Annotated in this window: 49 protein-coding genes and 1 tRNA gene (1 of these 50 running past the window's edge); 25 read left to right on the top strand and 25 right to left on the bottom strand. The window is 71.2% G+C overall.

The window, feature by feature from the left end; genetic code table 11:
* Positions 1–26: 26 nt before the first annotated feature.
* The 10 genes from rpmE to CP982_RS28350 all read right to left on the bottom strand — a co-directional run bounded on the left by rpmE (position 27) and on the right by CP982_RS28350 (position 12,124).
* On the bottom strand, positions 27–248 hold the full coding sequence (rpmE, locus tag CP982_RS28395) for a 50S ribosomal protein L31 (protein WP_016438250.1): 222 nt from the start codon (positions 246–248) through the stop codon (positions 27–29).
* Positions 249–419: 171 nt separating this feature from the next.
* Positions 420–1,544: an LCP family protein gene (locus CP982_RS28390; protein ID WP_150513068.1), complete on the bottom strand. Its 1,125-nt coding sequence runs from the start codon at positions 1,542–1,544 to the stop codon at positions 420–422.
* A 359-nt stretch (positions 1,545–1,903) separates the two neighbouring features.
* Positions 1,904–3,946, bottom strand: a complete 2,043-nt coding sequence (rho, locus tag CP982_RS28385) for a transcription termination factor Rho (protein WP_150513067.1) — start codon at positions 3,944–3,946, stop codon at positions 1,904–1,906.
* Between the two features lie 387 nt (positions 3,947–4,333).
* Positions 4,334–5,251: a homoserine kinase gene (gene thrB, locus CP982_RS28380; protein ID WP_150513066.1), complete on the bottom strand. Its 918-nt coding sequence runs from the start codon at positions 5,249–5,251 to the stop codon at positions 4,334–4,336.
* A 308-nt stretch (positions 5,252–5,559) separates the two neighbouring features.
* On the bottom strand, positions 5,560–6,618 hold the full coding sequence (gene thrC, locus CP982_RS28375; protein ID WP_150513065.1) for a threonine synthase: 1,059 nt from the start codon (positions 6,616–6,618) through the stop codon (positions 5,560–5,562).
* A 6-nt stretch (positions 6,619–6,624) separates the two neighbouring features.
* Complete coding sequence (locus CP982_RS28370) at positions 6,625–7,917, bottom strand: homoserine dehydrogenase (protein WP_150513064.1); 1,293 nt, start codon at positions 7,915–7,917, stop codon at positions 6,625–6,627.
* 137 nt (positions 7,918–8,054) lie between these two features.
* Positions 8,055–9,446: a diaminopimelate decarboxylase gene (gene lysA, locus CP982_RS28365; RefSeq protein ID WP_150513063.1), complete on the bottom strand. Its 1,392-nt coding sequence runs from the start codon at positions 9,444–9,446 to the stop codon at positions 8,055–8,057.
* Between the two features lie 22 nt (positions 9,447–9,468).
* Complete coding sequence (nrtL, locus tag CP982_RS28360; protein ID WP_150513062.1) at positions 9,469–10,545, bottom strand: ArgS-related anticodon-binding protein NrtL; 1,077 nt, start codon at positions 10,543–10,545, stop codon at positions 9,469–9,471.
* Positions 10,546–10,873: 328 nt separating this feature from the next.
* The gene (locus CP982_RS28355; protein ID WP_150513061.1) at positions 10,874–11,374 is read right to left on the bottom strand and encodes a response regulator; all 501 of its coding nucleotides are present in this window, start codon (positions 11,372–11,374) and stop codon (positions 10,874–10,876) included.
* Between the two features lie 36 nt (positions 11,375–11,410).
* Entirely contained in the window at positions 11,411–12,124 is a 714-nt protein-coding gene (locus CP982_RS28350) for a TetR/AcrR family transcriptional regulator (RefSeq protein ID WP_170316666.1), read from the bottom strand.
* Positions 12,125–12,433: 309 nt separating this feature from the next.
* On the opposite strand from CP982_RS28350, the gene CP982_RS28345 reads away from it, so the two are divergent.
* The 6 genes from CP982_RS28345 (at position 12,434) to CP982_RS28320 (ending at position 19,150) form a co-directional block, all read left to right on the top strand.
* On the top strand, positions 12,434–13,924 hold the full coding sequence (locus tag CP982_RS28345; protein ID WP_184925208.1) for an MFS transporter: 1,491 nt from the start codon (positions 12,434–12,436) through the stop codon (positions 13,922–13,924).
* 66 nt (positions 13,925–13,990) lie between these two features.
* A complete protein-coding gene (locus CP982_RS28340) occupies positions 13,991–14,992 on the top strand; it encodes an isopenicillin N synthase family dioxygenase (RefSeq protein ID WP_150513059.1) in 1,002 nt (333 codons plus the stop codon).
* A 308-nt stretch (positions 14,993–15,300) separates the two neighbouring features.
* Positions 15,301–16,305 (top strand): isopenicillin N synthase family dioxygenase, encoded by a 1,005-nt coding sequence (locus CP982_RS28335; RefSeq protein ID WP_150513058.1) that lies wholly within the window; start codon positions 15,301–15,303, stop codon positions 16,303–16,305.
* A 44-nt stretch (positions 16,306–16,349) separates the two neighbouring features.
* On the top strand, positions 16,350–17,111 hold the full coding sequence (locus tag CP982_RS28330; RefSeq protein WP_170316501.1) for a class I SAM-dependent methyltransferase: 762 nt from the start codon (positions 16,350–16,352) through the stop codon (positions 17,109–17,111).
* Between the two features lie 53 nt (positions 17,112–17,164).
* Entirely contained in the window at positions 17,165–17,893 is a 729-nt protein-coding gene (locus tag CP982_RS28325) for an NAD(P)-dependent oxidoreductase (RefSeq protein ID WP_150513056.1), read from the top strand.
* Positions 17,894–18,112: 219 nt separating this feature from the next.
* Positions 18,113–19,150, top strand: a complete 1,038-nt coding sequence (locus CP982_RS28320) for an NsdA family TPR-like regulatory protein (protein WP_483409928.1) — start codon at positions 18,113–18,115, stop codon at positions 19,148–19,150.
* A gap of 139 nt (positions 19,151–19,289) precedes the next feature.
* Here the strand turns inward: CP982_RS28320 and CP982_RS28315 are convergent, their stop codons facing one another.
* The 4 genes from CP982_RS28315 to CP982_RS28300 form a co-directional block, all read right to left on the bottom strand.
* On the bottom strand, positions 19,290–20,609 hold the full coding sequence (locus CP982_RS28315) for an FAD-dependent monooxygenase (protein ID WP_150513054.1): 1,320 nt from the start codon (positions 20,607–20,609) through the stop codon (positions 19,290–19,292).
* Positions 20,606–22,228 (bottom strand): class I adenylate-forming enzyme family protein, encoded by a 1,623-nt coding sequence (locus CP982_RS28310; protein ID WP_150513053.1) that lies wholly within the window; start codon positions 22,226–22,228, stop codon positions 20,606–20,608. Before CP982_RS28310 ends, CP982_RS28315 begins: the two co-directional genes overlap by 4 nt.
* A 107-nt stretch (positions 22,229–22,335) precedes the next feature.
* Positions 22,336–22,902, bottom strand: coding sequence for an SRPBCC family protein (locus tag CP982_RS28305; protein ID WP_229878484.1), 567 nt, complete (start codon positions 22,900–22,902; stop codon positions 22,336–22,338).
* A 57-nt stretch (positions 22,903–22,959) separates the two neighbouring features.
* Positions 22,960–23,979, bottom strand: a complete 1,020-nt coding sequence (locus tag CP982_RS28300; protein WP_150513052.1) for a 3-oxoacyl-ACP synthase III family protein — start codon at positions 23,977–23,979, stop codon at positions 22,960–22,962.
* 276 nt (positions 23,980–24,255) lie between these two features.
* Between CP982_RS28300 and CP982_RS28295 the strand changes: the two genes are divergently transcribed.
* Entirely contained in the window at positions 24,256–25,293 is a 1,038-nt protein-coding gene (locus tag CP982_RS28295) for an amidohydrolase family protein (RefSeq protein ID WP_150513051.1), read from the top strand.
* 1 nt (position 25,294) lies between these two features.
* Entirely contained in the window at positions 25,295–26,095 is an 801-nt protein-coding gene (locus CP982_RS28290) for an arylamine N-acetyltransferase family protein (RefSeq protein ID WP_150513050.1), read from the top strand.
* Between the two features lie 90 nt (positions 26,096–26,185).
* Here the strand turns inward: CP982_RS28290 and CP982_RS28285 are convergent, their stop codons facing one another.
* Positions 26,186–26,581, bottom strand: coding sequence for a YybH family protein (locus CP982_RS28285; protein ID WP_150513049.1), 396 nt, complete (start codon positions 26,579–26,581; stop codon positions 26,186–26,188).
* A 221-nt stretch (positions 26,582–26,802) separates the two neighbouring features.
* Here CP982_RS28285 and CP982_RS28280 point away from each other — a divergent pair, with 221 nt between their 5' ends.
* Both CP982_RS28280 and CP982_RS28275 read left to right on the top strand, forming a co-directional pair.
* On the top strand, positions 26,803–27,471 hold the full coding sequence (locus tag CP982_RS28280; RefSeq protein ID WP_150513048.1) for a flavodoxin family protein: 669 nt from the start codon (positions 26,803–26,805) through the stop codon (positions 27,469–27,471).
* 12 nt (positions 27,472–27,483) lie between these two features.
* Positions 27,484–28,245, top strand: a complete 762-nt coding sequence (locus CP982_RS28275; protein ID WP_150513047.1) for a VOC family protein — start codon at positions 27,484–27,486, stop codon at positions 28,243–28,245.
* 59 nt (positions 28,246–28,304) lie between these two features.
* Here CP982_RS28275 and CP982_RS28270 read toward each other — a convergent pair whose 3' ends face one another.
* A complete protein-coding gene (locus CP982_RS28270; protein ID WP_170316500.1) occupies positions 28,305–29,906 on the bottom strand; it encodes a carboxylesterase family protein in 1,602 nt (533 codons plus the stop codon).
* A 252-nt stretch (positions 29,907–30,158) separates the two neighbouring features.
* Here CP982_RS28270 and CP982_RS28265 point away from each other — a divergent pair, with 252 nt between their 5' ends.
* The 4 genes from CP982_RS28265 (at position 30,159) to CP982_RS28250 (ending at position 34,833) form a co-directional block, all read left to right on the top strand.
* Positions 30,159–31,373: a 3-deoxy-7-phosphoheptulonate synthase gene (locus CP982_RS28265; protein WP_150513045.1), complete on the top strand. Its 1,215-nt coding sequence runs from the start codon at positions 30,159–30,161 to the stop codon at positions 31,371–31,373.
* Positions 31,370–32,167 carry a 2,3-dihydro-2,3-dihydroxybenzoate dehydrogenase gene (locus tag CP982_RS28260; protein WP_150513044.1) on the top strand — a complete coding sequence of 266 codons (798 nt, stop codon included), beginning with the start codon at positions 31,370–31,372 and terminating at the stop codon, positions 32,165–32,167. Before CP982_RS28265 ends, CP982_RS28260 begins: the two co-directional genes overlap by 4 nt.
* A gap of 63 nt (positions 32,168–32,230) precedes the next feature.
* On the top strand, positions 32,231–32,911 hold the full coding sequence (locus CP982_RS28255) for an isochorismatase family protein (RefSeq protein WP_150513043.1): 681 nt from the start codon (positions 32,231–32,233) through the stop codon (positions 32,909–32,911).
* A complete protein-coding gene (locus tag CP982_RS28250) occupies positions 32,908–34,833 on the top strand; it encodes an anthranilate synthase family protein (RefSeq protein ID WP_150513042.1) in 1,926 nt (641 codons plus the stop codon). Before CP982_RS28255 ends, CP982_RS28250 begins: the two co-directional genes overlap by 4 nt.
* A gap of 81 nt (positions 34,834–34,914) precedes the next feature.
* Here the strand turns inward: CP982_RS28250 and CP982_RS28245 are convergent, their stop codons facing one another.
* Positions 34,915–35,892, bottom strand: coding sequence for an NADPH:quinone reductase (locus CP982_RS28245; RefSeq protein ID WP_150513041.1), 978 nt, complete (start codon positions 35,890–35,892; stop codon positions 34,915–34,917).
* Between the two features lie 191 nt (positions 35,893–36,083).
* Here CP982_RS28245 and CP982_RS28240 point away from each other — a divergent pair, with 191 nt between their 5' ends.
* From CP982_RS28240 to CP982_RS28230, 3 genes are all read left to right on the top strand, one after another.
* Entirely contained in the window at positions 36,084–38,105 is a 2,022-nt protein-coding gene (locus tag CP982_RS28240; protein ID WP_150513040.1) for an FAD/NAD(P)-binding protein, read from the top strand.
* A complete protein-coding gene (locus CP982_RS28235) occupies positions 38,102–39,523 on the top strand; it encodes a nitrosuccinate lyase (protein WP_150513039.1) in 1,422 nt (473 codons plus the stop codon). The genes CP982_RS28240 and CP982_RS28235 overlap by 4 nt, the downstream gene beginning before the upstream one ends.
* A gap of 1,149 nt (positions 39,524–40,672) precedes the next feature.
* The gene (locus CP982_RS28230) at positions 40,673–41,905 is read left to right on the top strand and encodes an IS701 family transposase (protein ID WP_150513038.1); all 1,233 of its coding nucleotides are present in this window, start codon (positions 40,673–40,675) and stop codon (positions 41,903–41,905) included.
* 36 nt (positions 41,906–41,941) lie between these two features.
* Here the strand turns inward: CP982_RS28230 and CP982_RS28225 are convergent, their stop codons facing one another.
* Positions 41,942–42,670: a transporter substrate-binding domain-containing protein gene (locus CP982_RS28225; RefSeq protein ID WP_150513037.1), complete on the bottom strand. Its 729-nt coding sequence runs from the start codon at positions 42,668–42,670 to the stop codon at positions 41,942–41,944.
* Positions 42,671–43,086: 416 nt separating this feature from the next.
* Between CP982_RS28225 and CP982_RS28220 the strand changes: the two genes are divergently transcribed.
* Positions 43,087–43,302, top strand: a complete 216-nt coding sequence (locus CP982_RS28220) for a hypothetical protein (RefSeq protein WP_150513036.1) — start codon at positions 43,087–43,089, stop codon at positions 43,300–43,302.
* Positions 43,303–43,804: 502 nt separating this feature from the next.
* Positions 43,805–44,734 carry a phosphotransferase family protein gene (locus CP982_RS28215; RefSeq protein ID WP_170316499.1) on the top strand — a complete coding sequence of 310 codons (930 nt, stop codon included), beginning with the start codon at positions 43,805–43,807 and terminating at the stop codon, positions 44,732–44,734.
* 15 nt (positions 44,735–44,749) lie between these two features.
* On the opposite strand, the gene CP982_RS28210 is transcribed toward CP982_RS28215, so the two are convergent.
* On the bottom strand, positions 44,750–46,135 hold the full coding sequence (locus CP982_RS28210; protein WP_150513034.1) for an NsdA family TPR-like regulatory protein: 1,386 nt from the start codon (positions 46,133–46,135) through the stop codon (positions 44,750–44,752).
* 275 nt (positions 46,136–46,410) lie between these two features.
* Between CP982_RS28210 and CP982_RS28205 the strand changes: the two genes are divergently transcribed.
* Genes CP982_RS28205 through CP982_RS28195 form a run of 3 tightly spaced genes read left to right on the top strand, consistent with a single transcriptional unit; the run spans position 46,411 to position 47,595 of the window.
* Positions 46,411–46,953 (top strand): bifunctional DNA primase/polymerase, encoded by a 543-nt coding sequence (locus tag CP982_RS28205; protein ID WP_150515752.1) that lies wholly within the window; start codon positions 46,411–46,413, stop codon positions 46,951–46,953.
* Entirely contained in the window at positions 46,953–47,270 is a 318-nt protein-coding gene (locus CP982_RS28200) for a hypothetical protein (RefSeq protein WP_150513033.1), read from the top strand. The genes CP982_RS28205 and CP982_RS28200 overlap by 1 nt, the downstream gene beginning before the upstream one ends.
* Positions 47,271–47,274: 4 nt before the next feature.
* A complete protein-coding gene (locus CP982_RS28195) occupies positions 47,275–47,595 on the top strand; it encodes a hypothetical protein (protein ID WP_150513032.1) in 321 nt (106 codons plus the stop codon).
* Between the two features lie 1,687 nt (positions 47,596–49,282).
* On the opposite strand, the gene CP982_RS28185 is transcribed toward CP982_RS28195, so the two are convergent.
* Positions 49,283–50,410 (bottom strand): hypothetical protein, encoded by a 1,128-nt coding sequence (locus CP982_RS28185; RefSeq protein ID WP_150513030.1) that lies wholly within the window; start codon positions 50,408–50,410, stop codon positions 49,283–49,285.
* 401 nt (positions 50,411–50,811) lie between these two features.
* Entirely contained in the window at positions 50,812–51,597 is a 786-nt protein-coding gene (locus CP982_RS28180; RefSeq protein WP_229878486.1) for a GntR family transcriptional regulator, read from the bottom strand.
* On the opposite strand from CP982_RS28180, the gene CP982_RS28175 reads away from it, so the two are divergent.
* A complete protein-coding gene (locus CP982_RS28175) occupies positions 51,577–52,884 on the top strand; it encodes a tyrosine-type recombinase/integrase (protein WP_229878488.1) in 1,308 nt (435 codons plus the stop codon). The genes CP982_RS28180 and CP982_RS28175 overlap by 21 nt on opposite strands.
* A gap of 185 nt (positions 52,885–53,069) precedes the next feature.
* Here CP982_RS28175 and CP982_RS28170 read toward each other — a convergent pair.
* Both CP982_RS28170 and CP982_RS28165 read right to left on the bottom strand, forming a co-directional pair.
* Positions 53,070–53,141: transfer RNA gene (locus tag CP982_RS28170), tRNA-Arg, on the bottom strand.
* Between the two features lie 114 nt (positions 53,142–53,255).
* Positions 53,256–54,074, bottom strand: a complete 819-nt coding sequence (locus CP982_RS28165; RefSeq protein ID WP_144320922.1) for an SAM-dependent methyltransferase — start codon at positions 54,072–54,074, stop codon at positions 53,256–53,258.
* Positions 54,075–54,301: 227 nt separating this feature from the next.
* Here CP982_RS28165 and CP982_RS28160 point away from each other — a divergent pair, with 227 nt between their 5' ends.
* A complete protein-coding gene (locus tag CP982_RS28160) occupies positions 54,302–55,129 on the top strand; it encodes a class I SAM-dependent methyltransferase family protein (protein ID WP_150513028.1) in 828 nt (275 codons plus the stop codon).
* Here the strand turns inward: CP982_RS28160 and ku are convergent.
* Positions 55,124–56,191 (bottom strand): non-homologous end joining protein Ku, encoded by a 1,068-nt coding sequence (gene ku, locus CP982_RS28155; protein WP_150513027.1) that lies wholly within the window; start codon positions 56,189–56,191, stop codon positions 55,124–55,126. The genes CP982_RS28160 and ku overlap by 6 nt on opposite strands.
* A 50-nt stretch (positions 56,192–56,241) precedes the next feature.
* Here ku and ligD point away from each other — a divergent pair, with 50 nt between their 5' ends.
* Complete coding sequence (gene ligD / locus CP982_RS28150) at positions 56,242–57,144, top strand: non-homologous end-joining DNA ligase (protein WP_150513026.1); 903 nt, start codon at positions 56,242–56,244, stop codon at positions 57,142–57,144.
* Between the two features lie 34 nt (positions 57,145–57,178).
* On the opposite strand, the gene CP982_RS28145 is transcribed toward ligD, so the two are convergent.
* Positions 57,179–57,671, bottom strand: partial view of a nuclease-related domain-containing protein gene (locus CP982_RS28145; RefSeq protein WP_150513025.1) — the 3' portion only. 311 nt of this gene lie beyond the right edge of the window; the window shows 493 of its 804 coding nt (coding positions 312–804); its start codon lies beyond the right edge, outside the window; its stop codon occupies positions 57,179–57,181.

Below are 57,671 nucleotides of genomic sequence, written 5' to 3'. Positions count from 1 at the left end.
GGCCGGAGACCGGCGCAGGTGGCTCGCTACTTCTTGGAGCCGGCAGCCTTGCCGAAGCGGGCCTCGAAGCGGGCCACACGGCCACCGGTGTCGAGGATCTTCTGCTTGCCCGTGTAGAACGGGTGGCACTCGGAGCAGACCTCGGCGCGGACGGTGCCGCTGGAGATCGTGCTGCGGGTGGTGAACGACGCGCCACAGGTGCAGCTGACCTGCGTCTCGACGTACTCGGGGTGGATGTCGCGCTTCAAGGTGTCTCCTAGTTTCGGGAGGGCGCCGGGTCGCACGCGCGGGATGCGGGTGCGTGAACCGGGGCCGACGGACCAGTTTGCCAGGACCGGCCGCATCTGCCCAAACCGGGGTGGGCCCGGAAGTATTCCCGGAGGCATCGCGCGGGCCGGTCCGCCGGTCGTCCTGGGGGCTTATTCGCTGGTCACGACCTTGCCCGCGGCACCCTTGTCGCCGGCGGACTTCTCGGTGGCCGACTTGGGGATCGGCTTGTCCGCCCGCAGGGCGTCCCAGACCTGGCGGCCGGCCTCCTCCAGGGGCAGGACGCGGTTCCGGTCGGCCGGGTCGTACTGGACCGGCATCGTGACCATCTTCATGTCACCGGCCCCGATGCCCTTGAGGCCATTGGCGAAGCCCGCCAGGTCCTTGACCGTGTCCAGGTCGGAGTCGGTGGTGATGGCCTTGGTCGAGGCGTCCGCGAGGTCCCAGAGCTTCTTCGGGTTGCCGAACAGGTCGACGTCCTTGACCTGGTTGATCAGGGCCTTGATGAACGCCTGCTGGAGCTGGATGCGGCCGAGGTCACTGCCGTCGCCGACGCCGTGCCGGGTGCGGACGAGGCCGAGCGCCTGCTCGCCGTTGAGCTTGTGGTCACCGGCCGGGAGGTCGAGGTGACTGTCCTTGTCCTTGATCGGCTGCTTGGTCGCGATCTCCACGCCGCCGAGGGTGTCGATGAGCTTCTTGAAGCCCGTGAAGTCGACCTCGACGTAATGGTCCATGCGGATGCCGGACATCTTCTCGACCGTCTTCACCGCACAGGCGGGGCCGCCGACCTCGTACGCCGTGTTGAACATCTGGCGCTCGCCGCCCGGGTCCGTCTTGCCGTCGCCGTTCTTGGCGGCGCACTCGGGCCGGGTGATGAGGGTGTCGCGCGGGATGGAGACCACGCTGGCCTTCTTGTGGCCCTTGTAGACGTGGACGATCATCGCGGTGTCGGAGCGGGCCGCGCCCTCGTCCTTGCCGTACTTGGCGTTGTCGCCGGAGCGCGAGTCGGAGCCGAGGACGAGGATGTCCTGGGAGCCGTTGTCGACGTCCAGGGGGCGGTCGGTGCCGAGCGCGGCGTTGATGTCGACGCCCTTGATGTTGCCGTTGAGCTTGAAGTACACGTAACCGAGGCCGGTGCCGCCGAGGACGACCACTCCCGCGGCGGTCCAGGCGGATATGACGAGGGCCTTCTTGCGCGTGCTGCGCGGTTTGCGGCGCCGGCCGCGCTTGCCGCGGTGTTTCGGCTTCGCGTCGGCGGGCCTGCTCTCGTCGGTCATGCGCTCCTCAGTCCTCGTCCGTTCGGCTACCCCCTGCTTTCAGGGTCAGGCGTGGCTTTCCGTCACTTGTCAGACGTCGAAACCGAAAGAAGGGTTGCATAGCGGCCTGTGTGCGCCCCGGGTTCCACCGGTCACCCAGCGTTCGCGCCATCTCGTACTTTCGGCCCCCCACCTGCACTTTCACGGAAGAAGGCGCTACCGCGCGTGACCGTGAGAATCTCTTATGCGTGTGGTCAAGGTCTCTTGGCCAAAACCCGGCGGCCGCTTGTCGCCCCATTTCCCGCACATGCGGAAGGGCCGGTCCCGTCGGATGACGGGACCGGCCCTTCCGGTCGGCCCGTGCGAGGCCGCTACGACGGTCAGTCGTTGCCGTTGCCCGGCGCCGGCGTCGTCTTTTGGATCTGGAGCAGGAACTCGGCGTTCGACTTCGTCTGCTTCATCTTGTCCAGGAGCAGCTCGATGGCCTGCTGCTGGTCCAGGGCGTGCAGCACCCGGCGCAGCTTCCAGACGATGGCGAGCTCGTCGCTGCCGAGCAGGATCTCTTCCTTGCGGGTGCTGGACGCGTCCACGTCCACCGCCGGGAAGATGCGCTTGTCGGAGAGCTTCCGGTCGAGCTTGAGCTCCATGTTGCCGGTGCCCTTGAACTCCTCGAAGATCACCTCGTCCATCCGCGAGCCGGTCTCGACGAGCGCGGTGGCCAGGATGGTCAGCGAGCCGCCGTCCTCGATGTTGCGGGCGGCACCGAAGAAGCGCTTCGGCGGGTACAGGGCGGTCGAGTCGACACCACCGGACAGGATGCGGCCCGAGGCCGGGGCGGCGAGGTTGTACGCACGGCCCAGACGCGTGATCGAGTCGAGCAGCACGACGACGTCGTGGCCCAGCTCCACCAGCCGCTTGGCGCGCTCGATGGCGAGCTCGGCGACCGTGGTGTGGTCCTCGGCCGGACGGTCGAAGGTCGAGGAGATGACCTCGCCCTTCACCGACCGCTGCATGTCGGTGACCTCTTCCGGACGCTCGTCGACGAGGACGACCATCAGGTGGCACTCGGGGCTGTTGTGCGTGATCGCGTTGGCGATCGCCTGCATGATCATGGTCTTGCCGGTCTTCGGCGGGGCCACGATCAGACCGCGCTGGCCCTTGCCGATGGGCGAGACGAGGTCGATGATGCGGGTCGTCAGAACGCCCGGGTCGGTCTCCAGACGGAGCCGGTCCTGCGGGTAGAGGGGCGTCAGCTTGTTGAACTCCGGCCGCCCGCGGCCGTGTTCGGGCGCCATGCCGTTGACGGAGTCCAGGCGCACCAGGGCGTTGAACTTCTCGCGGCGCTCGCCGTCCTTGGGCTGGCGCACCGCGCCGGTGACGTGGTCGCCCTTGCGCAGGCCGTTCTTGCGGACCTGGGCGAGGGAGACGTACACGTCGTTGGGGCCCGGGAGGTAGCCCGACGTACGGATGAACGCGTAGTTGTCGAGGATGTCGAGGATGCCCGCGACCGGGATCAGGACGTCGTCGTCGGACACCTGCGGCTCGCCCGCGAAGTCCTCGCGGCCGCGACGGCCACGGCGGTCGCGGTAACGGCCCCGGCGACCGCGGCGACCGCTGCCGTCGTCGTCGAAGTCGTCCTGCTCCTTGCGGTCCTGACGGTCCTGGCGGCCGCCCTGGTCCTTGCGGTTGCCGCCGCCCTGCTGGTCGTCGCCCTTGCTGCCACGGCGGTCGCCGCGGTCACCACGGTCGCCGCGGTCACCACGCTCGCCGCGCTCACCACGGTCACGGTCACGGCCGCGGCCCTGGCGGTCGCGGCGGCCCTGGCGGCCCTCGCCCTGCTGGTCGTCGCCCTTGTCGCCGCGGTCGGACTTCGCCTCGGACTGCTCGGCCCTGGGGGCCTCGGCCTTCGCCTCGCTCTGGCCCTTGGCCTCGGCGGAGACGGTCTCGGGGCTGCCGGCCTCGGCGGTGACGCGGCGGCGGCCGCGGCCCGGCTTGTCGTCGCTCGCGGGCTGGCCGGGGATGTCGATCTGCTGCTGGGCCGGGGCCTTCGGCTGCTCGGCCGGGGCCTCGTCGGGCTTGGCGGCCTTCTCGGCGGCCTCGCCGGTGCGCGCCTTGGAGGTGGCGCGGCGCTTCGGCTTGGCCGGGGCCTCCGCGGTGTCGGCGCTGCCGGCGGACTTGGCCGAGGCACCCCCCGCGGCCTGCGCCTCCTTGATGACCTCGATCAGCTGGCTCTTGCGCATCCGCGCGGTGCCCTTGATTCCGAGGCCCGATGCGACCTGCTGCAGTTCGGCCAGCACCATGCCCTCGAGGCCGGTGCCGCGGCGCCGCCGGGACCCGGCCGAAGCACCGGTGGCAGGCGCCGCAGAGGCGTCCGTGGCGGGCGTGTCGGCAGTCACGCCCATCAGATCGGTGGTGTCGCTCACGAAGGGTCCTTCCCTGGAGCGGACGTCGGCCTGTCTGGCTCGGCGACCGGTTGTGCTGTCCGGCGGTCCTTGGTGTGTGGACCGTGCCGGGGCGGTGGTCCGCCAACGCGGCGGAAGAGTTCACAGATGTGGCGCTTCCCGATGCCGGGCCACTGAGGTGCGGTGGTCACTCGGCTCGGTCACGCCGGTTCCGGAGCGTGCTCGGCACCGCTCAGTGCGAAGCACAGAGCAGTTTTGGAGGCTCCCGGAAGGATGGATGTCCCGGACGGGGACACAAAGCACCTCGCCATGGTGGGGTCGGGTGCAGACTTGAGGTTAACACTACCGGATCCAACAAACATTCCCCCTCTCCAAATCCGGACACCCCGAATGCGCTGCCCTCCCGGGTCAGGGAGCCAGTGGCAGCACACTCGCGCCCGCCGGGTCGAGCGCCAGGCGGTTGGCCGCCCACCCCTCGCCCGCCAGGCGTGCGACCTTGTCGGCCGCACTGTCGTCGACCAGCGCGAGGACCGTGGGTCCGGCGCCGGAGATCACCGCGGGCACGCCGTCGGCGCGCAGGCTCTCCACCAGGGCGGCGCTCTCCGGCATGGCCGGGGCGCGGTACTCCTGGTGCAGGCGGTCCTCGGTGGCGGGCAGCAGCAGCTCGGGGCGCCTGGTCAGGGCCTCGACGAGCAGGGCCGCCCGGCCCGCGTTGACGGCCGCGTCCACGTGCGGGACGGTGCGCGGCAGCAGTCCGCGGGCGGTTTCGGTGAGCACGGGTTTTCCGGGTACGAAAACCACCGGAACGATGGAATCGACGGGGTCCATCCTGATGGCGCGGGCCGCGGAGCCGTCCATCCAGGAGGCCGTGAAGCCGCCGAGCAGGCACGCCGCGACGTTGTCGGGGTGGCCCTCGATCTCGGTGGCGAGCTCCAGGAGCGCGGCGTCGTCGAGGCGGGCCTCGCCGCCTATGGTCACCGCCCGTGCGGCGACGATGCCGGCGCAGATCGCGGCGGACGAGGAGCCCAGGCCGCGCCCGTGCGGGATGCGGTTGGCGCAGACGACCTCGAGGCCGCGCGGCTGCCCGCCGAGCAGGTCGAAGGCGGTGCGCAGGGAGCGTACGAGCAGGTGCGACTCGTCGCGCGGGAGGGTGTCGCTGCCCTCGCCTGCGATGTCGACGTGCAGGCCGGAGTCGGCGACGCGGACGACCACGTCGTCGTAGAGACCCAGCGACAGGCCCAGGGCGTCGTAGCCCGGGCCGAGGTTGGCGCTGGTGGCGGGGACGCGCACCCTGACGGCGGCGGCGCGGAACGCGGGACCGGCCATCGCTCGATGACTCTCCTTGAGCTCTGTTGTGGAGGACTTGCCGCCGTGACGGGCCTCGACCGGCTTCGACCGGTCTCGACCCCCGACGGACGGCAGCACCCGAAGGCCGCTTCGGCGAGCGGCACCGCGGCATATGCGGCGGGGCGGGTTCGCTACAGCCTATCGAAGGAAGGTTCTGCGGCGACATAGGGCGCACAGGAGGCGCACGATGCGTGTCGCGAGCCCCCTGTGCACCCCCTGTGGGGAGTTGAGAGGTTTGCCCCGGGCTGAATCCGGCGTTCCGCCGGGGCTCCGCCCGGAGCGTGGGGTTACGCCAGGCCCAGCCGCTCGGCGGCGGCCGCCGCGTCCACCGGCACGGTGACCGGCTGCGGGGCTCCCGCGACCGCCCAGTCCGGGTCCTTGAGGCCGTTGCCGGTGACGGTGCAGACGATGCGCTGGCCCTTGTCGACCTTGCCCTGCTCGGCGGCCTTCAGCAGACCGGCGACGGACGCGGCGGAGGCGGGCTCGACGAAGACGCCCTCCTGGGAGGCCAACAGCTTGTAGGCGCGCAGGATCTCACGGTCCGTCACCTCGTCGATGAAGCCGCCCGACTCGTCGCGCGCGGCCAGGGCGTGCTGCCACGACGCGGGGTTGCCGATGCGAATCGCGGTGGCGATCGTCGAGGGGTCCTTGACGACCTCGCCGCGCACGATGGGCGCCGAACCGGAGGCCTGGAAGCCCCACATCCGCGGCGTGCTCGTCGACACCTCGTCGGCGGCGTACTCCTTGTAGCCCTTCCAGTAGGCCGTGATGTTGCCCGCGTTGCCGACCGGCAGGACGTGGATGTCCGGGGCGCCGCCGAGGGCGTCCACGATCTCGAACGAGGCGGTCTTCTGGCCCTCGATGCGGAACGGGTTGACCGAGTTGACCAGGGCCACCGGGTAGTTCTCGGACAGGCCGCGGGCCAGGTTCAGACAGTCGTCGAAGTTGCCGTCGACCTGGAGGATCTTCGAGCCGTAGACGAGGGCCTGGCCCATCTTGCCGAGGGCGATCTTGCCCTGCGGCACCAGGACCGCGCAGACCATGCCCGCGCGGACGGCGTAGGCGGCGGCCGACGCCGAGGTGTTGCCGGTGGAGGCGCAGATGACGGCCTTGGCGCCCTCCTCCTTGGCCTTGGTGATCGCCATGGTCATGCCGCGGTCCTTGAAGGACCCCGTCGGGTTCGCGCCCTCGACCTTGAGGTGGACCTCGCAGCCGGTGCGCTCGGAGAGCACCTGCGCGGGCACGAGCGGAGTGCCGCCCTCACGGAGCGTCACGACCGGCGTGGTGTCGGAGACGGGGAGACGGTCCCGGTACTCCTCGATGATTCCGCGCCACTGGTGGGTCATTGCTGCTTACTCCCCTTCAACCCGCATGATGCTGGCGACACCACGCACGGTGTCGAGATTGCGCAGCGCCTCGACGGTGCCGCTGAGGGCGGCGTCGGGCGCGCGGTGGGTGACGACGACGAGCGATGCCTCGCCGTCCTTGACCGTCTGACGGACAGTGTCGATGGAGACGCCGTGCTCGGCGAAGACGGTGGCCACCTGGGCCAGGACGCCGGGCTTGTCGGCCACGTCCAGGCTGATGTGGTACCGCGTGACGACCTCGCCCATGGAGCTCACGGGCAGCTGGGTGTACGCGGAGTCACCGGGTCCGGTGGACTCGCCGAGCTTGTTGCGGCACACCGCGACCAGGTCGCCGAGGACGGCGGACGCGGTCGGCGCGCCGCCCGCGCCGGGGCCGTAGAACATCAGCTGGCCGGCGGCCTCGGCCTCCACGAAGACCGCGTTGTACGCCTCGCGGACGCTGGCGAGCGGGTGGCTGAGCGGAATCATCGCCGGGTGCACGCGGGCGGTGACGGAGCCGCCGTCGGCGGCCCGCTCGCAGATGGCGAGCAGCTTGATGGTGCAGCCCATGCGCTTCGCGGACGCGAAGTCGGAGGCGGTGACCTCGGTCATGCCCTCGCGGTAGACGTCGTCGAGGCGCACCCGGGTGTGGAAGGCGATGCCGGCGAGGATCGCGGCCTTGGCGGCGGCGTCGAAGCCCTCGACATCGGCGGTCGGGTCGGCCTCCGCGTACCCGAGGGCGGTGGCCTCGTCCAGGGCTTCCTGGTAGCCCGCGCCCGTGGTGTCCATCTTGTCGAGGATGAAGTTGGTCGTGCCGTTCACGATGCCGAGGACGCGGTTGACCTTGTCTCCGGCGAGCGACTCGCGCAACGGCCTGATCAGCGGGATCGCGCCGGCCACGGCCGCTTCGTAATAAAGATCACGTCCGTGCTGCACGGCGGTGGCGTGCAGCGCGGCGCCGTCCTGGGCGATGAGCGCCTTGTTCGCCGAGACCACGGAGGCGCCGTGCTCGAAGGCGGTGGTGATCAGGGTGCGGGCGGGCTCGATGCCGCCGATGACCTCGACGACGACGTCGATGTCCCCGCGTTTGACGAGCGCGGTGGCGTCCGTCGTCACGAGCGCCGGGTCGATGCCCTCACGCACCTTCGAGGGGCGCCGGACGGCGACCCCGGCGAGCTCCACCGGGGCGCCGATCCTGGCTGTGAGGTCGTCGGCGTGCGTCGTCACGATGCGCGCCACCTCTGAGCCGACAACCCCACAGCCCAGCAGCGCCACCTTCAGCGGACGCGTACGCATCATCCGACCTCGTTTCCTTCTCCAAGTACGGTGGGTCCAGTCTCACCCACCGGAACGGTGTTTCTGACCAAAGTCCGGATCGTGAGACATCTATTTCACTCACCGGTTGCATCGGGTCCGGTCGCCGCCGGACGGGTGGTTCAGCCGACGTCGAGCCGCATCAGGTCGTCCTCCGTCTCCCGGCGCACGATGACGCGGCCCGCGCCGTCCGCCACGGCGACGACCGGCGGGCGGAGCGCGTGGTTGTAGTTGCTGGCCATGGAGCGGCAGTACGCGCCGGTCGCGGGGACGGCGATGAGGTCGCCGGGCGCGAGGTCGGCGGGCAGGAAGGCGTCACGGACGACAATGTCGCCGCTCTCGCAGTGCTTGCCGACGACGCGGACGAGCATCGGCTCCGCGTCGGACGCGCGCGACACCAGGGCGACGCTGTACTCGGCGTCGTAGAGCGCGGTGCGGATGTTGTCCGACATGCCGCCGTCCACGGAGACGTACGTCCGCAGGCCGTCGAGGGGCTTGATGGTGCCGACCTCGTACAGCGTGAAGGCGGTGGGGCCGACGACGGCGCGGCCCGGCTCGACGGAGAGCCGGGGCACGCGCAGGCCCGCCCGCTCGCACTCGCGCGTGACGATCTCGCGCAGGGCGGTGGCGATCTCGTGCGGCTCGCGCGGGTCGTCGGCCGGGGTGTAGGCGATGCCGAGGCCGCCGCCGAGGTCGATCTCGGGCAGTTCGACGCCGTGCTCGTCGCGGATGTCCTTGAGCAGGCCCACGACGCGGTGGGCGGCCACCTCGAAGCCGGAGGTGTCGAAGATCTGCGAGCCGATGTGGCTGTGGATGCCGATGAGGTCGAGCCCGTCGAGCTTGAGGGCGCGCCGCACGGCCTCGGCGGCCTGGCCCCCGGCCAGCGGGATGCCGAACTTCTGGTCCTCGTGGGCGGTGGCGATGAACTCGTGCGTGTGGGCCTCGACGCCGACGGTCACCCGGATCTGTACGCGCTGGCGGGTGCCGAGGCCGTCGGCGATGTGCGCGACCCGCACGATCTCCTGGAAGGAGTCGAGCACGATGCGGCCGACGCCGGCGCGGACGGCCTCCTCGATCTCCACGGCGCTCTTGTTGTTGCCGTGGAAGGCGATGCGGTCGGCGGGCATGCCCGCGGCCAGGGCGGTGGCCAGCTCGACGCCGGAGCACACGTCCAGGTTGAGGCCCTCCTCGTGCAGCCACCGCACGACGGCGCGGGAGAGGAAGGCCTTGCCCGCGTAGAACACGTCGGCGTCCGGGCCGAAGGCGTCGCGCCAGGCCTGGCAGCGGGCGCGGAAGTCGGCCTCGTCGAGGACGTAGGCGGGCGTGCCGAACTCCTCGGCGAGCCGGAGCACGTCGGTGCCGCCCACGCGGACGACGCCGTCGGCGCCTCGGGCGACGGTCTTCGACCAGACCTTGGGGTCGAGGGCGTTGAGGTCGGCCGGCGGCGGGGAGTAGTGGCCCTCGGGCAGGACGTCTCCGTGCCGGGGTCCTGCGGGGTGGGCGGAACGGCTCATGGCTTCTTCGACTCTTCTCGTCTCACAGGTACGCGGGCGCGCTGATGCCGAGCAGGGACAGGCCGCCGGCGAGCACCGTCCCGGCGGCTTCGGCGAGCGCGAGCCGGGCGCGGTGGGCGGCCGAGGGTTTCTCGTCACCGAGGGGCAGCACGGTGTGGGTCCGCGCGAGGAGGGCGTCGGCGGTACGGACGAGGTGCCGGGCGAGCCGGTCGGGCGCGCGGTGGCGGGCGGCGGCCGCGAGGACGACGGGGTAGTCGCCGAGGGCGCCGAGCAGCGAGTGTCCGTCGTCGCCCGCTGTTCCTGCCACTGCTTTTTCCGCTTCGCGGGTGTCACCGGGGGCGGCGGTGAAGCCGAGGTCCGCGGCGTTGCGGGTGAGGGCGCGGGCGCGGGCGTGGGCGTACCGGACGCGGAACAGGGGGTTGGTCTCGCGCTGGGCGAGGTGCTCCTCGCCGGTGTGCGGGTGGTCGTGGGCGGCGGGCAGGAGCAGGGCCCAGCGCGCGGCGTCACGGCCGAGGCGCAGTGGGTCCGGGTCCGCCGGGGCGGGGACCGGGCGGAGGGTGGGCAGCGGGACCGGGGGGCGTCCGTACGCGTCGACGCGTACGCCGAGGGCCTCGGTCCAGGCGGGGTCGGGGGCCGCGTCGCAGGTGACGCGGACGAGGGCGCCCTGGGAGCGCAGGACGCGGCGCGCGCTGTCGGCGACGACGGCGGCGCGGAGCTCGTGCGGGATGTGCAGCTGGACGAGTTCGCCGGTGTCCGGGACGTGGCCGTACGTCTCGCCGCGCGCGAGGATCTCGGCGACGAGCCGGGCGCCGGGGGCGCCGTCGAGGGTGATGCTGAGGAAGCCGGGTCCGGTGACGTCGGCGCGGGCGATGCCGGGCTCGGCGGCCAGGCGCGCGGAGAGGATCTCGGCGACGCGGCGCGGGGGCGCGCCCGCCTCGCGGGCGAGGGTCAGGGCGAGGTTGCTGGCGTAGTCGCCCCGGCCGCCGGGGCGCGGCCGCTCCACGTGCGCCCGCTCGGGCACGGTGGCGCTGAGCTCTCCGGCGTCCACGGCGGCGCGCAGGGCGCGCAGCACGGTGCGGGAGAGCTCGACGGGTGTCACGGGACCAGGGTAGGGGAGGCGGGGCGTCACCGGCGTGCACGGGGCACGGACCCACCGGCCCACGCCTCCCCCGTTCCCGCAGGCAGGGGGCTCGCCCGACTCCCCCGCGGCTGCGCCGCCGCGGGCGTCTGAGGCCGCCGCGCGGGTCCGCCCGGGACCGGGGCGCCGAGGTGGGGCAACGCGCCCGTCCGCCCGACATCCCGGTGTCGCACTGGCCACGCGGGCCTCGGACGGACGGCGGCCGGGTCAGGGCCCAGGGGGGCGACGCTCAAGGGATCCCGGGGGGCGCGGCCCGCGCGAGGGGGCCCGGGTCGTTCAGGGCCCCCGGTCAGGGGTGGGCGGCGCGTTCCGGGCCGCTGCCCGGGCAGCGGGATTCCACGGGGGTGTCCCCGTGGTCGTCGCGGGCCGTCAACTGGCGTACGACGGCGATGAGTTCCGCGGGCTCGAAGGGCTTGGCCAGGAACGCGTCGACGCCGACGTCAAGGCCCGCCTCCACCTCGTACTGCGTACAGGCGCTGACCACGACGAGGGGCACGTCCCGGGTGCGCGGGTCGGCGCGCAGCCGGGCGGCGGTGCGCAGGCCGTCGAGGCGGGGCATGACCACGTCCAGGGTGACGACGTCGGGCCGGACCTGGTGCACGACGTCCAGGCACTCGGCACCGTCGGCCGCGGTCACGACCTCGAAGCCCTCCAGCTCGAGATTGACCCTGATCAGTTGCCGGATGACCTTGTTGTCGTCCACAACAAGCACACGGCCGGGCACGCCTGGCACAACTCGAGAGTAGGTCGACACCCGCCGTCGCGTCCGGGTTTTCCCTACTTCCGCCACTTGCGAGGGAGCCCCGACAGGCCCGCGGGACCGCCGTCAGCTCCGCGTCTGCGCCTCGATCCCGTCGAGCAGGAACTCAAGGCCGAGGGCGAAGTTGGCGTCCCAGTCGTCGTCGGAGATGTACTGGTTCGCGGCGACCGTCGGGTACCGCTCGCGCTGGCGCTCCAGGTACTCCTGGCCCATGCGGGCCTCCTCCGCGGAGAGCCGCAGACTGGACTGGGTGGCGGTGGCACCCATCACGTGGTTGTAGAGCGCCCACGTCGCCGCGTTCAGCCGCTTCTCGGTGAGTCCCGCGCGCGCCAGGGCGGACTGCAGGAACTCCATCCAGGTCAGGAAGTTGGGCCCCATGAGGGGCCGTTGGCGCGAGGGCACGGTGGCGGCCCAGGGGTGCCGCAGCATGGCCCGGCGCCAGTCGTTGACCAGGGTGGCGATGTCCTGCCGGGGGTCGTCGCCGTGCCGGTCGGGCACCGGCGTCTCACCGAAGATCGCGTCGACGGCGAGGTCGATGACGTCGCCCTTGGTCTTCACGTGCCAGTACAGCGTCGTGGCGCCCGCCTGCAGCCGTTCGGCCAGACGGCGCATCGTCAGGCGCTCCATCCCCTCCTCGTCCAGGAGGTCGACGGCCGCGCGGACGATGCGGGCCCGGGTGAGCGGCGGCTCCCCCTTGTCCCGCTGGGGTCGCAGCCAGACGTTGCCGACCGCTCCGCCTCCCCCGCCGGACTCGCTCTTCGTGCGTTCTTTGCCTGCGATGACGTTCACCTCCACAGTCACGCGGCTCACTACGGGCGCACCATGCGTCACCGAGTGTTCGCCGGTCGAGTCTTACACGTCCGGACCACCGGTCCGGCTCCCCGGGCCCCCTCCGACCCGGTCGCCGCCGTGTTCCCCGGATTTTTTACTTCGCCTCAACTCCCTTGAAAACAAGGGCAGTTGAGGCCTCGCGAGCGCGCTCCCGGCCCGCTTTCCGTCATGGCCCGGCACGCAGAGCTGTAGTACAGTCACCGCTCACTAGAACATCGATCGAGTCACCCGACCATAGTGCGAGTAGATGTGACAGACATGAAGCAAGAGGCTCCAGCGCCGTCGGATCAGTCCGCGAAGCGCTGGTGGACCCTCCCCGTTGTCAGCCTTGCCCAGCTGATGGTCGTGCTGGACGCGACCATCGTGAACATCGCGCTCCCCTCCGCTCAGCAGGACCTGGGGATGACCGACGCCGACCGGCACTGGGTCATCACCGCGTACGCCCTCGCCTTCGGCGGCCTGCTCCTGGTGGGCGGGCGCGTGTGCGGCGCGCTCGGCCACCGGCGGGCCTTCACCATCGGCCTCGTCGGCTTCGCCCTCGCCTCCGCTCTCGGCGGCGCGGCCGGCAACGCGGGCACGCTGTTCGCCGCCCGCGCGGGCCAGGGAGTCTTCGCCGCGCTCCTGGCACCAGCGGCCCTGTCCCTGCTGATCCTGACCTTCACCGACGCGCGCGAGCGCGGAAAGGCGTTCGGCGTCTTCGCCGGTGTCGGCGCGGGCGGCGCCGCCCTCGGCGTGGTGGCCGGCGGCCTGCTCACCGAGTACGCCGACTGGCGCTGGTGCCTCTACATCAACATCCCGATGGCGGCGATCGCCCTCATCGGCATTCCGATGATCCTGCGCGACCGCCCGAGCGGGGACCTGCGCAACCTCGACGTCCCCGGCGTGCTGCTCAGCGCCGCGGGCCTGGTGGCCCTGGTCTACGGCTTCACCCAGGCCGAGCCGCACGGCTGGGGCGACCCGAAGGTGCTCGCCCTGCTGATCGGGGGCGTGCTGCTGCTCGCCCTGTTCGTCCTGGTGGAGGCCAAGTCGCCGAAGGCGCTCCTGCCGCTGCACATCCTGGTGCACAAGGCGCGGGGCACGGCCTTCGTGTCCGTGTGCGTCATGTTCATCGCGATGTTCGGCTTCTACCTGTTCGTCAGCTACTACACGCAGACGATCCTCGGCTACTCACCGGTCAAGGCGGGCATGACGCTGCTCGTGAACGCCGTGAGCACCACCGTCGGCGCGATGCTGATCGCCGGGAAGCTGCACCGCAAGGTCTCGGCGAACGTCCTGATCGCGGGCAGCCTGCTGTCCGCCGCCGCGGGCATGGCGATCCTCACCCAGCTCGAGGTGGACAGCTCGAACGTGTTCTGGGTCTATCTGACCCCGTCCATGATCCTCACCGGTATCGGCCTGGGCACGCTGCTCGCGGCCGCGACCAACATGGCGACGGCCGAGCTGGACTACACCGAGGCGGGGGTGGCGTCGGCGGCGTACAACACGGTGCAGCAGGTGGGCGCCGCGTTCGGCACCGCGCTCCTCAACTCCATCGCGACCAGCGTCACCACGTCGTACCTCAAGGACCACGGGAACCGTCCGGAGGCCTTCAACGCCGGGACGGTGCACGGCTACACCGTGGCGCTGTGGGTGGCGTTCGGCGTCCTCGTGTGCGGCGCGCTCGCCGTGGCCCTGTTCGCCAAGGGCGGCGGGCGCGCCTCCCGGGCCGAGGGCGAGGCCGTCCCCGAGACGTCCGGCGCGTCGTACTAGGCCCCGCCGGGCGGCACCACGTCGAGCCAGGTCGATCCGTACACAGCCGAACAGGAGAGGCACTGCATGCACGATGACCAGGTGGCCGCCCCCGCCACCGATGGTTTCGTACCCGTCATCGACCTGTCCGCAAGGGACACCGCTCGTGGTCGCGCCGCCGTCGCCGCGGCGATCGACCGGGCGTGCACGAGATCCGGATTCTTCGTCGTCGTCGGTCACGGCGTCCCCCGGACGCTCATCGACCGCATGTTCACGGTGACCAACTCCTTCTTCGCCCTCCCGCAGGAGGAGAAGGAGCTGGTCGCCCACCGGCCCGGGGTCTCGGGCTTCCGGCGCTCGGGCGGGTCGACCGCCCGGAGCCTGGACCAGGAGTCGCCGCCCGACCTGTGCGAGGCCTTCGCCGCGCACGTGACGGGCGAGCTGAGCGCGCGGGAGCGCGGCAGGCTCGGCGACGAGTGGGCGACCTGGACCCTGGCCAACGCCTGGCCCGCGAACCCGCCCGGCTTCAAGGAGGTGTGGCAGGACTATCTGGCGGCCATGTCCGACCTCGCGGCGGACCTGATGCGGCTCTTCGCCCGGGCGCTCGGCCTGGCGGAGGAGTTCTTCGCCGACAAGTTCGACCACCACGGCTCGTCCATCGCCGTCAACTACTACCCGCCGCAGCTTGAGGCGCCGCTGCCCGGCCAGCTCCGCCGCGGCCCGCACACCGACTTCGGCAGCCTCACCATCCTCTACCAGGAGGCCGACCGCAGCGGTCTGCAGGTGCTGCAGAGCTGGGACACCTGGCGCGACGTCCCGCCCGTCCCGGAGGGCTTCGTCGTCAACATCGGCGACCTCATGAGCCTGTGGACCGGCGGCCGTTGGGTCTCGACGATGCACCGCGTCGTCAACCCGCCGGACGGCGACACCTCGTCCCGGCTCACCATCCCGTTCTTCTACCTCCCCAACCACGACGCCACGATCGAGCCGCTGCGCCCGGGCGATGCCCCGGGCGGGTACGGCACGCCGGTGATCGCCGGGGAGTGGATGTCGAACAAGATCCGCAAGATGTTCGCCGGAACCGCTTAAGGACAGGAGGAGCCGATATCCGGCCACAGCCGATTCGCCGGTCCAGGTGCCTTCACCCCCGTAGGCGCATGGGTCGACGGATCGGCTATCCGGCTTACTCCGATGGGAAAAAACCGCGAGTTGACAGATTCAGCCACAGTGCGTGGAGAGCGCAGTCGGGGCGACTTAGGGTCAAAACCGAGATGCCGCTGCTGAATTAACGCAGTCTCCTCGTTCACCGATTGCGTCGATTTTCCGTCCGGCTCCGCGAAAAAGGAGCCGGAGGCCGTCCAGCGGATTCCCGAGAACAGTAGGGAGAGGAAACAAGCGTGAGCAGTGATCAGTTGGCCGTCACCGTGACCGACGGTTTCGTACCGGTCATCGACCTTTCCTCCCGGGACAGTGCGCGCGGGCGGGCCGCGATCGCCGAGGCGATCGGCGGCGCGCTGCGGAGTTCCGGGTTCTTCATCATCGTGGGGCACGGCGTTCCGCAGCAGCTCATCGACCGCATGTTCACGGTGACCAACTCCTTCTTCAAGCTCCCCGAGGACGAGAAGGACCTGGTCGCGTCGCGGCCCGGGGTCTCCGGCTACCGCAGGGCGGGCGGCACGCTCGCCCGCAGCCTGGACCAGAAGACACCGCCCGACCTGTGCGAGACGTTCGCCGCGCACGTGACGGGCGAGCTGGCCGACGACGAGCGCGACAAGCTGGGCGGCCAGTGGGCGAGCTGGACGCACAAGAACATCTGGCCGGAGAACCCGGCCGGCTTCAGGGACACCTGGCAGCAGTACATGGCGGCCATGGAGGACCTGGCGGCGGACCTCATGCGCCTGTTCGCCCGGGCGCTCGACCTCGATCTGGACGAGGAGTTCTTCGCCGACAAGTTCGACCACCACGGCTCGTCCATCGCCGTCAACTACTACCCGCCGCAGCTTGAGGCGCCGCTGCCCGGCCAGCTCCGCCGCGGCCCGCACACCGACTTCGGCAGCCTCACCATCCTGCACCAGGAGGACGACAAAAGCGGCCTCCAGGTGCTCCAGAACGACGGCACCTGGCGTGACGTCGCCGCCATCCCGAACAGCTTCGTCGTCAACATCGGCGACCTCATGGCCCTGTGGACGGGCGGGCGCTGGGTCTCGACCATGCACCGCGTCGCCAACCCGCCGGGCGGCGACACCTCGTCGCGACTCACCATGCCGTTCTTCTACCTCCCCAACCACGACGCCTCCATCGAACCGATGCGGCCGTTCACGGATTCTCCGGCCGTGGAGCGATTCGACACCGTGACCGTGAGCGAATGGGTCTCCCGAAAGGTGCAGAAGATATTCAGCTGACCAGCGACCGGCTCTCCGTTCCGCTCCCAGAAAGGCAGTGCACCATGCAGAAGAGCGTTCACCACGACCGCATCAGCGAGCAGTACCAGGCGTCCAGCTCGCAGTACGACAACGTCAAGAACCTGCCCTACGCCTTCGTCGAGCGCGAAACCCTGCTCTCCGGAATTCCCGAGCTGACCGGGAAGAGCATTCTGGACGTGGCCTGCGGGACCGGGTTCTATTCCCGGATATTCAAGCGCCTCGGCGCCGAGCAGGTCGTGGGCGTCGACATCGAGCAGAGCATGGTCGACGTGGCCCGGCAGATCGAGGCCGAGCGTCCGCTGGGCATCACCTACGACGCCGTGGACGCCGCGGCGCTTCCGGTGCTCGGCGCGTTCGACGTCGTGGCGCCGATCTGGGCGTTCGTCCACGCCAAGGACGCCGCCGAGTACCACGAGATGGTGGCGCGCTGTGCCGCGAACCTCAAGCCCGGGGGGTTGATGGTGGCGCTGTGCTCCAACCCCGACATCGACCTGGAGCGGATGGCGGCGTACCCGCGCTACGGCCTGTCCATCACGCCCAAGGACAAGCACGGCGACCGCCAGGTGATCCACATCGAGATGGACGTCGAGCCGCACGTCGGCTTCGACGGCTTCTTCTGGCCCGCCGGGACCACCGAGGCGGCGATGGAGAAGGCCGGACTCGTGGATGTGCGACGGCTGCCGAACCGCGCCCCCGGGCACGACATCGGGATGTCCGACAAGGGGTACTACGCCGACTTCGTGGCAAACCCGCCGTTCGCCCTCTACACGGCCGTCAAGCCGTAACCCGGTAACGGCGGAGGTCCGCGGCGCGGACCCCTTTCGAGACGGAGGAGCCAGTGCAGCTCGCCATATTCGGAGCGAACAGTTCGACCGGTCGGCACCTCACCGCGCAGGCGCTCGCCGCGGGTCACACCGTGACCGCGGCGGTGCGCCGGCCCGATGGATTTCCCCTGTCTGATCCGAAGTTGCAGACGCTCGGCGTCGATGTGTACGACAAATCGGCGGTCGAGCGCGCGATCGCGGGGCAGGACGCGGTCATTTCCATTCTGGGCATCCCGTACGGCCGCAAACCGGTGACGGTGCTTTCCCGGGGAATCACCCACATCACCGACGCCATGGCGCTTCACGGCGTCAAGAGACTGGTCACCGTGACCTCTCGACTGCTTGCCGTGCACGCCCCCAAGTCGTCCGGTGAAAAACCGCTCTACGAGCGGTTCATGTATCGCAGGGTCCTCTATCCCATCCTGACGACAATGGGCCGGACGCTCTACGACGACATGGTGCGCATGGAGCACATCACGCGCGCCACGGATCTCGACTGGACCATCGTCCGGCCGTCGGCCCTGTACAACACCGATGAGGTCAGCGCCTATCACGTCGGGCCGCCGGAGTCGCCCGGGCTCTACACCTCCCGCATTGATCTCGCGCACTCCCTGCTGCGCGAGGTCACCGACAACGCCCATGTGCATTCGACCGTCTCGGTGTTCACCACCGAGGGGGTTCCGACTTTCCGCGACGTATTGAAGAAGGAAGTCATGCGCATCGGGTCCTGGGATCACAAATAGGCGCCGGGAACCGGCGGGATGACGACACCACCCGGCAATGGGTGGTGTCGTCATCCCCACATTTGTGCGCTTGTTCCCCTGGCTTCCGGCGACCCAACGGCTTGAATTGGACCATCGGTCTTCAGCCAGTGGCAAAACCGGAACAGTTGTGTCAATCTCGATCAGGCGGCAGGACCGAGCCGCACCCTCGACGGAGAGCCTCAAGGGGGAGATGCATCCGTGCCCAAAGGATCGCAACTAACAGCATTCCTCGAAAGTCTGCACTGGTCCCTGGAGCGACTGGCACGTGAAATCAACAGGCGATACGGCGAGGGCACCGTGAGCCTGAAGGCTCCGTACGGCTGGGCGAAAGGGGCGTATCCCCGCGGCCGGGTCCCCGAGTTCGTGGCCGCGGTGCTCTCCGAGCACCTGGGCCGGTCGATCGATATCAGCCAGATCTGGCCCGAGCAGTTTCCCGATCCGGAGCCCGGTGGTACCGGCGATCCCGCGCTCGGACCGCCCTGGTCCGAGGAGCACGTCGAGCTGTTGCTCCGTCCGCTCGTCGAGCAGGACGAGCACGACGGCGCGGAGCCCAAGGGGCGCTACCGGCCGATGCCCGGCGCCGCCCTGGTGTCCCTCGCCGTGGACTGGCTGACGGCCAGTCAGACCCTGGCCTCGGGACGGACGGAGGGCGCCGAACTCAGCACGGAGATGGTGGACATGCTGATCGGCCGCATCGCCCGGCTGCGCAAGCTCAGCTCCGCCCAGAACGGCGACCTCGCCCTGCACTGGGTGGTGCACGAGCTGCGCTGGACCCTGCACCTGACCAGGAAGGCGGCGTACGACGCCCGCACCGGCCGACGTCTGTACGGCGCGATGGCCGAGCTCTCCCAACTCGCCGGCTGGCTGTCGGAGAAGCAGGGGCGGCACACCGAGAGCCAGCAGTACCTGCTCGCCGCGCTGCGCGCCTCCGGCCTCGCCGGGGACCGCAACATGGGCGCGTACGTCCTGTCCTGTCTCAGCCGCCACCTCACGAAGTGCGGCAACGGCCAGGACGCCATACGGCTGATCAAGCTCGCCGGCATCGGCTCGGACCGCACCCTTCCGGGGGTGCTGTGCCCGATGCCCGCGCCCTGGGGGACGCGCGGGCAACTGCGCCTGGGCGACGAGCCGACGGCGCTCCTCGCCGAGGAGCCCGGCGGCGAACCACGGGTGCCGCGGCAGGCCACGCGCCCGCCGGTCCCGGTGACCGACCCGGGGTCCAGAACCGTCGCTTGACGACGTGATGCCACGACGGCGCGGTGGCGGGGGTCGCGACCGCCGGGTGGCGAAGGACGGAGTCCTGGGAGTACCGAGTACGGAGTACGGAGTACCGAGTACGGAGTGCCAGCACCGGGCACCGGCGGACGGCGCCGGACTAGCGCTGCTGCTCGGGCAGTTCGAGGGAGCCGCCGAGGGTGTGGGGCGCGGCCGGGTCGTCGGCGGCGCCCCCGGAGTCGGCCGGGCCGAGGTATCCGGCCAGGGTGTACGTGCCCTCGGCCGAGCCCGAGGGCGGCGCGAAGTCCCGGGCTCCGTGCAGCCACGCCACGTAGTCGTACAGATCGGTCGCCGACATGGCGGCCAGGGTCTCGTTGCGGGCGCGGGCGTCGGCGTCGCGCGCGTGCCACAGGCGGATGCTGTCGCGGGCGAGGCGGTGCACCCGCGCGGTGCGCTCCCGGCGCGAGGCGTTGTACTGCCGCAGCCGCGCGCCGAATTGCCGGGGCGGGCAGTTGAGGAGCTCGCCGATGACCACCGCGTCCTCCAGGGCCATGCACGCGCCCTGCGCCGCGTAGTGCAGCATCGGGTGCGCGGCGTCGCCGAGCAGGGCGACCCGGCCGTCGGTCCACTCGCGCACGGGCTCCCGGTCGACGAGCACCCAGGCCTTCCAGTCCGTGCCGAGTGCGAGCAGGCGCCTGGCGGTGTCGCAGAGGACCGCGAACTGCGCGCGGACGTCGGCGGCAGGGACCGGCAGGCCGGAGAAGGTCTCGGAGGGCCGGTTCTCCACGCTGGGCGCCAGGTTGAGGTAGCGGCCGCCCGCGATCGGATAGTGCACGAAGTGCCGGCCGGGGCCCGTCCACCACGACACCGACCGGTGCCGCAGGTCCTCCGGCACGCGCTCCATGGGCACGATCGACCGGTACACGGTGATGCCCGCGTTGCGCGGCGCGCCGTCGCCGACGACCTTCGCCCGCACCGCGGAGTGCAGCCCGTCGGCGCCCACGAGGGCGTCCGCGGTGAGCACCCGCCCCTGGCCGAGCAGCACCCGCACGCCCGGCGCGTCCTCGTCCCCGCCGTGTTCGTAGCCGACGACCGGGCACGAGGCCCGCAGTTCGATCAGGTCGCTGTCCTGGCACGCCCGCAGCAGGGTGCGGTAGAGCTCGCCGCGGTGCACGACCACGTAGGCGTTGCGGAAGCGGCGGCGGTATTCCTCGCCGAGGGGCATGCTGACGACGTGGTCGCCCGTGACGCCGTCCATGAAGCGCAGCTCCTCGACGGGGACCGCGATCCGGCCGACGGTCCCGGCGAGGCCGAGCCGGTCCAGGGCGTGCATGCCGTTGGGGGCCAGCTGGATGCCCGCGCCGAGTTCGGCGAACTCCTCGCCGCGCTCGCACACCACGACGCGGTGCCCGTGGGCCGAGACGCTGAGCGCGGTGGCGAGCCCGCCGATGCCGCCACCGGCCACGACGACGGTCGTCATACCGGATCACCGACCCGGTCGGCGGCCGCTGTCGCGCCCGGGGCCGGGGCCGGGGCCGGGGGGCCGCCCGCGCGGACGAGTCCGGCCAGCTCCAGGCGCTTGATCTTGGTGGTGGCGGTCTGCGGCAGGTCCGCCCGGCGCCACTGCAGCGGCGCGGCCATCTCCGGCAGGCCTGCGGTCGCCTCGCGCCACGCGGCGAGGTCGAGCGGCCGGTCGTCCTTGGTGCACACCACCGGCAGGGGCGCGCCGTCCTCCGTCGGGATGATCACCACCTCGGCCAGCTCCCCGATCCGGGAGAACAGCCGGTCCTCCACCGACAGGGTGCTGCCGAAGCCGGGGATCTCGTCCACCTCGCGGTCCATCAGGTGCAGACAGCCCCAGCGGGTGCGGTAGCCCAAGTCGCCCATGCGCCACCAGCGTTCGTCCGCCTGCCGGCTGAACCGCTCGTCCTCGCCGAGGTAGGTACGGATGCGGCCGTCGCTGCTGATCTCGATGTAGCCCGGCGACGACGACGTCGGCCGCTTCCCGTCGCGGCTGACCACCCGTACGCCGGTCATGCCCGGGAAGGGGATGCCCACGCAGCGCCCGTCGGCGTCGGGCGAGCGGTGCTTGCCGTACGAGCGGGCGACGCTCGGGCCGACCTCGCTCTGGCCGTAGATCTGGCCGAAGCGCGGGGAGCGGCGCCGCGACGCCCCGATGAGGGTGCGCACGGTCCGCGGGTGCAGGGCGTCGAAGGTGCTGCTGAAGAGCTTGACGTTGGACAGCGGGCCGAGGTCGTCGGCGGCGAGCTCCTCCCAGCGCAGATACGTGTTCGGGTGGGCCTCCAGGACGGCGGGGCGCAGCCGGGCGAACAGCTCCGCGACGCGCCCCGGTTCGGAGTCCGCGAGGATCGCCACGGGGAAGCCGCGGAGCAGGGAGATGGCCAGGGCGGTGAACAGGCGCGAGTGCACGAACGACACGTGGATGGCCACGGGTTCGCGGCGCCGCATCAGGGCCGTCGCCAGGGCCTGCGGCCGGTAGCGCGCCTGGAGGCTGAAGGCGGTGTGGACGGCCAGCTTGGGCAGTCCTGTGGTGCCGGAGGTGTGCGTGACCAGGGTGCGGTGGTCGGGCGGCAGCTCCAGGGCGGGGATGCGCGGGGCGCCCGCCAGCTCGGCCAGGGAGGTGGCGCGCCCGTGGGTGCCGGAGGCGAGCAGCACGCGGTGGCTGAGCGCGAAGACGGCTTCGGGCAGCGTCGTGGTCAGCTTCGCGGCGTCGGTGAGCAGGTAGGGGCGTTCGACCCGGCGGAGCAGCGCGACGACGGTGTCGCCGTCAAGCTGCGGTGACAGGAGCACCGGGACGGCCCCGATCCGGGCGGCCGCGACGGCGAGCAGGGTGATGTCGAAGGCGTTGCTCTTGTGAACTACTAGATGGTCACCGGGGCGGAGCCCCGCGCGCCACAGCCGGGAGCCGAGGTCGCTCACGAGGTCGGCGACGTCCGTCATGGTCAGGCTGCGGCCCCGCTCCGGCGCGATGTCCAGGTCGTGGTCGAGGAGCAGGACGTTCGTGGGGTACTTGGCGGCGGCCCGGTCGAAGAGGGTGCCCAGCCTGATGCCGCGGTTTCCTATGCGCTGGAGAAGCATGCGTCAGCCTCTGTTCGTCGTTCAGCGGTCTTTCCGGACAAAGGGCTTCCGGACAAAGGGGTTCCGGACAGCTGCCCTTCCGGGCGGGAGCCTTTCCGGACAGGGGTTCACTCGGATTCGATGACCTTCTTCAATCGGCCGAGGGTCGCGGCCATATCCGTGCGGACCTTGGCTCCCCACTCGGTGAAGAACCTCTTCTTCTCGTCGTCGTCCATCCCGGCCGTGATGGCCTGGATGCCCTCGGTGGGGGCGCCCATGCGGAAGTGGTGGGTCAGCGTGGTGCCGCCGCCGTCGGCGGGGCTCAGGAGGAAGCTCCACACGCTGTCCTGCACCCGGCCGTCCTGGGTCCGCATGGCCCAGGAGAAGCGCCGCGGCGGTTCGGCCGCCACGACCTGGGCCGTGGTGGTCCAGGTGCCGCGGACGACCGGGGCCCACTCGACGACATCGGCGCGCCGGTGGTTGTGGCCGCGGAAGACCGAGCCCACGGTGCCGGGCTCGCCGTGGATCCATTCGCCGCCGGTGCACTCCTCGCTCCACTGGCGGCTGCGCGGCAGATCGCTCACCACGGCGAAGACATTCTCCGGCGGGCGGGCCACAGGGATTTCGACGCCGATCTCGAAGAGGGGCGCGCTTTCACGGGTAGCGGTCCGGGACATTCCTTCTGATGCGCTCATGAAAAAGATGATGGCGACGCCCTCGCTCCCGGGGCAACGAATCCGGATGAGGGTTCGTCAGGTCCCTTCGGTCGGCTGCCATTCGACCAGGGCGAGGCCCGCCGCCATCCCGCCGCCGAACCCGGCGAGCAGCACCAGGTCGCCGGGGGCGAGGCGGTGCGCCGCCCGGTCCAGGGTGATCGGTATGGACGCCGCTCCGGTGTTGCCGTACAGGCGCACGGTGGTGTGGGTGTGTTCAGGTGCGAATCCCAGGTCGGCGGCGAGCGCTTCGATCATGCGGCCGTTGGCCTGGTGCGGCACGAAGTGCGGGCGGCGCCCGTCGCCCGGCAGCTGGTCGTCGAGGAACGTCCGGATCAGCGGGCCGACCCGGTCCGTCACGAAGCGGCGCACGGCGGGCCCGTCCATCGTGAAGTAGTGCAGGCCCTGCTCCACGGAGGCCGCGGAGGCGGGGATCACGGAGCCGCCCGCCGGGACCCGGATCAGCTCCCGCTCCTCGGGGAAGGTGGCGAGGCGGGTGGCGAGCACGCCGCGCCCCGCGGTCGGCCCGATGACCACCGCGCCCGCGCCGTCGCCGAAGAGCACCACGGTGCGGTGGTCGGTGGGGTCGAGGGTGCGGGAGTAGATGTCGGCGCCGATGACGACGGCGTGCCGCCCGGTGCCGCGGATCATGCGCTCCGCCGCGGTCAGGGCGAAGACGAAGCCGCTGCACACCGCGTTGACGTCGAAGGCGGGCGTGCCGGAGGGCACGCCGATCTCGGTGGCGACCGCCGTGGCGGTGGGGGGCTGCGGCGAGTCCGGCGTGGACGTCGCCACGACGACGAGGCCGACGTCGTCGGCGCGCACCCCCGCGCCGGTCAGCGCCCTGCGCGCGGCCGTCGCCGCGAGGTCCGACGTGGCCTCGTCCGGTTTCGCCCAGCGGCGCTCGCGGATCGCGGTCTTGCGGGTGATCCACTCGTCCGTCACCCCGGCCCGCGCTCCCACCTCGTCGTTGGTGACGACGTTGCCGGGGAGGCAGGAGCCGGTGCCGAGTATTCCGATCGCGTCCGTGTCGGGGACCGCTGCTGCGCGACTGGCCATGGTGACTCTTTTCGTGTCGTGGCCGAGCGGGCGGCTCGGGGCGGGGCCCGCGCGGCGTCCAGTACGACAGTTCCGCGTCGGAACATAACCGGGCGCGCGCCCGGGCCCCCAGAGAATGCCGCGATAAGTGTCAGATTCGGCGCCGCCGCGCGCCCCGCGTCAATGCCGCGGCGCCCGGCAGAAGTTGACAGACTTTCCCGTCAGTACGTCGACGCTCATGCGGGGAATACGTAGCGTGGATACCGAAGTTCCGTGCCGCCCGGACGAGGGGTATTCATGGCGACAAGCAAGGTGCCCAGCGAAGCCGCGCCGCATTCGGCGCCCCATTCCGAGGCGACCGGTCCGCCCTGGTCCCGCGCCATCGACGTGCATCACCACATCATCCCGGAATTCTACGCGGCCGAACTCCGTGAACTCGGGTTCGCGTCCACGCTGCCCGGCGTCGACAAACCCGCGTGGCGGGTCGGGTCCAGCCTCGCGATGATGGACCGGCAGGGCATCCGGGCCGCGGTGGTGAACGTCTGGCCGGGCGTGCCGCCCGTCGACGCCGCCACGGGGGCCAAGTTCGCCCGCCGGGTGAACGAGTACCTGGCGGGTCTCGTCGCCGAACACCCGGGCAGGCTCGGCGCGTTCGCCGTGCTCCCGCTGCCGCACGTGGACGCGGCCCTGGAGGAACTGGCGTACAGCACGGACGTCCTGGGCCTCGACGGCGTCGGCCTGGTGACCCACTACGGCGGCGTGTACGTGGGGGATCCCGCGCTCGACGCCTTCCACGCCGAGGCCGCGCGCCGGGGCACACCGCTGTTCGTGCACCCCACGACGCCGCCGGTGGACCAGCCGACGTTCGGCCTGCCGGTGTCGCTCTGCGAGTTCCCGTTCGAAACCGTCCGCCTCGCCTCCCAGCTGCTGTACAACGGCACGCTGGACCGGCATCCGGGGCTGCGCGTGATCCTGTCGCACGGCGGGGGCGGCGTCGCGTACTACGCGGCCCGGCTCGCCTGCGGGCCGCTGATCCGCGCCGACCTCGCCGAGCGGCTGCCCGCCGATCCCCTCGCCTATCTGGGGCGCCTGTACAGCGACACCGCCATGATCGGGGAGCCGCACGCGTTCGCCTCGGTGCGCTCGTTCACCGGGGCGGACCGGCTGCTCGTCGGCTCGGACTTCCCTTTCATGCCGGAGTCGTACAGCACCGCGGGCGGTCGCTTCGTCGTCGACCACGGCGGATTCTCGGCGGGCGACCTGGACCGTGTCGAATTCCGGAACGCCCTTGACCTCTTTCCCCGATTCGCCGACGACCAGCAGGAGGGCCGTTAGCTTGCTCACCGAAGCCACGATTGCCGCGTATCTGGACCGCATTTCCGCGCCCCGGCCCGCGAAGCCCGACCTCGCGTCGCTGCGCGCGATACAGGCGGCGCATTTGTACGCCGTACCCTTCGAAAACCTCGGCTACCACCTGGCCGAGGAGATCCACATGGATGAGCGGGTGGTCGACAAAATCGTCAACGAACGCCGTGGCGGCGGCTGTTACGAGGTCAATCCCGCGCTCTCGTTCCTCCTCGAAGGCCTCGGGTACGACGTGTCCCTCCTTCCGGGCCGGGTGTGGATCAAGGGCGAACTGACCGCTCCCCTGCACCACCTGGCGCTCAAGGTCCGCATCGACGGGCACAGCTGGCTCGTCGACGTCGGCTTCGGCCGCAACAGCAGGTACCCGCTGTCCCTGGGCACGGAGGAGCCCCAGGACGACCCGAACGGCCGCTTCCAGGTGACGGCCGCCGACGACGGCGGCATCGACGTACGGACGAACGACGCGCTCCAGTACCGCGTCTACGACGTGCCGTGCCGGCTCAGCGACTTCGGGCCCACGCTGTGGTGGTACCGCACCGCGCCGGACTCGCCGTTCCTGCAGAACCTGTTCTGCTCGCTGCCGACCGACGACGGCCGGGTCACGCTGAAGGAGGACCGCCTCACCGTCCTCACCGGGGACGGGAAGGAGAGCCGGCGCCTCGCCGACGAGCAGGAGGTCCGCGAGGCCTACGCCAAGTGGTTCGGGATCAAGCTGGACCGGCTGCCCGTGAAGGCGTCCGGCGGGCCCGCCGTGCCCATGTCGTTCGAGTAGGAGCAGCGCGGGCGAGCGCTCCGCCCCCGGGACCGAGGTGCCCCGGGGGCGGAGCGCTCGCCCGCGTACGGGCGCCGTCCGCCGAAGGCGTCACGCCGTGCCGGACGGGTTGGAGATGAGGTACCGCCAGTGCCCGTCCGCGTCCCGGCGCGCAACGTCCGTCGCCGTTCCCTCGATGTGCACGTGCGCGCCGTCGGGCCCGGTGCCGTCGTGGACGTAGTCGTTGATCAGCAGGGCGGTGTCCCCCACCACGTAGACCTGGCGCAGCTTGACGGTGATGGGGACGCGGTCGCGCACCACCGTCGGCAGGACGGCCCGCCGCTTGGCGCCCGCCGAGATCTCGCCGGGCCGCACGACGTGCAGGGCCTCCGGCTCGAAGAGACGCTGAAGGAGTTCGAGGTTCCGCCCGTTGAAGGCGTCGGCGAAGACATAGGGAAGGTCGGCCGGATCGACGGGCAGGCTGCTGCCGTTTCGTATGTCTGACATGCGTCGAGTACAGCACCGGGAAATGCCGCGGGTCAGCGCTCGGCGGGGATGTCTGTCACCTCCGCACGCGGCGGGGAACGGCCCGCGGGTGGACCTGACAGATTGTGCGAGCGGGCTTGGCCGTGCCTTTTCGGTGAGTTGCATGATGCAGGGGATATCCGCGCCGCGCCGCTGTCCGACCGGCTCAGCGACCGGCGCCGACCCATCGGGAGGGATTTCCCTTGACGAACCTCACCATTGTTTTCCATTCCCGCAGCGGAAACGTCCACCAGCTCGTGGAGCGGGCCGCGCTCACCGCCCGCGAGGCGGGGGCCGAGGTCCGCGTGCGCAAGGCGGCCGAACTGCCGGACCCGATGGTCCTCGACAAGCCCGCCTACGCCGCGCTCGCGGACGCCACCGCCGAGGTCCCGAACGCGGACCTGGACGACCTCGTCTGGGCCGACGCGATCATGATCGGCACCCCGGTCCACTACGGCCTGCCCGCCCCGCAGATCCTGAACTTCATCGACCACACGGGCCCGGTCGCCATCCCCGGCAAGCTGATGAACAAGGCCGTGTCCGCGTTCGCCTCCGGCTCGATGCCGCACGCGGGCCAGCAGGCGGCGATCCTGGCGCTGCACAACGCGTTCTGCCACTGGGGCGCGGTGATCGTGCCGAACGGCTCGGCCGCCGCCGTGCTGCACCGGCCCGGCAACGGCGCCCCCTACGGCACCGGCACGATCTCCCGGCACGAGGCGACGAGCGTGACCGAGGACAACTTCGCCGCCATCGAGTACCAGACCCTGCGCACCCTCCAGATCGCCGGGGCCATCGAGCGCGGCCTCAAGCCCGAGCCGAAGATCACCATGGTGAGCGACGAGCGCCTGCGTACCTTCGGCCTGGACGTCTGACGGGGGCGCGGCATGACCGTACGCGACGCCCCGTGGCCCGAGGGCACCCCCTGCTGGGTGGAGGTCCAGGTCGACGACCCGGTGCGGACCAGCGGGTTCTACGGACGGCTCTTCGGCTGGACGTTCCTGGACCACGGTGAGGAGTACGACCACTATCTGACGGCGCGCCTCGACGGCCGGAACGTCGCCGACATCGGACCCCGGCCGCCCGGCGCGGAGCGCGGCGGCCCCTCGGCGTGGCTCGTCTGCCTCGCGGTGGCCGACGCCGACGCGGTGGCGGGGCGGATCGAGCGGGCCGGGGGCAGGCTGCTCGTGGCACCGAACGACGTGGGCACGCACGGCCGGTTCGCGGTCGCCGAGGACCCGGCGGGCGCGGTGTTCGCGATCTGGCAGGCGGACGAGTACCCGGGCGCCCAGGTCGCGGGGGTCGCGGGCGCGGCGGTGCGGCACCACTGTCTGAGCCGCGACGTCGACGCGGCCGCGGCCTTCTACGCCGCCGTGTTCGGGCACACCGTGGTTCCCGGGCCGGGGGCCGGTGAGGTCGCGCTCCGCCTCGACGGGCGCGAGGTGGCCTCGGTCGCCGAAGCGGTGGGAGGCGTTGCCTCGCATTGGCGGGTGGCGTTCGGGGTCGTGGACGTCGACGCGGCCGCGGCCGCCGTCGTCGGGCTCGGGGGTGCGGTGCGCGAGGGGCCCTACGCCTCCCTGCGCGGGCGGGGCGCGCTGGTCGCGGATGCGCAGGGCACCCTTTTCGAGATCCTTGAGGGCAAGCCGTAGTGCTTCGTCTGCGGGTTCGTCGTGGCTTGTCGCGCAGTTCCCCGCGCCCCTTCGGGGCGCTACCTGACCGTGTCCCAGAAACGTAGCTCGGCGGTCTTCGGCAGCTCCCCGACGCGGGGCCCCTCGCGGCCGCCGAGCAGCAGCGTGCTCGGCGCGTCGGGCGTGAACCGGGGCCACGGCGGGACGCCTTCGGCGCGCGGCGCGTCGTCGTGGGCGAACGCCGCCACGAGGTCCATCAGGGTCGCCGAGACCTCCCGCGCCCACGGGCCGTCGCCGAACGCCTCCCGGTGCTCGGCGATGCCGTGCGTGCCGAACAGGAACGGCGAGGTCGCCTCGTGCGGGGTGCCGAAGCCGGGCGGGCGCACCTCGTAGTCGAAGTACAGCAGGTACTGCGGCACCCGCGTCTCGCGCGCGCCGCGCTCGGCCATGCGCACGATCCGGTGGCGGAACGTGTTGTCGCCGTGGATCTCGGTGAGGAGGGAGAGCGGGTCGACCGGGCGGCGGTCCGCCGCGGCCAGCGTGCGGTAGTGCCCGATGACGTCGTCGACGAGGCCACGCGGCACCTCAGGGCTGTCGATGAGCAGGTGCGCCCGGACCAGGGCGCGCAGCTCGGCGTCGTCGACGGGGTGCGGCCGCCCGCCGGCGGTGTGGAAGGAGCCCTCCGTCGCCGTCACCATGGACAGCGTCGGCAGGTCGGGCACCGGCCGGTGCGTGTCGTGGGCGGGCACCAGCGCGCCGTCCACGACGGGGCCGCGGTAGCAGCGCCCGGATTCCACGGGATGGCCGTCCGGCACGGCGGCGAAGTACGCGCCCCACACGGCGAGGAACTTCGCGGCGTCCACCGTGCGCAGCCCCGGTACGTCGACGCCGAGGCGCCGGGCGACCGCCGCGAAGGCCGTCCGGGCGTCGTCGGGCGTCAGGGCGAAGGCGGGGGCCCGGACGTGGGCCGTGCTGATCGGGACGATGCGGCGGATCGCGCCGCGCAGCGCCGGCAGCAGGGCGAGCTGCCAGACGGCGGCGCCGCCCGCCGAGGTGCCGCAGAGGGTGATGTTGTCCGGGTCGCCGCCGAACGCGGCGATCGAGGAGCGCACCCACTCCACGAGCGCCGCCTGGTCCTGTAGGCCCCAGTTGGCGTGCAGTCCGGTCGCCGGATCGGTGAGCGCCTCGTGCAGGCCGAACCCGAGGGGCCCGAGCCGGTAGTTGAAGGTCACGATGACCAGGTCCCCGCGCGCGGCGAGCCGGGCCCCGTCGAAGGTCGGGCTCGACGCCGTGCCGACCTGCCAGCCCCCGCCGTGCACGTACACGAACACGGGGCGGCGGCCGTGGACGTCGGGCGTCCACACGTTGGCGTGGACGGCGTCCTCGGCCGACTCCGCGGCGCGGACCGGCGCGGTGGCCGGGGCGGGCCCCGACGGCTGGGCGAAGGCGGGGCGCACGGTGTCCGCGGGGCGGATGCCCGACCACGGCGGGTGCGGGCGCGGCGAGGCGAAGCGGAGCGGGCCGACGGGCGGCGCCATGTAGGGCACGCCGTGGAAGGCCGAGACGGTCCGCTCCGCCCGGCCCGGCACCGACACCCGGACCGCCGCGCCGCGCACCGCGCCCGCGTCCGTACGCACCACGGGAGCCGCCGACGGCGGCCGCGTTTCTCTCGCTTCGCTCATCGCCACACGATGGCAGCACGGGAGGGGCCCGGCAAGAAATGCGCACGGCATCTGTCAACTGACCGGCCGCCCGGCCACAACTGACAGACTTTCGCTGACCTGACGAACCGGACCGGCATATCTTGGCGCACCCGTCGTGAACGGCGAGGGTGGGGGCGTGCTCCCTTTACGAATTCCGAATCGATATCCAGGCGATTTCTTCTTCTGGGCGTCAGCGGCGCATGACGGCGGCCGCCCCGGGTCGCCGTACGAATGCCGGAGCCGACTGTGAACAGGAATACGGTGCACATTCCATTGGAAAAGGCGAGACAACAACCGGAGTGGGACGACCCGGCGCGTCTTCGGCGCGCCCGCGACACCCTGGCGCGCCGGCCCGGCCTGGTCGACGCGGCCGACGTACACACCTTGCGCACGCACCTGGCCGAGGTCAGCGCGGGCCGCGCGGAGGTCGTGCAGGCCGGTGACTGCGCCGAGGACCCGGCGGAGTCCACGGCCGACGACGTCGCCCGCAAGGTCGCCGTGCTCGACCTCCTCGCGGGCGCCATGAAGCTGTCGGGCCGCCGCCCGGTGGTGCGCGTGGGCCGGATCGCGGGGCAGTTCGCCAAGCCCAGGTCCCGGCCCACCGAGCGGTTCGGCGACCAGGAACTGGCCGTGTACCGAGGCCATTTGGTCAACGGCCCCGACCCCGGCCAGCGACGGCCCGACCCGCTGCGCCTGATCGACGGGTACACGGCGGCCGCGCGGATCATGTCCCACCTCGGGTGGAGCCGCGCCGGAGGCATCGAGCACCCGGTGTGGACCAGCCACGAGGCGCTGCTCCTCGACTACGAACTCCCGCTGGTCCGCAGGGGCCCCGACGGGCGGCTGCTGCTCGCCTCGACGCACTGGCCGTGGATCGGCGAGCGCACGCGCCAGGTCGACGGGCCGCACGTGGCCCTGCTCTCCCAGGTGGTCAACCCGGTCGCCGTCAAGGTGGGCCCCGGCATCGAGGCGAACGAACTCCTCGCGCTGTGCGCGCTCCTCGACCCCGGCCGGGAGCCCGGACGGCTCACGCTGATCGTCCGGATGGGCGCGGGGACGGTGGCCGAGCGGCTGCCGGACCTGGTGCACGCCGTGCGCGCCGCCGGGCATCCGGTGGTGTGGCTGACGGACCCGATGCACGGCAACACCGTGGTGACGACCGGGGGTTACAAGACCCGCTACGTCCGGACGCTCCAGCGCGAGGTCCGCGAGTTCCGGGCGGTGCTCGCCGAGGCCGGGGCGTTCCCCGGCGGCGTCCATCTGGAGACGACGCCCGACCAGGTCACCGAGTGCGTCCTGGACGAGTGGGAGGCGGACCGGGTCGGCAAGGTCTACGCCAGCCTCTGCGACCCCCGGCTCACCGCCGAGCAGGCGATCGACGTACTCGGCGCCTGGCGGGACGCCGAACCCCTGGCGCTCGCCGCCGAGACAGGAGGAACACAGTGACCGCGACGGACACCAGCACGGCCTGGCAGGACAAGGTCGCCCTCGTCACCGGCGCCGCGGGCGGCATCGGCCGGGCCGTGGTGCGCGCGCTCGCCGAGCGGGGCACCCGCGTGGCGGCGGTCGACCGCGACGGCGACGCGCTGCGCAAACGCGTGGCCGAACTGGCCCGCCAGGGCCTGCCGGTGACGGCGTACCCGGCGGACGTCACCGACGCCGCGGGCGTCGAGGCGCTCGTCGCGGCGGTCGAGTCCGGGCTCGGCCCGGTGGAGTACCTGGTCAACGCGGCCGGGACGCTGCGCGTCGGCGAGGTCAGGGAGCTGTCGGGGCAGGACTGGGCGGACATGTTCGCGGTCAACGCGAGCGGGGTCTTCCACACCTCCCGCGCCGTGGTGGACCGGATGGTGCCGCGCGGCCGGGGCGCCCTCGTGACGGTGGCGTCGAACGCCGCGTCGACGCCCCGGGCGAAGATGGCCGCGTACGCCGCGTCCAAGGCGGCCGCCACCATGTTCACCAAGTCCCTCGGCCTGGAGGTGGCCCGGTACGGCATCCGCTGCAACGTCGTGGCCCCCGGCTCGACCGAGACGCCGATGCTGTGGTCGATGTGGCACGACGACGAGGGCCGCGCGCGCACGCTCGGCGGCAGCGCGGAGGACTTCCGGGTGGGCATTCCGCTGGGCAGGACGGCCCGGCCCGAGGACGTGGCGGCGGCGGTGCTCTTCCTGCTGTCCGAGCAGGCCGGGCACGTGACGCTGCACGAGCTCACGGTCGACGGGGGTGCCGCGCTCGGCGCCTGACGCGGGGCCCGCGCCGCGCCCGCGGGACAGAGAACAAGGAGCGACCCGAGAGGAAGCGGAGCCATGCCCGGAATCCCCGACATCGCCGCCTACCCGATGCCCGGCGAGCACGACCTGCCGGCCAACACCGCGCGGTGGACGGTGCGTCCGGACCGTGCCGTGCTGCTGGTGCACGACATGCAGCGCTATTTCCTGCGGCCGTATCCCGCCGCCCACCGCCGCGAGCTCGTCGGCAACGTGAGACTGCTGCGCGAGGGCTGCGCCCGCCTCGGCATACCCGTGGCGTACACGGCGCAGCCGGGCAGCATGACCGAGGAACAGCGCGGCCTGCTGCGCGACTTCTGGGGCCCCGGCATGCGCCTGGCGCCCGAGGACCGCGCCATCACCGACGAGCTGGCGCCGCGGCCGCACGACTGGCTGCTCACCAAGTGGCGCTACAGCGCGTTCTTCCGGTCCGACCTCCTGGACCGGATGCGCGCCGCAGGCCGCGACCAGCTCCTCGTCTGCGGCGTCTACGCCCACATCGGGGTGCTCGCGACCGCCGTCGAGGCCTTCACGCACGACATCGAGACCTTCCTCGTCGCCGACGCGACCGCCGACTTCTCCGCCGCCGAGCACCGGCTCGCGCTCACCTACGCCGCGCGCCGCTGCGCGGTCGTGGCCACCACCCGCGGCCTCCCGTCCGACGGCGGCACGCTCCTCGCGGAAGCGGCCGAGGCGTCCGCCGCGGGGGCGGTCGCATGAGCGCGGACCCGACGGCGCCGCCGCCCGCCCCGGCCGACGCCGACGCCTTGCTGCGGCGCGTGCTCACGGCGGATCCGCCCCCGTACGCCCTCCTGTACCGCCCCACGGCCACCGGCGTCGACCAGGTCGAGCTCCTCACCGGGCCGGTGCGCGCGGTGGACCGCGTCGGCGATCTGCCGGTCCCCGAGTCGGCGCAAGGCCCCGCCGGGCCCGACGTACTCGCGCTGCTGCCCTACCGGCAGCTGGCCGAGCGCGGCTTCCCGGCACCGGACGACGGCAGTCCGCTGCTCGCCATGACGGTGCGCGAGCGGGCGTGCCTGAGCCGGGCCGAGCTGCTCGACCGCGTCCCCGACGTACCGATCCGGCTGTCGGGCGAGCACTTCGACATCGACGACGACGCGTACGCGGACCTGGTGCGCCGCGTCCTCGCCGACGAGATCAGCACGGGCGAGGGCGCGAACTTCGTCATCAAGCGCCGCTTCGTCGCCGATGTCACCGACTACACCCCGGCCACGGCCGCCGCGGTCTTCCGCCGCCTGCTCGCCCACGAGTCGGGCGCGTACTGGACGTTCCTGGTGCACACCGGGGAGCGCACCCTGGTCGGGGCGTCGCCCGAGCGGCACGTGAGCCTGCGCGACGGCACCGCCGTCATGAACCCGATCAGCGGCACCTACCGCTACCCCGCGGGCGGCCCCACCCTCGACGGCGTCATGGACTTCCTGGACGACCGCAAGGAGACGTACGAGCTCTTCATGGTCGTCGACGAGGAGCTGAAGATGATGTCGCGGTTCTGCGACGCGGGCGTGCGGGTGGTCGGTCCCTTCCTCAAGGAGATGGCCCGCCTCGCGCACACCGAGTACTTCATCGAGGGCACCACCCGGCGCGACGTGCGGGAGATCCTGCGCGGCACCCTGTTCGCCCCGACCGTCACGGGCAGCCCGCTGCAGAGCGCGAGCCGCGTGATCAACCGGTACGAGCCGCAGGGCCGCGGCTACTACAGCGGCGTCGTCGCGCTCATCGGCCGGGACGGTCACGGCGGGCGCACCCTGGACTCGTCGATCGTCATCCGCACGGCCGACATCGACGCGTCGGGCCGGATGTCGATCGCCGTGGGCGCCACGCTGGTGCGCGACTCGCTGCCCGCGGCCGAGGTGGCCGAGACACACGCGAAGGCCTTCGGCCTGCTGAGCGCGCTCCGGGCGGAGCCGCAGCGCCCCCTCGGCCACCATCCGTCGGTGCGCTCCGCGCTGCTCGCGCGGAACGCGGACATCTCCCGCTTCTGGCGCGACGGGCCGGAACCCCCGGCACGGCGCCCGGCCCTGGCCGGGAGGCGGGTCCTGGTCGTCGACGCCGAGGACACGTTCACCTCGATGATCGCCCACCAACTGCGGTCGACCGGCCTGGAGGTGACCGTGCGCCGCTTCGACGAGCCGTACGACCCCGACGGCCACGACCTGGTCGTCATGGGCCCCGGTCCCGGCGACCCGCTGGCGGTGGACGAACCCCGGATGGCCCATCTGCACGACGTGACGGCCCGGCTGCTCGCCGGGCGCCGCCCCTTCCTCTCCGTGTGCCTGAGCCACCAGGTGCTCTGTCACCGCCTTGGCCTGGACGTGCGCCGCCGCGACCGGCCGCACCAGGGCGTGCAGAAGGACCTCGACCTCTTCGGCCGCCGCGAACGCGTGGGGTTCTACAACAGCTTCGTGGCGCACAGCGGCACCGACCTGCTGCACCCGGTGGGCAACGGTCCGGTGGAGGTCTGCCGGGACGCCGCCACCGGCGAGGTGCACGCCGTGCGGGGCCCGCACTTCGCCGGGGTGCAGTTCCACGCCGAGTCCGTCCTCACCCACGACGGCGTCCGCATCCTGGGGACGCTCCTGACCGACGTACTCCAAGGAGCGCGGAGCCTGGTGGGGTCGTGAGCGGGACTCGTGCGGCGGGGGCCCTCCGGTGTGCGCGGAGGGCCCCCGCACCGGTGTGTGGGTTCCCCCGGCCCCGCCGCCTCACTCCGTGCTCAACGCCACCCTCATCCCCCGCAGTTCGCCCGCCTCCAGCATCCGGTGGGCCTCGGCGGTGGCGCTCAGCGGCAGCGTGAACCGCTCCCGCGGCCGCAGCCTGCCGTCGGCGAGGAGGCCGTTGACGTGCTCGGCCGCCTCCGCGAGCTCGGCCACGGTGGCCCGGGTGATGGCGAAGCCGACGACGGAGCCGTCGCGGACGTACAGCTCCCCCGCGGGCAGCGTCGGCGTGGTGCGCAGCCCGGCGAGCAGCACGATCCGGCCGCGCCAGGCGAGCAGTCCGACCGCGCCCGCCAGGTCGTTGATCCCGGCCGCGTCCAGATAGAGGTCGACCCCGCCGGGGCAGGCGCGGGCCAGGCGGGCCGTCACGTCGCCGGCCGTGCGGTCGACCACCGCGTCGGCGCCGAGCCCGCGGCAGTACGCCTCGTCGCGGGGGTGGGCGACGGCCACCACCCGGGCGCCCGCCGCGGCCGCGACGACCACCATCGCGGCGCCCACGTTGCCCGCGGCGCCGATCACCACCACGGTCGCGCCCGCCCGCAGGCCGCCGTGCGTGACCAGGCCCAGATACGCGGTCGCGCCCGGGTGCAGCACGGTCACCGCCGCGGCGGGGTCGACGCCCTCCGGCAGCCGGTAGAGCCGCTCGGCGGGCACCCGGGCCCGCTCGGCCGCGGCGCCCTGCCGCCCGCCGTGGCCGAGGCTGTTGCACCACACCCGCTCCCCCACCGCGAAGCCCGTCACCGCGTCCCCGACGGCGGCGACCCGCCCGACGAGGTCGCGCCCGACCACGAAGGGGAACTCCACGGGCGTGTCCACGGCGCCGGACCGGATGAAGGTGTCCACGTGGTTGGCCGTCGTCACCTCGACGTCCACCAGGACGTCGTGCGCGCCCGGCCGCGGCTCGGGCAGCTCGCCGAACCGGATGGAGTGCGCCGGACCGAATTCACTGATGTACGCAGCACGCATGCGGGGCATTCTTCCCCGGGAATCCCGCGGCCGCGCCGGATTCCCGGCGTACCGGCAGACAGTGTGTCAACTCCGGCGGCAGGAAGGGGCCTTCCCGCGGACGCATCTGACTGACTGCCCCGGCCGCCGTTGCGAGGCCTCCGCCGCCGCTCTCAGGATCGGACCGAGTTCTGTCAGGAAGGGGAATCGGCTTGAACGCGACCGCGCACGAGATCGCCCTCATCGGTACGGGACCGCGCGGGCTCGCCGTGCTGGAACGCCTGTGCGCGAACGAGCGCGCACGACCATCGCACGCCCGGGTCCTCGTCCACGTCGTCGACCCGGTCGCGCCGGGCTCCGGCGCGGTGTGGAGCACCGGCCAGTCACGGCACCTGCTCGCCAACACGGTGGCCTCCCAGATCACCGTCTACTCCGACGCGGCGTCCCGCATCGAGGGGCCGGTCGAGCCGGGACCGAGCCTGTACGAATGGGCCGCGGCGCTCGCGGCCTCGCACGGCGACACCGCGCCCGGCGAGACCGCGTACCACGACACCGCGTACGACGAGACCGCGTACGACGAGGCGACGCTGGCCGAGGTGCGGTCCCTGGAGCCGAACTCGTACCCCACGCGGGTGCTGTGCGGGCAGTACTTCACGGCCTGCTTCCGGCGCGTCCTGGCGAACGCGCCCGCGCACGTCGAGATCCGGGTGCACCGCTCGCGGGCGGTCGCCATGGCCGACACCCACGGCATCGCGGGCGGGCCGCAGGGCGTCCGGCTCGCGAACGGCACCCGCCTCAACCACCTCGACGCCGTCGTCCTCGCGCAGGGCCACCTGCCGACCCGGCCCACCGCGCGGGAGGAGCGCACGGCGAGCCTGTCGCGGATCAACCACCTCACCTATCTGCCGCCCGCCAACCCCGCGGACGCCGACCTGGACGGCATCGCCGCGGCGGAGCCGGTGCTGCTGCGCGGCCTGGGCCTGTGCTTCTTCGACTACCTCGCGCTGTTCACCCTCGGCCGCGGCGGCCGCTTCGACCGGGGCGCGGCCGGGCTCGTCTACCGGCCGAGCGGCAAGGAGCCCCGGCTGTACGCCAGTTCGCGGCGCGGCGTGCCCTTCCACTCGCGCGGCGAGAACGAGAAGGGCGCGCACGGCCGCTATCTGCCGCGCCTGCTCACGGCGGAACGCGTGGCCCGGCTGCGCTCCGGTGACGCCTCCGGCCGCCTTTCCTTCACGAAGGACCTGTGGCCGCTCATCGCGCGCGAGGTGGAGACCGTCTACTACGAGACGCTGCTGGCCCGCGAGGACGGCGCGGCCGGACGCGCGCCCGGCCCCGACGGGTTCGCCGCGCGCTACCTGGCCTGCGCGGGCCCCGCGGAGTGCGCCGCGGTCCTGGACGCGTACGGCGTCCCGGCGACGGACAGGTGGGACTGGGACGCGCTCGCCGACTCGGCCCGCCGGCGCTCCTTCACCAGCCGCGACGACTTCCGCTCCTGGCTCCTCGCCCGCCTCGCCGACGACGTCCGGCAGGCCCGCGAGGGCAACGTCAGCGGCCCGCTGAAGGCCGCCCTCGACGTGCTCCGCGACCTGCGCAACGAGGTACGGCTCGCGGTCGACCAGGGCGGCCTCGACGGGGACTCGCACCGCGACGAGCTGGAACGCTGGTACACACCGCTCAACGCCTTCCTGTCGATCGGCCCGCCGCCGCGCCGCGTCGAGGAGATGACCGCCCTGATCGAGGCGGGCGTCCTGGAACTCACCGGGCCCGACACCCGGATCAGGATCGACACCCGCGACCGGTCGTTCGTGGCCGACTCCGACGCGGTGCCGGGCCCGACCGTGCGCGCCCGCGTCCTCATCGAGGCCCGCCTCCCGGAGCCGGACCTGCGGCGCACGGCCGACCCCCTGCTGCGGCACCTGCTCAACACCGAGGCGTGCGCCCCGTACCGCATCCCCACGGCGGACGGCGGCGCCTACGAGACCGGCGGCCTCGCGGTGACCGAACGGCCGTACCGCCTCCTCGACGCCCACGGCAGGGCCCACCCGAGGCGCTTCGCGTACGGGGTGCCGACCGAGGCGGTGCACTGGGTGACGGCGGCGGGCATCAGGCCCGGCGTGGACTCGGTCACGATCGCCGACGCGGACGCGATCGCGCGCGCCGTGCTCGCCCTCGGCACCAGCGCCCCGTGGGCCGGGCCGACGGCCGACGAGGAGCACACCGAGGTCGCCGTATGAACGCGCCGTTCGCCGCGGGCGACGCCGCCGCCGACCCGCACGACGCCGCCGTCGACCCGCACACCCTGGACGCCGGGCTCCTCTCCCCCGTGCGCGCCGGAACCCCCGTGGAGCGCGCGGTGTCCGACCACGCCTGGCTCCAGGCCATGCTGGACACCGAGGCCGCGCTCGCCCGCGCGCAGGCCGCGCTCGGCGTCGTGCCGCCCGGCGCCGCGCGGGCCATCACCGCCGCCGCGCGGGCCGACCGGCTCGACCTGAGGGCGCTCGCGGTGCACGCGCGGGAGAGCGCCAACCCCGTGGTCGGCCTGGTGCGCGCGCTCACCGACGCGGTGGCCGCGGCGGACCCGGACGCCGCCGCGTACGTCCACCGGGGCTCGACGAGCCAGGACGTCCTCGACACCGCGGCGATGCTGGTGGCCAGGGACGCGCTGGGGCTGCTGCGGGCGGACCTGGGGCGGGTCGAGCGGGCCCTCGCGGGGCTCGCCCGCGCCCACCGCGACACGGTCGTCGCCGGGCGCACCCTGGCCCTCCACGCGGTGCCCACCACCTTCGGCCTCAAGGCCGCCGGCTGGCGGGAGCTGGTGCGCGACGCGGACGCCCGCGCCGCCGCCGTGCACGCGGCCCTGCCGGTCTCCCTCGGCGGCGCGGCGGGCACCCTCGCCGGGTACGCCGCGTACGGCGCCGACACCGAACGCCTGGTGACGGCGTTCGCCGCCGAGACGGGCCTGCGGGCGCCGGTGCTCCCCTGGCACACGCTGCGCACGCCGATCGCCGACCTGGGCGCCGCGCTCGCGCACACCGCCGGAGCCCTCGGCAAGCTGGCGGTGGACGTGCAGTCGCTGAGCCGCACCGAGGTCGGCGAGGTCGGCGAGCCGTACGTGCCCGGGCGCGGCAGCTCCTCGGCGATGCCGCAGAAGCGCAACCCGGTGCTCGCCACGCTGATCCGCGGTGCCGCGCTCCAGGTCCCGGCGCTCGCCACCGTCCTGACGCAGTGCATGCTCGCCGAGGACGAGCGTTCGGCCGGGGCGTGGCACGCGGAGTGGCAGCCGCTGCGCGAGTGCCTGCGCCTGACGGGCGGCGCCGCGCACACGGCGGTGGAGCTCGTGGAGGGCCTCGTGGTGCACCCGGAGCGGATGCGCGCGAACCTCGCCCTCACCGGCGGCCAGGTCGTCGCCGAGCGGCTCGTGGCGGAGCTCGCCCCGCTCCTGGGCAAGGCGGCCGCCCGAGAGCTCCTGACGGCCGCCTCGGCCGCCGCGGGGCGGGACGGCCGCCCCTTGGCCGACCACCTGGCCGAGGCCCCCGGCCTGGCCGGCCGCGTCCCGCGCGCGGACCTCGACCGCTGGTGCGATCCGGCCGGGTACGTGGGCGCCGCGCCCGCTCTCGTGGACCGCTCCCTGGCGCCCCGGGAGGAGCCCTGAGAGCGACGGAGGCCCGGCGAATAACGCTTCGGAAAGTGACAAGAAGAATGCGGGGCGTACCACCGCGGCGATCAAGCGATCTCGCCGGGTACAACCCCTCGCGATCTCCCCCTCGCTCGGATTCGGTGGATCCTACGAAGTGGTAAGCAACACACCTGACCGCCCTGACCGCGGAGAATGCGCCGCCGCCGGGCGCCCCGTACGCGCCGGTGAATTCAGCGGCGAAATCGCCGCCACCGCCATTCATCATGAAGCAGGAGGCAGTGGTGACCATGGATCCCTTGGCCGCGAACGCCACTGACCAGTCTGACCCGGGACATGACCAGCTGACCCGCGATCGCCCTTGCGCGGCCCACGGGCGTTGCGTTTGAATTTTGAAAAGCCTTAGGAAACGGGGGAATCCGAGGCTGCTGAAATCGAGCGCTTTCGACGAAAGCAGTCTTGCCTCCGTACGTTCGACCATCCGTTGGGCGCGGTCGAAACCAAGGGGGAGTCATGCACGACACACATGAACCACGAAACGCGAATGCACCGTCGGCCCCGGCCATTCGGTCGGCCCCGGCCGTTCGCGCGGCCCTGGCCATTCCTGCGGCTCTGGCCATTCCTATGGCTCTGGCCACTTCTGCGGCCCTGGCCACTTCTGCAGCCCTGGCCACTCCATCGGCCCTGGCTTTCCGCCGGACTGCCCCAGCCCGTTTCCTCCGCGCTGTCGTACCACCGTGCGTTGACTGATCGCATGTGCTGAGCGATCCCTGGCCGAGCCCTGACGGGAAGCCTCTTCCCCCAGGTCGGGCACGCCGTCGCGGCGCCGCCTGACACCTACGCTCAGCCTTCGCGGTGTGCCCCGTCACGGCCCCGGGCAGTTGCCCGCTCACGGCCGCGCGGAGGGGAGACCGAGGCCTCACGGGCCGCCGGGTCTCTGCGCCACCGCCCCTTCACGACGCGTGTCCCGGCTCCGAGTCCGGCCGACGTCACCCCCAACCCCCTCCCTCTCCTTCCGCACGGCTGCGGGCGGCCGGTCACGGACGCCCGCAGGTACGCCGCCCGCGGCCGCACGCCGCCGTGCCGCCGTGCCCCCTCACCGCGCCGCCGAGCACCGGGCCGTCCGGCCGCACCGACGTGCTCCGGCGCACCACACAAAGGATTGGCATGACTGTCGTCAGCAGCGAACCGTACTGCGCTCAGACCCACCACGGCCGGATGACCCGCTGCGACGGGCCCGACCCGGACGCGACGAGAAGGGTCGCCCTCGACCGCTCGCTGGCGGAGCTCTCCCCCGTCGTGTTCGCCTCGCTCCCGCGGGCCGACCAGCGCCGCAAGGGGCTGATGTATCTGCGCGGACTCCTCGGCGCACGGGGCAGGAAGTCGGTGCGGAACATCGCGGCCTTCCTCGGCGACCAGGTCAACGACCAGGGCCTGCACCACTTCATCAACGACTCGACGTGGGAGTGGGCGCCCATGCGGGAGGCCCTCGGCCGCTATCTGGCCCGTCGGCTGCCTCCGCAGGCCTGTGTCCTGCACCCCATGGTCATCCCCAAGTCGGGCACGCACTCCGTGGGTGTGGCCCGGACGTTCTCCTGGGAGCGCGGGCAGTCCGTCACCGCGCAGCAGGTGATCGGGGTGTGGGGGGTGTCCGCGCACGCCACGAGCCCGCTGAACTGGTGGCTGCATCTGCCGTCCCAGTGGACGCGGGGCGCCCCGGGCGACGACGACCCCTCCTGGCCCGAGCGGCGGGCGGGCCAGCCCACACCGGAGGACTCGATGGTCAGCGCCTATCTGGAGACGGCCGCACGGCTGCGCCTGCCGGAGTGTCCGGTGACGCTCAACGCCGAGCCGCTCGACGGCATCCGGGTGGTCAGCAAGCTCAGCGCGGCGGGCCTGCGGCACATCACCCGGATCGCGCAGGACACCTGGCTGCTCCCGCACGATCCGGCGCTGCCGGGCTGGGGCGAGCGGCCGCTCCAGGCGGGCCAGATCGCCCAGCTCGCCAAGCTGGGCCGCAAGCGCGTGGCCCTGATCCCGTCGGGCAGCGCGGACCCCGCCGAACTGGTCGCCGCCATCCGCGTCCGCCTCCCCGTCGTCCTCGACTCCGGGGACCGGGGCCAGGACCACGGCGACTTCCTGCTCCTCGGCATCGGCCGCGGCGGCCCCCGCTGGCCGGAGGAGCTCTGGCTGACCGACATGACCACGGTCGACCTCACCGCGCTGCTCCGCCTGGTCGCCCTCAGCCACCGCGTCGAACAGTCCGGCATGCCCCGCGCGGAACGCGTCGGCATCCGCGACTTCGTGGGCCGCTCCTTCGCCGGCTGGCACCGCCACGCCACCCTGGCCTCCATAGCCCACGCGGCCACGGAACTGGCGGACCACCACTTGGCGGCCTGAGGCCACGCGCCCTGAGGGGGGAGGCCTCAGGGCGCGTCACACCGCGGCGACGGGGGCGGCCAGGGCCGGATCCTGGCCGGACCGACGCAGCGCATCGGCCACGAACCCGGACGCCACCAGCTCACCCACGAGCTCACTCAGGAACCCTGCCGCCTTCGGCCCCCGCTCCTTCGGCGTCCCCATGGCCTGCCGGATCGTCATGAACGCGGGCTCCAGCAGCCGCAGTCCGTCGTGCCGGGCCACGTGCGCGGCCAGCGGCTGCCGGATGCCGGCCGCCACCTCCAGCCCCTCGGCGTGGAAGACCCCCACCCCCTCGTCGCCGCGCACCACGGCGGCGTACCGGAGGGCCCGACTCAAGTAGAGGTCGTAAGCGGACCCCTTCTTCACGCCGATCCGCACCCCGTCCTGGTCCACGTCAGCGGCGGAGACGAACGAGGACTCCACGGGCACCGCGTACGCCCCCTCGATGTGCACGTACGGCGCGCTGAACGCGACCTCCTCCTCACGATCCGGATCCACCGCCAGGAAACACAGGTCGGCACGCCCCTCGGCCATCGCCGCATACGACTTGCGAGCCGCGTCGAAGCACAAGAACCGCACCGGCACCCCCAACCGCGCCGCAACCTCACGAGCAAGCTCCACCGTGACCCCGGCCGGCTCCTCCGCACTCCCCTGAGCGAGCACCGGATTCCCAAGATTGATGGAGGCCCGCAACACCCCATCCGGGGCCAGGCCGCGCGAGATCTCTGCGTCTATGGTCGTCATACCCCTGAGCCTAGGCGGCCGCCACCCCACACATACGCGAAGACCCCGACCTCAGCGCTACCGCTGATGACGGGGTCTTCGGACACCTAACCCAAGGTGCCCCCGGCAGGATGCGAAACCTGCGCACACTGTAGAAGTGAGTGAAATTCGGATCTGCCTGGGATAACGTGCCTGGCCAGCTCCTGTGATCCCCACACGCGCCCGAGCTCAACTCAGAGCTCCCTGGGCACCTTGACCGGGCTTGCCGCACTCCTGTCGAGGAGTACGCGCCGAAGATCCCCAAGGTGTCAACGGCGAGCTGATCCAGCCTCAGATAAGCGCTTTGCCGCCAGCCGCAGGTATCCCAGTCGCCGAGCCGTACGGCCCGGGCTACACAGGAAAGTTGGGACGTTCCTGCCTGGGGGAAGGGCCGACCAGTGAAGCTGACGATCAACCTGGCAGTTCTGCTCGCTGTCATCCTCGTCGTGCTCGTACGTCGACGCGTACAGGCCAGAAGCCGGGTCGACCAGACGATGGTCTTGGCCGTAGCGGTGACGTTCGGGGTGCTGGTCGCTCCGACCGACTTCGGCCAAGGCATCCTGCGAACCGTTTCTGATTTCGCGCAGAGCGTTTCGGATGCGGGCACCCCATGAGCTCGGGGCCGCCCCGCGGATATCAAGGGCTTGTCTCCGGCGGTGAAGCTCTCGCATGACGTTGGGTGGCGAGGCAACGGAATACCACTGCCGGACGACTGGACCGATCCGGCAGACGAGAGCTGACCCTGACCTCATGCACCGGAGCCGCGGCAGACGGCGACGTGGGCAAACGTCGGGGAGACACACTCGAAGATCAACACGCCATTACAACGTGATCACTGGCAAAGGGCTGCTTCCGGCGGCATCCGCCTGCACATACGCGAAGACCCCGTCCGCAGCGAACTCGCTGATGGCGGGGTCTTTGGGCACTTCATGCGAAGTGCCCCCGGCAGGATTCGAACCTGCGCACACGGCTCCGGAGGCCGGGTGGGGACGCTCGTCGGCAGGACCTCTGATCTGCGGCGCGGCGCTGCCGGGTCGGCTTTGCCACCAAGATCATCACGCTGCCATTACGTGGACGCCCTGTCCCGGGGTGGGGCTGGCCCGTATGGTCGAAAGCATGATCTCGGGCAGCGGCGAGGACGCGCGCGACAGGGACGTGGAGTTCACGGCGGAGGGCGTGGAGGCCGTTCTGCGCGAGGCGTGCGAGACGGTCGGCCTCGATCCTTCAGGGGCAGAGCTGCTCCGCCTGGGATCGAACGCGGTGTACCGGCTGGCGTCCTTACCGGTCATAGTCCGCATCGCCCGCGACCCGGCCGTCCTCGCCGAGATGGAACGGGCCGCGGGCGTGGCCCGCTGGCTGGAGACGGTGGACTTCCCTGCGACGCGCGTACTGGCTGATGCCGCTCAACCCGTCGTCGTACGCGGCCGGGTGGTGGCCTTCTGGGAGAGCGTCCAGGAGCGGGAGGAGTACGCGACGGTCGGGGAACTGGCCGATCTCCTTCGCCGGTTCCACTGGCTGGAAGAGCCCGAGTCGCTGCGCCTCCCCTACTTCGACCCCCTGGCCAAGCTGTCGGCAGCGCTGGCCGACCTGACTGCTGTCTCGGAGGACGACAGGTCCTTCCTGGAGGAGCGAGCGGCCAAGCTCTCCAAGGACTACGACCGACTGGACTTCGTTCTTCCCTTCGGCCTGATCCACGGCGACGCGAACATCGGGAACGTCCTTCGCCACCGGGACGGCCATGCCGTCTTCATTGACCTGGACGGGCTCGCCCTGGCCCCGCGCGAGTGGGACCTGATCCTGACCGCCATGTACTACGACCGGTACGGCTGGCACAGCAAGGCGGAGTACGCCGAGTTCGTCCACCGCTACGGCTTCGACCTCATGAACTGGCCCGGGTACGAGACGTTGGCCGACTTGAGGGAGCTGATGATGGTCGTGTGGATCGGCCACCAGGTGGGCGCGAGCGAGCGTTCCGCGGCGGAGTTCGCGCTCCGGATGGCTTCGCTGCGAACAGGCGAAGGACGAAAGTCCTGGGGCGCGTTCTGAGGTCTGCCACTTTGGTCAGTGACTTGCTCGCCCCTGGCCGTACGTCCCGGCAGCGATCCACAGCCTGTGATCCCGCGCCTCTTCGGCAAGGTCGTGCGCCGCACCGGTGGACCCGAGCTCGCTGAGGTCCCGGCGAAACTCGGCGAGGTAGCTGACGCACCGCGCGGACTTCAGCTGCTCGCCGAGATCCAGCGCGTCGAGAGCCACGCTGCACGCCTCCTCGACATCGCCCGCACGCAAGTGGGCGTCTGCGAGCACCATGGTCGCGAAGAAGTCGCTTCGTACGTGGCTGCCACTCATGGCGTTCTCGGCGTGAGCGACCGCCCGGCGAGCGCTGTTGACGTCCCTGAAGCAGTGGGCGGCCTCCGCGGCCAGCTCGGCCTCGTCGAAGTAGCTGATCCACTCTGGCTCGTCATCGCTGTTCCGACTCTCCAGGGCCCTGGTCGCCGCGCCCAGAGCGGCCTCGCAAGCGGCGGTACCCCCCGTACGGGCAAGGGCGCGGGCCTCCATGGCATGGAACTGAGCCCGGAGCGTGGGCGTGGCCACGGGCGAGATGCCCATGAGCGCCGCACGGGCGAGGGTGGCGGCCTGGGTGTACTTGCCCAGGAAGGTCGCCTGATGGCTCATCGCGGACAGGATGCTGCCCGCGAGCCGACGATCGTTCGCGTCCTGGGCAAGGCGGAGGGCCTGGAGGAAGTACCGCTGAGCGAGCCCGTGACGGCAGGCGTCGTACGCCATCCAACCGGCCAGGAGCGTGGCCTCCGCGACGGTGGAGAACAGAGCCCGACCTACCCGCTCGGTGTAGTGACCGCGCAGGAGCGGGGCTACGTCATTGTTGAGGTACTGAATGACCGAGTGCCGCGCATGGTCTCCGCCGAACTGGTCGTCGAGCCGGGCGAACATATCGGCCGTGGTCCTGATGGCCGCCACATCGCCGAGACCGACACGAACCCCATCGGACCGCGGACTATGCGTGCCGGGCTCCGGCGCGACCAACCACCGCAGCGAAGCCTCACTCCACGCCGGCTCGGACGGCTCCGCGGTGACCAGCGGGTCGTACTGATTGAGATCAGCGCGCCACAACTGGCTGACCGTCTGAATGGCATCGTCCGGGCTGGCGGGATACGCCGCATCGAGTACAGCAGGGTCTTTGAGCTCGCTGCCATTCAGTCCGAGCTCCTCGGCACTCATGGCGTACGCATCGCACAACAGCGGACCGTAGAAGTCATCAGGCGAGCTGTGGCCGTTCTCCCAACTGGCGATACGGCGCTTCACGCTGCTGTCCGCCGGGAGCTGGTGCCCGCGCTGGTGGGCTGCCCTGCGCAACTCCCTCACCAGTCGCGGCTGGCTCCAGCCCCGATTGACACGAGCCTCGCGTAAGCGGTCGCTGGTCGACTTCATGGAGACGCAGCTCCTTCACTCCCGTACGCATGCGCCGATGCGGCAACTCGACGTGCCTGGTCGAATGTACGCACTGATGACCACCTCTCGCAGGCAGTAACCAGAGATCATCCGTGAACAGGCGGCTGACGGGGGATGACACGACCTGAGTGGACACGTCATCCCCCGTCACCTCTCGTCATCTGCCCTGGCCGGGGGTCGGGCCACGAGCCTGGACCTACTGCGGCACAGGGGCCGCACGGAACTCCGACTGAGGGTGGGACGACGTGCACAGGATGACCAAGCGGGGTGTGGAATGGCTGGCCGCGGCGGCGGACAACCCGGGTGAGTGCCGACAGGTGTGGGCGGACGACCCACGCATGCCTGTCCTTGTGCAGACCGGCCGCCTCTTCGATGTCGTGAGCGTGGATCAACGCCTCGGCACGGAGATGTTCGACCGACTCCGCCTGAGCGGCATGCCCTTCGGCCCATCGGTCATCGACCGACGGGCACAGAGGGTTGGCTTCTTCCTCGGCTCCGGGAGCCACGAGCCCTTCACGCGCCAGCTCCAGCGCGAAACGGAATCGCCACCGTCGTTCCGCTACCTCGGCGAGGGCTGCGCGGTAGTCGTGCCCGGCCCCATCCCGTTGTCCGACGACCGCTATCAATGGCTCCGCGCCCCCACCCGCCGACCGGAGGCCAACCCGCTGCGCCCAGTAGCCCTCGCGACCGCCCTGGTCGCCTCCGCGGAGCTCCTCGCCAGAATCGACCGCTTCGACGAGCAGTACCCGACCCCTTACGCAGCCGTCGCGGACCTCACCGACGAGACGGACCACTGATGCCGACCGATCCGTCCTCCGGACAGGACGCCGCCGCATGGTCGCCTCTCGAAAGCGACGGTTGGTATGCAGCCCGAAACGCGACAACTGCACTACGAGACGCCCTCGTCTCCGCGGGCCTTGAGAAGGACTTCCCTTATCTCCGCGCGGAGTTGAACGCCTTCGGCAACGGCCTCGTAGAGCTGGGCCGGGTCTCCCCCGGCACGGCCGAGCGCCTCGCGGAGCTCCTGCGCCTGGCCCTGGAGCACAGCTTCGCCCGCGACCACGAGGAACCCACGTCACCCACCACCATCGAAGAACCCCAGGGAAGGACTTGACGTCATGACCGACCGGCGAGGAGTGGTGGCCAGGCGGGCGGAGGATCTGATACTCGGAGTCCCCTACGTCCGCGGCTGGAACCGCGCTCGGCGTAGCGCTGGCGCCCTGGCAGGTCAACTCATGCTGCTCGGGCTGGACTCCGACTTCCCGGGCTTGACGGCCGACGTGAACATCTTCGGGGACGGCTTGGTCGAGCTGGGAACCGTGCGCCCGGATGCGGCAGCGCGGCTGGCGGAGCTGATCACGGCAGGACTCCAAGCGGAGCTGTGCGACACGAGCGCCGGAGCGCCCGCGCCCGCACGGCGGCAGGCACCGGCGGCCTGACTCGCCCCTCGAACGCCGGTTGACCGCGCCCAGACCCCGCTTCTGCGATCACCGGCTCGGCCCCGTACGGCATCGCTCCACAGCGCCGTCGTACGGGGCCTCTTGCTGCCCCGGTGCGCGAACTGGCCTGCCACTCGGCCGGGACCGGCGCCCCAGCGCCGCAGCCCGGACGAACGGCAGGCCAGTTCGCGCACTCCCAGATGGGAAGCTGAGGTCCGTTGCGACCGGTTCGTGTGCTGTCCGGGGGCAAGCTGTCGTGCTGTGGCCCCGTCGGTGACACTCGCTTTCACCGTGATTCCTGACTGATCACCGCTCATTCTGGTGCAGTGGTGGTGCGCGCCTCGCCACAAAGCCGCTGCATCAGAGATCTCTTTACTTCCTGGCATGAGGGTGCTCTTACGCTCGTCGCGCTCTCCACGGTTCCACGTGGTGACACCGCTCCCGCCGGGTGTAGCCGCCCGGAACACCCACGCTGACGGAACCCCAGAAGGGTTCTGACTCTCGGAAGTGTCCTCCCCCCGTGTGCCACTGGACACCGGGGTAGGCTCGACGCAGAGACCTGAGAGCGGCAGAAGCAAGTCCACATCGCTTGTAGCCCTCGTAACAGTACGGCGATTCCACCCAGCCGATCTTGCACTGATCGCAGACCACGTACTCGACCTCGAAAGCAAGGTCGGACCTAAAATAAGCCGCTCGTATGCGCCAACCTTGCCGTTCGTAGTACCCGGCTGGCCGATCGACCCAAGGTTTCGGCGGGGTGGCGGTCTTGTCGAAACGGTACGCCTCGGGGCATAGCCATCGGTGGAACCGGTCGCGCCACGTCGGCTTGTCGGGCCACTCTCGTACCCAATGAACATGGTCAGCGAGCTGCACCACAACACTGATCGCCGTGTCCTTTTCCACGAAGTCTCCTTTCGTGTACTCCGGGTTCCGTATGCCTGAGGCTGCCCACCAGACTGGCGGCAGGCGGACATCTGTGCTGCCTCAACAGTCGGGAATTCGACGGTGATAGGCGCTCTGTGACCTCTGCACGACGGACAGCTTGAGGACATACCCCTACCTCGCCACTCCTACGCACGGTGAGCTCGCCACAGCGACTTAAAACTGAGCAAACACAGCCTCGGACTCGCCAGAGCCATGAGCTTAGGAAGCTTGGGCTTCTTGGCGGCGGTTGCTGCGCTGACCTGTGGCGGAGCGGTGTTGGACCTCTGGTCGCATCCGGGGCGAGTTCCCGCTGTTCCCCGTGATTCCCCGCGGGATCTGGCACGCGAATGGCACGGTCACCTCGCCTCGGACGTTCCTTGGCAGAACTGGGCCCTGGAGCGTCCGAGCCTCAGCCGACGACAGTCAGCCACGATGGCGGGCGCGCCGACCGACCGCGCACGCGTGTGCTTCGTTGTACCCCCACCGGCCTCAGCCACGCTGCCATGCCGTCGACCAGAGCAAGTCACGCCAGTGGAAGCATGGCGGTGAGTCCTTGGGTGACGACCTCTTCATTTCGAAGCAACTTGGGCGGGCGCTCTACCTTGGGCCGGTGCGTCTCTCAGCTGGTGCGATGGTCCGCAGTCGTCCGCGCCTGTCCACCGCTGCCTCTCGGCGTTGTCACGCAGTCAGACACTCGCTAGCGGCCCGGCTTGATGGCATTCCCTGACAGAGGTTGTTACGCGAAGTGCAGCGCGGCCTTTACTTATAGGTTCCAGCCTATTGTCAAGATATCCTCTTCACCAAATTCGGCACCTTCGAGAAATCCCAGCGCGTGCCCGTCGGACTGTCGGAAGATTCTTCCCGCTGGCTCCCAGTCGAGATACTGGCGCCGGTCTTCTTCTAGTGACTTTAGCGGACTGTATTCTTCTCCATTGTCAATCACCGCGACGCCCTCCTTAAGTTGAGGGCCACATTCCATTGCCCTGTCTGCAGCCTTCTGGATCCCATCGAATAGTACGTGCAGGTATTTTTCAAGGCAGCTCGCGTGAACCACGTCGAAGTATCGCACCCTGCTCGATGCCTGATTCCATGCTTCCCGATCATTGAAGGGCTCTAGGTAGCTCATTCGAACCCAGGGAAGGGCCAGGAACACGTTCCTTCCTTCGTGTCTAACAGTGCCAATCATGGGTGCATCCAGCACAGCAAAGGGCGCGATGAAGCGAATCGGGTTGGACTTCCTATCTCTGGAGTCAGAGACTCCGATTAGGTGGTCTGCGGCCTTCAGGAGTGGCAGAGTGAGGGACCTGTAGGCGTCCTCACCTGTCAACTCCAGCTTGCCTCCCCTGTGGCGTGCCGCCTTGGTGAGGGATATGGCGTGAAAGGGGGGATTGTCGAAAATTTCAAACTCGTGACAAGCTAGTGCGTCATGAACGCTCATAAGGTATGAGAAGTCTGGACCCGTGCCGTCGCTACCCAGGGAAGGGAAGACGCGTACGTCTGGTCCTGCTGTGCCGACAATCTCAGGGAATGCCGTAGAGTCTTGCGGTGGATCGTGACGAAGAAAGAAAACATATGGCAGTTCGCTCTGCTTGCACTCGATAAGTGTGTTGAGTTTCGCGCGTGTTTGGAATTCTCCTTCCTTTTCGGCGCTGTGTGAGAGTGGAATATCTGCAAAGACGTCGAGTGCGCGCACTTGCCCGGAGTCTCGATCGACGTATGCCCATTCCTCCTGGATTTCGCCGCGCCACCTGCCTTTTGGTGCGGCTTCTTTGAGTGTCTCGGCTACCGTAGCCTGTAGTGGGTATCCTGATCGGACAACAGCTTCGAGAAGGTCTTTCCCGGTCACTCCGGCTTTCAGCTTGGCGTATTGCGGCGTTTTGTCAGCGTGCATCGAGCCTTGCTCCTCCCAGCGTGAGGGATCAGCATGCCGCATGGGACGCAGGGGATGGGTGGATTTAGTGCTCTCGACTGCTTCACGGGCTCGCGAGGTCGGCGTAGCGGCTTTGGGCTGGAGCTGCTTTGGGGCGAGTGATCATGGCCCCGTAAGCTTCCGGCGAGTCGGGCAGTCTGTGGACCTGCCCGTTAAAGCACGACGTTGGGGCCATGATCTTCGAGGCTCGCCCCAAAGTGGCTGCCTAAAGCCGTGGAGCCGACCGCCCCAGCCACAGAGGGTGTCTCCCACCTCACGCCCGCAGCCGCCGAGCGCGGCCAGCCGGGGCGGAGACAGGAGGCAGGCCGCGCCGTGCGCGGGCTCTTGATGACGTAGAGAAAGTCTGAGCCACGCGGCAGGAGTTACAGCTGGAACATGAGCTCCAGTTCGTCGCCCGGGAGGTGGAACTCCTCCAGGGCCAGAGGCTTCTCCGAATCCGTCAGGGTCACGCGGATGATGTGCAGCACTGGGACTCCGTCAGGCAGTCGGAGCGCCTGTGCCTGGTCCGGTAGGGGCATGCGTGTGCGGACGTACTCCGTGAAGTGGAGTTCGTGGCCCAGGTCGGCGAGCGCCGCGTAGAGCTCGGGCGCCGGCGGCGGGGCCTCCTCCTCGTACTTGGTGTCGATGAGCATCGAGAACGGGACGTACGTCCGGTGGAGTTGGCGCAGGCGGCCGTGGTCCGCGGTCTGCAGCGCGTCGTACGTGAACATCGGCTCGCCCGGCGGGATGCGCAGCAAGTCCGCGAGGGCCAGCGGGGCATCCGTGCGCGTGGCTACCGGCGGCTCGGCGTCGGTCCAGCGGATGCCGTCCGCCTCGGCGTAGCGGCCCTCCGGAGTCCTGCGTACGCCGCGCGGGCGCGTGTGGCTGGGACGGCTGTGGGGTGAGCGGGCGAAGGTGCCCCGGCCCATGATGGCCTCGACGAGACCGGACGCCCGTAGCTCACTCAGGCCCTGACGGACCGTCGGGCGCGTGACGCCGAACTGCTTCGCCAGCGACTCCTCGGAAGGCAGTGGCTGACCGGCGGGGAAGGTGCCGTCCAAGATGCCTTCGCGCAGGTAGTCGGCGATCTGCCGGTACTTCGGCTGCGTGTTCTTCGGCGGAAGCCGACCCACCTCGCCCGCTGGTCCGTGGACGGCGAGCCGTTCCACGAGTCGTTCAAGACGAAGCCTCTGGCCGACCGCTTCCGGGCCAGGCTCCTGCGTGCGGCGGACAAGGGCGAGCCCTTCGACACCGTCACCGGCCTGCCCGACTCGTTGCGCGGCGGCGAAGCCGCACTGTCGTTCCTGGAGCTGGCGGTCAAGTACGTGGATGCCCGGTGGGCTGAAGCGTCGGCCAAGCAGCGAGACAGCATGACGGACGCGTTGGCGACGGTCGTTCCCGCCCTCGTGAAGCCGGGGCGCGGGCGGCTGGGTCCGAAGGTTCTGCGGCGAGCACTGCGGTCGTACGTCCTGCCGGTGCCTCGCCGGGAGCGTGAGCGGCCGGAGGAGATCGTCGCGGCGGCGCGGTGGATCGAGAAGGCGTCCCTGCCCTTGGCAGAGCTGCAAGAGATCGCCCGCGCTCACGAAGTGATCGACGCGCTGAGCCGACGCCTCGACGGCAAGCCTGCCGCGATGCAGACGTACCGGCGGCGGAGGGCAGTGGTCTTCAACGTCCTCGAATACGCCGTGGAGCTGGAGCACCTGCCGTCGAATCCACTCGCGCGCGTCCGGCGCAAGCGAGGGAAGCGGGCCGTGCAGGAGGTCGACCGCCGGGTGGTGGTCAACCCTCGGCAGGCTCGGGAGCTGCTGACCGCTGTCACGTACGTGGGCGGCTACGACCGGGCGAGCGGTCGGCGGCTGCGGGCGTTCTTCGGGTGCCTGTACTACGCGGCCATGCGACCGGGCGAAGCCCTGGGGCTCCGCCGCTCCGACTGCACGCTCCCCGCGTCGGGGTGGGGCCGCATCGAACTGGCGGAGACCCGTCCGACGGCGGGGAAGGCCTGGACCGACTCGGGCGAGGCACACGACCGGCGCGGGCTGAAGCAGCGGGCCCGCGGCGAGGTGCGCATCGTGCCGATCCCGCCTCCGCTGGTGCGGCTGCTCCGCGAGCATGTGAAGGAGTTCGGTACGGCGAAAGACGGTCGGCTGTTCGCCAGCGAGCGAGGCAACGTGATCGCGGCCTCGTCGTACTCACGGGTGTGGAAGCAGACCCGGGAGCTGGCGCTCACGCCGCACCAGGTGTCTTCGGTTCTGGCCTTCCGGCCGTACGACCTGCGCCACGCGGGCGTCTCCCAGTGGCTCAACTCGGGAGTCCCCGCCCCGGAGGTCGCGGCTCGCGCGGGCCACTCAGTGGACGTCCTGCTGAAGATCTACGCGAAGTGCATTGACGGCCAGGAGAAAGAAATGAACGATCGGATCATGCAGGGGCTGGAGGAAGGGGGCGGCCCGACGGACTGAGACAGCTACCTGAGCAGCGGGCGGAGCCCCGGAGAGACTTGTTCTGACCTGCCGTGAGGGCCATCAAGATCATTACGTGATCACTGGCAAAGGGCTGCTTCCGGCGGCATCCGCCTGCACATACGCGAAGACCCCGTCCTCAGCAAACTCGCTGATGGCGGGGTCTACAGGCACCTAATCCAAGGTGCCCCCGGCAGGATTCGAACCTGCGCACACGGCTCCGGAGGCCGTTGCTCTATCCCCTGAGCTACGGGGGCGTGTCGGTCGCGGTGTTCGCGGCGACGGGTAGAACCCTACCAGCTCTTCGGTGGTCCTCAGGAATGGGTTCGCGGGCGGCGCCCGGGGGGCCGGGGCGGGCGCCGCTTCGCAGGTCAGGGCTTGCGGCCGACGCCGGCGTAGGCGTCCACCTCCGTGGTGGTGTCGGTGGTCGGTTCGGGGCGCCAGCGGGTGACCTGGGCGACGCCCGGGTCGGCGAGGGTGAGGCCGTCGAAGAAGCCGGTGATCTCCTCGACGCTGCGGACGTAGTACGGGATCGCGCCGCTCTGGTTGTAGGCGTTGGACGCGGCGATCATGCCGTCGCTGGTGGCGGTGGAGTCGCTGATCACCAGGTAGCTGCCGGAGGGGAGCCCGGCCATCAGGCGGCCGACCAGGTCGCGGGCCTGGTCGTAGGACGCGACGTGGCCCAGGGTGTTCAGGATCATGAGGGCGACCGGCTGGGAGAGGTCCAGGGTCTTGGCGGCCTCCGTGAGGATGGCCTCCGGGTCGTACATGTTCGCGTCGATGTACGACGTCTCGCCCTCGGGCGTGCTGGTGAGCAGGGCCCGGGCGTGGGCGAGGACCAGCGGGTCGTTGTCCACGTACACGATGCGGGACTCGGGGGCGACGCGCTGGGCGACCTCGTGGGTGTTGTCGGCGGTCGGCAGGCCCGTGCCGATGTCCAGGAACTGGCGGACGCCCTGCTCCCCCGCCAGGTGGCGGACCGCGCGGCCGAGGAAGAGGCGGCTGGTGCGGGCCACGTCGACGAGGCCCGGGAAGATCTCCTTGATCTGGTCGCCCAGCTCGCGGTCCTTCTCGTAGTTGTCCTTGCCGCCCACGAAGTAGTTCCAGAAGCGTGCCGAGTGGGGCTTGCTCGTGTCGATCCGCGCGCGTATCTCGGCGGACGAGTCGAGTCTGGGGTCGGAACCGGTCACGGGGGACCTCCTGCGGTGCGTGGGCCTGTCGATCGATGCTGCGATACAGCGGTGTACGTGGGTGCGTCGTCACGTCGTTGCCGTGCGCATCAATTGAATCGTGGATCAAAGTAGCAACTGCGCCGGGGGGTGCGACCGTTGCCTTCCCTCTCCCCCGTCGCCTACTCAGGGCGTACGAGTAGGCGTACGGATACCCGGCGGGCGCCGCGGCCGCGACGCTTGCGGGCATGACGAAACCTCTGCGGAACCTCAAGTGGGCCGTGCTCCGGGGCCTGTTGCGCACGGTCGGGCGGACCTCCGAGGGCATCCGCGTCGGCTACCGGCACGGCTTCGACAGCGGCACGATGCTCGACTACGTGTACGTGAACCGGGCGCGCGGCGCGTTCGGCGTCGGCCGTCTCGTCGACCGCGTCTATCTCGACGCCGTCGGCTGGCGCGCCGTCCGCGCCCGCCGCGACCTCCTCCAGCGGTTGCTGCGCGAGCAGGTCGAGAACCGCCCCGGCCGCCCGGTCCGCGTCCTCGACGTGGCCGCGGGGCCGGGGCGCTACCTGCACGACCTGGCCGCGACGTACGGGCCCGAGCGGGTGCGGGTGGTCTGCCGGGACCTCGCGGAGGCCGGACTCCGCCGGGGCGAGTCGCTGGCGCGGGCACGGGGGCTCACGAACGTCTCGTACGAGACCGGGGACGCGTTCGCCCCCGAGCCGCCGCACGCCGGGGCGCCGGACGTCATCGTGGTCTCGGGCCTGTACGAGCTGCTGCTCGACGACGACACCGTCCGTACGTCCCTCAAGCGGCTGCGCGGGCTGCTGGCCCCGGGCGGCGTCCTGATCTGCACGACCCAGACCCACCACCCCCAGCTCGACTTCATCGCGAACGTGCTGCCCAACCGGGAGGGGCGGCTGTGGGTCATGAAGTGCCGCAACGCGGCGCTGACGGAGGGGTGGGCCCGGGAGGCGGGGTTCGGGAACGTGCGGAGCCGGCGGGAGGAGGTGGGGTTGTTCGCCGTGACCGTTTGCACCGACAGCTCAACCGACAGTTCAACCGACAGTTCATGAGGCGCGGCGCTTCGACGCCGTCTTCTTGCCCGCCGTGGTCTTCTTTGTGGCCGTCGTCGTCTTCTTGGTGCCCGCTGTCGTCTTCTTTGCGGCCGTCGATTTCGTGGCGGTCGTCGTCTTCTTCGCTGTGCTCTTCTTCGACGTGCTCTTCTTCGGGGCGGGGGCCGTGGACTTCTTCGCCGACGTGGACTTCTTGCCGCCCACCTGCTTGGGAGCGGTACGGGAGGAACGGCGTGTCGGCAGGTGCGTGACCTCGGCCTCCTTGTCGCCCGCCGGCTCGCCGCGGGCGGTGCGGGCGGCGCGGACGCTGCTCTCCAGGGCGGCCATCAGGTCGATGACCTTGCCGCCGCCCGGCTCGGCCGCGGGCTCGGGGGCGGTGGTCGTACCGCCCTCGACCTTCGCGGCGATCATCTCCTCCACGGCGGCGCGGTAGTCGTCGTGGAGCGAGTCGAGGTCGACCTCGCCGAGGGTGTCCATCAGGGCGTCCGCGAGGTCGAGTTCGGCGTCGCGGACCGTGACGCTCGCGTCCGGGGCGACGCTGTCGGTGGCGCGGATCTCGTCCGGCCACAGCAGGCCGTGCATGGCGATGACGTCGTCGACGACGCGCAGCATGCCGAGCCGTTCGCGGCCGCGCAGTGCGAATTTGGCGATGGCCACGCGGTCGCTGCGCTTGAGCGCCTCGCGCAGCAGGGTGTACGGCTTGGCGGCGGGCACTCCGTTGGCCGACAGGTAGTACGCGGTGTCCATCTGGAGCGGGTCGATGCGGTCCGCCGGTACGAACGAGACGATCTCGATGGTCTTCGCGGTCGGGATCGGCAGCGAGGCCAGGTCGTCCTCGGTGATCGGGATGACCGAGCCGTCGGCGTCCTCGTAGCCCTTGCCGATCTCGGAGGTCGGGACCTCGCGGTCCTCCAGCTCGCAGACCTTGCGGTAGCGGATGCGGCCGCCGTCCTCCGTGTGGATCTGGCGGAAGGAGATCGAGTGGCTCTCCGTGGCGTTGACCAGCTTGATCGGGATGCTGACCAGGCCGAAGGAGATGGCGCCGTTCCATATGGAGCGCATGTGGTGCACCTTTCGCCACGGTTTGCCGCGTTTCGTGGGATTCTCATCGTATGACGCCCATCACGGAGGTGGAGGGGCGACGGCTCGCGCTCAGCAACCTCGACAAGGTGCTGTATCCGGCGAGCGGCTTCACGAAGGGTGAGGTCCTGCACTACTACGCGACCGCCGCGGACGTGCTGCTCCCGGAGTTGCGCGACCGGCCCGTGTCGTTCCTGCGCTTCCCGGACGGCCCCGAGGGACAGCGCTTCTTCACCAAGAACGTGCTGCCCGGTACGCCCGGCTGGGTGCGGACGGCCGAGGTGCCGAGGTCCGAGGGGCCCGCGCGGCAGATCCTCGTACAGGACCTGCCGACGCTGGTGTGGGCGGCGAACCTGGTGACGGAGTTCCACACGCCGCAGTGGCGGGCGGACGCGCCGGGGCTCGCGGACCGGCTCGTGCTCGACCTGGACCCCGGTCCGCCCGCGACCGTGGTGGAGGCGTGCGCGGCGGCGCTGTGGCTGCGGGAGCGGCTGGTCGCCGACGGGTTCGAGGTGTTCGTGAAGACGTCCGGGAGCAAGGGGCTGCACGTGGTCGTGCCGCTGGTGCCGGTCGCTTCCGCGCGGGTCTCGGCGTACGCGAAGGAGCTCGCGGTGGCGGCGGAGCGGGCGCTGCCCGCGCTCGTGGTGCACCGGATGACGCGGAGCCTGCGGCCGGGGAAGGTGTTCGTGGACTTCAGCCAGAACGCGGCGGCGAAGACCACGGCGACGGCCTATACGGTGCGGGCGCGGGCGGAGCCGACCGTATCGGCTCCGGTGACGTGGGGCGAGGTGGCCGAGTGCCGTGACCTCGGGGATCCCGGGCGGCTGGTCTTCCGGGTCCCGGACATGGCGGCCCGGCTGCGCCGGGAGGGCGATCTGTTCGCGCCCCTGCGGGACCCCGCGGGGGCGGCGGGGCTGCCCCGGGGCGGGGCCTGAGCCCGGGCCGCGGTTGCCTGGCAGGCCCCGTCGGCTAGACCCGGTGCCAGACGTGGCGGTCCCGCGCCAGGGCGTGCAGGGCCTCCACGTCCGCCGGTTTAAGGACGCCGCCCGCGCGGGCCAGGGCGGGCAGGTCCGGCTCGGTGAGCACGCGGATCTCGCGCGGCTCCGCGGTGACCTCGACGGACACCGCGCCGACGGGCACGAGGACGGCCCGGACCTCGGCGGTGAGGGCGAAGGAGGCCCGCGCGGCGTCGGCGCGCAGCTCCCGCAGGAGCGGGACGGCCTTGGCGCGGCCGACCGCCACGAGGGGGTCGGCCACCCGCACCCGCTGCCGCCGCGCGGGCACCGCGCGGACGCAGAAGAGCCCGCCGGGCCCGATCAGCAGATGGTGGATGCGCGCGCCGCCGGGCAGGCCGACGGAGTGCAGCGTGTGCCAGCCGACGGCGTCGAGCCGGTCGAGGGCGTCGCCGACGGCGACCTCGGCGGCGAGGGCCAGGCTCCGGGGGTCGGACCGCAGCTTGCGG

It is taken from the genome of Streptomyces spectabilis (genome assembly GCF_008704795.1).
Classification (GTDB): domain Bacteria; phylum Actinomycetota; class Actinomycetes; order Streptomycetales; family Streptomycetaceae; genus Streptomyces; species Streptomyces spectabilis.
The sequence above is the reverse complement of the archived record's forward strand: the minus strand, read 5'-3'. Positions and strand labels throughout refer to the sequence as shown.

Coding starts and splice junctions, on each gene's coding strand:
- CP982_RS28265 (WP_150513045.1), top strand. CDS start 30,159: ATGCCGGAGCCGACTGTGAACAGGAATACGGTGCACATTCCATTGGAA.
- CP982_RS28390 (WP_150513068.1), bottom strand. CDS start 1,544: ATGACCGACGAGAGCAGGCCCGCCGACGCGAAGCCGAAACACCGCGGC.
- CP982_RS28330 (WP_170316501.1), top strand. CDS start 16,350: ATGCAGAAGAGCGTTCACCACGACCGCATCAGCGAGCAGTACCAGGCG.
- CP982_RS28370 (WP_150513064.1), bottom strand. CDS start 7,917: ATGATGCGTACGCGTCCGCTGAAGGTGGCGCTGCTGGGCTGTGGGGTT.
- CP982_RS28235 (WP_150513039.1), top strand. CDS start 38,102: ATGAACGCGCCGTTCGCCGCGGGCGACGCCGCCGCCGACCCGCACGAC.
- CP982_RS28300 (WP_150513052.1), bottom strand. CDS start 23,979: ATGGCCAGTCGCGCAGCAGCGGTCCCCGACACGGACGCGATCGGAATA.
- CP982_RS28200 (WP_150513033.1), top strand. CDS start 46,953: ATGCCGACCGATCCGTCCTCCGGACAGGACGCCGCCGCATGGTCGCCT.
- CP982_RS28270 (WP_170316500.1), bottom strand. CDS start 29,906: ATGAGCGAAGCGAGAGAAACGCGGCCGCCGTCGGCGGCTCCCGTGGTG.
- CP982_RS28160 (WP_150513028.1), top strand. CDS start 54,302: ATGACGAAACCTCTGCGGAACCTCAAGTGGGCCGTGCTCCGGGGCCTG.
- lysA (WP_150513063.1), bottom strand. CDS start 9,446: ATGAGCCGTTCCGCCCACCCCGCAGGACCCCGGCACGGAGACGTCCTG.
- CP982_RS28250 (WP_150513042.1), top strand. CDS start 32,908: ATGAGCGCGGACCCGACGGCGCCGCCGCCCGCCCCGGCCGACGCCGAC.
- ligD (WP_150513026.1), top strand. CDS start 56,242: ATGACGCCCATCACGGAGGTGGAGGGGCGACGGCTCGCGCTCAGCAAC.
- CP982_RS28310 (WP_150513053.1), bottom strand. CDS start 22,228: ATGCTTCTCCAGCGCATAGGAAACCGCGGCATCAGGCTGGGCACCCTC.
- CP982_RS28340 (WP_150513059.1), top strand. CDS start 13,991: ATGCACGATGACCAGGTGGCCGCCCCCGCCACCGATGGTTTCGTACCC.
- CP982_RS28245 (WP_150513041.1), bottom strand. CDS start 35,892: ATGCGTGCTGCGTACATCAGTGAATTCGGTCCGGCGCACTCCATCCGG.
- CP982_RS28285 (WP_150513049.1), bottom strand. CDS start 26,581: ATGTCAGACATACGAAACGGCAGCAGCCTGCCCGTCGATCCGGCCGAC.
- thrB (WP_150513066.1), bottom strand. CDS start 5,251: ATGGCCGGTCCCGCGTTCCGCGCCGCCGCCGTCAGGGTGCGCGTCCCC.
- CP982_RS28345 (WP_184925208.1), top strand. CDS start 12,434: ATGAAGCAAGAGGCTCCAGCGCCGTCGGATCAGTCCGCGAAGCGCTGG.
- CP982_RS28195 (WP_150513032.1), top strand. CDS start 47,275: ATGACCGACCGGCGAGGAGTGGTGGCCAGGCGGGCGGAGGATCTGATA.
- CP982_RS28215 (WP_170316499.1), top strand. CDS start 43,805: ATGATCTCGGGCAGCGGCGAGGACGCGCGCGACAGGGACGTGGAGTTC.
- ku (WP_150513027.1), bottom strand. CDS start 56,191: ATGCGCTCCATATGGAACGGCGCCATCTCCTTCGGCCTGGTCAGCATC.
- CP982_RS28230 (WP_150513038.1), top strand. CDS start 40,673: ATGACTGTCGTCAGCAGCGAACCGTACTGCGCTCAGACCCACCACGGC.
- CP982_RS28315 (WP_150513054.1), bottom strand. CDS start 20,609: ATGACGACCGTCGTCGTGGCCGGTGGCGGCATCGGCGGGCTCGCCACC.
- CP982_RS28225 (WP_150513037.1), bottom strand. CDS start 42,670: ATGACGACCATAGACGCAGAGATCTCGCGCGGCCTGGCCCCGGATGGG.
- CP982_RS28205 (WP_150515752.1), top strand. CDS start 46,411: ATGACCAAGCGGGGTGTGGAATGGCTGGCCGCGGCGGCGGACAACCCG.
- CP982_RS28275 (WP_150513047.1), top strand. CDS start 27,484: ATGACCGTACGCGACGCCCCGTGGCCCGAGGGCACCCCCTGCTGGGTG.
- CP982_RS28305 (WP_229878484.1), bottom strand. CDS start 22,902: ATGAGCGCATCAGAAGGAATGTCCCGGACCGCTACCCGTGAAAGCGCG.
- CP982_RS28255 (WP_150513043.1), top strand. CDS start 32,231: ATGCCCGGAATCCCCGACATCGCCGCCTACCCGATGCCCGGCGAGCAC.
- CP982_RS28185 (WP_150513030.1), bottom strand. CDS start 50,410: ATGCACGCTGACAAAACGCCGCAATACGCCAAGCTGAAAGCCGGAGTG.
- CP982_RS28210 (WP_150513034.1), bottom strand. CDS start 46,135: ATGAAGTCGACCAGCGACCGCTTACGCGAGGCTCGTGTCAATCGGGGC.
- thrC (WP_150513065.1), bottom strand. CDS start 6,618: ATGACCCACCAGTGGCGCGGAATCATCGAGGAGTACCGGGACCGTCTC.
- CP982_RS28295 (WP_150513051.1), top strand. CDS start 24,256: ATGGCGACAAGCAAGGTGCCCAGCGAAGCCGCGCCGCATTCGGCGCCC.